Annotated in this window: 57 protein-coding genes (1 of these 57 running past the window's edge); 22 read left to right on the top strand and 35 right to left on the bottom strand. The window is 67.5% G+C overall.

What is annotated here, in order from left to right; all coding sequences use genetic code 11:
- The 3 genes from ccsA to BW991_RS17210 form a co-directional block, all read left to right on the top strand.
- A protein-coding gene (gene ccsA / locus BW991_RS17220) for a cytochrome c biogenesis protein CcsA (protein WP_084205127.1) crosses the window boundary here: on the top strand, positions 1-486 show its 3' portion. 288 nt of this gene lie to the left of the window's left edge; the window shows 486 of its 774 coding nt (coding positions 289-774); the start codon falls outside the window, past its left edge; it ends in the stop codon at positions 484-486.
- Entirely contained in the window at positions 483-689 is a 207-nt protein-coding gene (ccmD, locus tag BW991_RS17215) for a heme exporter protein CcmD (protein WP_076603348.1), read from the top strand. Before ccsA ends, ccmD (BW991_RS17215) begins: the two co-directional genes overlap by 4 nt.
- Positions 690-828: 139 nt before the next feature.
- Positions 829-1,263 carry a TlpA family protein disulfide reductase gene (locus BW991_RS17210; RefSeq protein ID WP_076603347.1) on the top strand — a complete coding sequence of 145 codons (435 nt, stop codon included), beginning with the start codon at positions 829-831 and terminating at the stop codon, positions 1,261-1,263.
- A 29-nt stretch (positions 1,264-1,292) separates the two neighbouring features.
- On the opposite strand, the gene BW991_RS17205 is transcribed toward BW991_RS17210, so the two are convergent.
- The 4 genes from BW991_RS17205 to BW991_RS17190 all read right to left on the bottom strand — a co-directional run bounded on the left by BW991_RS17205 (position 1,293) and on the right by BW991_RS17190 (position 5,041).
- On the bottom strand, positions 1,293-2,714 hold the full coding sequence (locus BW991_RS17205; RefSeq protein ID WP_076603346.1) for a multicopper oxidase family protein: 1,422 nt from the start codon (positions 2,712-2,714) through the stop codon (positions 1,293-1,295).
- 34 nt (positions 2,715-2,748) lie between these two features.
- A complete protein-coding gene (locus BW991_RS17200; protein WP_076603345.1) occupies positions 2,749-3,528 on the bottom strand; it encodes a type IV pili methyl-accepting chemotaxis transducer N-terminal domain-containing protein in 780 nt (259 codons plus the stop codon).
- A gap of 15 nt (positions 3,529-3,543) precedes the next feature.
- Positions 3,544-4,419 (bottom strand): hypothetical protein, encoded by an 876-nt coding sequence (locus BW991_RS17195; protein WP_244551738.1) that lies wholly within the window; start codon positions 4,417-4,419, stop codon positions 3,544-3,546.
- Positions 4,420-4,513: 94 nt separating this feature from the next.
- Complete coding sequence (locus BW991_RS17190; protein ID WP_244551737.1) at positions 4,514-5,041, bottom strand: tetratricopeptide repeat protein; 528 nt, start codon at positions 5,039-5,041, stop codon at positions 4,514-4,516.
- A 260-nt stretch (positions 5,042-5,301) separates the two neighbouring features.
- Here BW991_RS17190 and BW991_RS17185 point away from each other — a divergent pair, with 260 nt between their 5' ends.
- The 6 genes from BW991_RS17185 to BW991_RS17160 all read left to right on the top strand — a co-directional run bounded on the left by BW991_RS17185 (position 5,302) and on the right by BW991_RS17160 (position 11,632).
- On the top strand, positions 5,302-6,852 hold the full coding sequence (locus tag BW991_RS17185) for a sensor histidine kinase (protein WP_076603342.1): 1,551 nt from the start codon (positions 5,302-5,304) through the stop codon (positions 6,850-6,852).
- Positions 6,853-6,891: 39 nt separating this feature from the next.
- Positions 6,892-8,316, top strand: coding sequence for a sigma-54-dependent transcriptional regulator (locus BW991_RS17180; protein ID WP_076603341.1), 1,425 nt, complete (start codon positions 6,892-6,894; stop codon positions 8,314-8,316).
- 1 nt (position 8,317) lies between these two features.
- Entirely contained in the window at positions 8,318-8,971 is a 654-nt protein-coding gene (locus BW991_RS17175) for a tetratricopeptide repeat protein (RefSeq protein ID WP_076603340.1), read from the top strand.
- A complete protein-coding gene (locus BW991_RS17170; RefSeq protein ID WP_244551736.1) occupies positions 8,968-9,279 on the top strand; it encodes a c-type cytochrome in 312 nt (103 codons plus the stop codon). Before BW991_RS17175 ends, BW991_RS17170 begins: the two co-directional genes overlap by 4 nt.
- Positions 9,276-10,355 (top strand): ligand-binding sensor domain-containing protein, encoded by a 1,080-nt coding sequence (locus BW991_RS17165; RefSeq protein ID WP_076603338.1) that lies wholly within the window; start codon positions 9,276-9,278, stop codon positions 10,353-10,355. The genes BW991_RS17170 and BW991_RS17165 overlap by 4 nt, the downstream gene beginning before the upstream one ends.
- An 80-nt stretch (positions 10,356-10,435) precedes the next feature.
- Positions 10,436-11,632, top strand: coding sequence for a ligand-binding sensor domain-containing protein (locus BW991_RS17160; protein ID WP_076603337.1), 1,197 nt, complete (start codon positions 10,436-10,438; stop codon positions 11,630-11,632).
- 387 nt (positions 11,633-12,019) lie between these two features.
- Here BW991_RS17160 and ccmI read toward each other — a convergent pair whose 3' ends face one another.
- The 18 genes from ccmI to BW991_RS17070 all read right to left on the bottom strand — a co-directional run bounded on the left by ccmI (position 12,020) and on the right by BW991_RS17070 (position 28,162).
- Positions 12,020-13,294: a c-type cytochrome biogenesis protein CcmI gene (gene ccmI / locus BW991_RS17155; RefSeq protein ID WP_076603336.1), complete on the bottom strand. Its 1,275-nt coding sequence runs from the start codon at positions 13,292-13,294 to the stop codon at positions 12,020-12,022.
- Positions 13,291-13,767: a cytochrome c-type biogenesis protein gene (locus tag BW991_RS17150; RefSeq protein ID WP_076603335.1), complete on the bottom strand. Its 477-nt coding sequence runs from the start codon at positions 13,765-13,767 to the stop codon at positions 13,291-13,293. The genes ccmI and BW991_RS17150 overlap by 4 nt, the downstream gene beginning before the upstream one ends.
- A gap of 4 nt (positions 13,768-13,771) precedes the next feature.
- Complete coding sequence (locus BW991_RS17145) at positions 13,772-14,368, bottom strand: DsbE family thiol:disulfide interchange protein (RefSeq protein ID WP_076603334.1); 597 nt, start codon at positions 14,366-14,368, stop codon at positions 13,772-13,774.
- A gap of 8 nt (positions 14,369-14,376) precedes the next feature.
- Positions 14,377-16,350, bottom strand: a complete 1,974-nt coding sequence (locus tag BW991_RS17140) for a heme lyase CcmF/NrfE family subunit (protein ID WP_076603333.1) — start codon at positions 16,348-16,350, stop codon at positions 14,377-14,379.
- Entirely contained in the window at positions 16,347-16,793 is a 447-nt protein-coding gene (gene ccmE, locus BW991_RS17135; protein ID WP_050414213.1) for a cytochrome c maturation protein CcmE, read from the bottom strand. The genes BW991_RS17140 and ccmE overlap by 4 nt, the downstream gene beginning before the upstream one ends.
- On the bottom strand, positions 16,790-17,002 hold the full coding sequence (gene ccmD, locus BW991_RS17130; protein WP_076603332.1) for a heme exporter protein CcmD: 213 nt from the start codon (positions 17,000-17,002) through the stop codon (positions 16,790-16,792). The genes ccmE and ccmD (BW991_RS17130) overlap by 4 nt, the downstream gene beginning before the upstream one ends.
- Positions 17,002-17,766 (bottom strand): heme ABC transporter permease CcmC, encoded by a 765-nt coding sequence (gene ccmC, locus BW991_RS17125; RefSeq protein ID WP_076603426.1) that lies wholly within the window; start codon positions 17,764-17,766, stop codon positions 17,002-17,004. The genes ccmD (BW991_RS17130) and ccmC overlap by 1 nt, the downstream gene beginning before the upstream one ends.
- A gap of 8 nt (positions 17,767-17,774) precedes the next feature.
- Positions 17,775-18,452 (bottom strand): heme exporter protein CcmB, encoded by a 678-nt coding sequence (gene ccmB / locus BW991_RS17120; protein ID WP_076603331.1) that lies wholly within the window; start codon positions 18,450-18,452, stop codon positions 17,775-17,777.
- Entirely contained in the window at positions 18,449-19,075 is a 627-nt protein-coding gene (gene ccmA, locus BW991_RS17115; protein ID WP_076603330.1) for a cytochrome c biogenesis heme-transporting ATPase CcmA, read from the bottom strand. The genes ccmB and ccmA overlap by 4 nt, the downstream gene beginning before the upstream one ends.
- Positions 19,076-19,189: 114 nt before the next feature.
- Positions 19,190-19,828, bottom strand: a complete 639-nt coding sequence (locus BW991_RS17110) for a NapC/NirT family cytochrome c (protein WP_076603329.1) — start codon at positions 19,826-19,828, stop codon at positions 19,190-19,192.
- Positions 19,829-19,858: 30 nt separating this feature from the next.
- Positions 19,859-20,311, bottom strand: coding sequence for a nitrate reductase cytochrome c-type subunit (locus tag BW991_RS17105; RefSeq protein WP_076603328.1), 453 nt, complete (start codon positions 20,309-20,311; stop codon positions 19,859-19,861).
- Positions 20,308-21,192, bottom strand: coding sequence for a quinol dehydrogenase ferredoxin subunit NapH (gene napH / locus BW991_RS17100; RefSeq protein WP_076603327.1), 885 nt, complete (start codon positions 21,190-21,192; stop codon positions 20,308-20,310). The genes BW991_RS17105 and napH overlap by 4 nt, the downstream gene beginning before the upstream one ends.
- Positions 21,189-22,040: a ferredoxin-type protein NapG gene (gene napG / locus BW991_RS17095; protein WP_088179631.1), complete on the bottom strand. Its 852-nt coding sequence runs from the start codon at positions 22,038-22,040 to the stop codon at positions 21,189-21,191. The genes napH and napG overlap by 4 nt, the downstream gene beginning before the upstream one ends.
- 28 nt (positions 22,041-22,068) lie before the next feature.
- Positions 22,069-24,621: a nitrate reductase catalytic subunit NapA gene (gene napA / locus BW991_RS17090; protein ID WP_076603326.1), complete on the bottom strand. Its 2,553-nt coding sequence runs from the start codon at positions 24,619-24,621 to the stop codon at positions 22,069-22,071.
- A 1-nt stretch (position 24,622) separates the two neighbouring features.
- Complete coding sequence (locus BW991_RS17085; RefSeq protein WP_076603325.1) at positions 24,623-24,946, bottom strand: chaperone NapD; 324 nt, start codon at positions 24,944-24,946, stop codon at positions 24,623-24,625.
- Complete coding sequence (gene napF / locus BW991_RS17080; protein ID WP_076603324.1) at positions 24,943-25,443, bottom strand: ferredoxin-type protein NapF; 501 nt, start codon at positions 25,441-25,443, stop codon at positions 24,943-24,945. The genes BW991_RS17085 and napF overlap by 4 nt, the downstream gene beginning before the upstream one ends.
- Positions 25,444-25,562: 119 nt before the next feature.
- Complete coding sequence (narL, locus tag BW991_RS17075) at positions 25,563-26,216, bottom strand: two-component system response regulator NarL (RefSeq protein ID WP_076603323.1); 654 nt, start codon at positions 26,214-26,216, stop codon at positions 25,563-25,565.
- The gene (locus BW991_RS17070) at positions 26,213-28,162 is read right to left on the bottom strand and encodes an ATP-binding protein (protein ID WP_076603322.1); all 1,950 of its coding nucleotides are present in this window, start codon (positions 28,160-28,162) and stop codon (positions 26,213-26,215) included. The genes narL and BW991_RS17070 overlap by 4 nt, the downstream gene beginning before the upstream one ends.
- Before the next feature lie 219 nt (positions 28,163-28,381).
- Here BW991_RS17070 and BW991_RS17065 point away from each other — a divergent pair, with 219 nt between their 5' ends.
- Entirely contained in the window at positions 28,382-29,062 is a 681-nt protein-coding gene (locus BW991_RS17065; RefSeq protein ID WP_076603321.1) for a Crp/Fnr family transcriptional regulator, read from the top strand.
- A gap of 16 nt (positions 29,063-29,078) precedes the next feature.
- Here BW991_RS17065 and BW991_RS17060 read toward each other — a convergent pair whose 3' ends face one another.
- The 3 genes from BW991_RS17060 to BW991_RS17050 form a co-directional block, all read right to left on the bottom strand.
- On the bottom strand, positions 29,079-30,482 hold the full coding sequence (locus BW991_RS17060) for an exonuclease domain-containing protein (RefSeq protein ID WP_076603424.1): 1,404 nt from the start codon (positions 30,480-30,482) through the stop codon (positions 29,079-29,081).
- A 75-nt stretch (positions 30,483-30,557) separates the two neighbouring features.
- Positions 30,558-30,746: a DUF3460 family protein gene (locus BW991_RS17055; protein ID WP_076603320.1), complete on the bottom strand. Its 189-nt coding sequence runs from the start codon at positions 30,744-30,746 to the stop codon at positions 30,558-30,560.
- Positions 30,747-30,833: 87 nt separating this feature from the next.
- A complete protein-coding gene (locus BW991_RS17050) occupies positions 30,834-31,433 on the bottom strand; it encodes a LysE family translocator (protein WP_076603319.1) in 600 nt (199 codons plus the stop codon).
- A 163-nt stretch (positions 31,434-31,596) separates the two neighbouring features.
- Here BW991_RS17050 and BW991_RS17045 point away from each other — a divergent pair, with 163 nt between their 5' ends.
- Positions 31,597-33,030 carry an aminotransferase-like domain-containing protein gene (locus tag BW991_RS17045; RefSeq protein ID WP_076603318.1) on the top strand — a complete coding sequence of 478 codons (1,434 nt, stop codon included), beginning with the start codon at positions 31,597-31,599 and terminating at the stop codon, positions 33,028-33,030.
- A 37-nt stretch (positions 33,031-33,067) separates the two neighbouring features.
- Here BW991_RS17045 and BW991_RS17040 read toward each other — a convergent pair whose 3' ends face one another.
- Genes BW991_RS17040 through gmk form a run of 4 tightly spaced genes read right to left on the bottom strand, consistent with a single transcriptional unit; the run spans position 33,068 to position 37,246 of the window.
- Positions 33,068-34,168 (bottom strand): CobW family GTP-binding protein, encoded by a 1,101-nt coding sequence (locus BW991_RS17040; RefSeq protein WP_076603317.1) that lies wholly within the window; start codon positions 34,166-34,168, stop codon positions 33,068-33,070.
- 7 nt (positions 34,169-34,175) lie between these two features.
- Positions 34,176-36,380, bottom strand: a complete 2,205-nt coding sequence (locus BW991_RS17035) for a RelA/SpoT family protein (protein WP_076603316.1) — start codon at positions 36,378-36,380, stop codon at positions 34,176-34,178.
- 32 nt (positions 36,381-36,412) lie between these two features.
- Positions 36,413-36,628 (bottom strand): DNA-directed RNA polymerase subunit omega, encoded by a 216-nt coding sequence (gene rpoZ / locus BW991_RS17030; RefSeq protein ID WP_018989425.1) that lies wholly within the window; start codon positions 36,626-36,628, stop codon positions 36,413-36,415.
- A gap of 3 nt (positions 36,629-36,631) precedes the next feature.
- Complete coding sequence (gmk, locus tag BW991_RS17025) at positions 36,632-37,246, bottom strand: guanylate kinase (protein ID WP_076603315.1); 615 nt, start codon at positions 37,244-37,246, stop codon at positions 36,632-36,634.
- Positions 37,247-37,471: 225 nt separating this feature from the next.
- Here gmk and BW991_RS17020 point away from each other — a divergent pair, with 225 nt between their 5' ends.
- From BW991_RS17020 to BW991_RS16995, 6 genes are all read left to right on the top strand, one after another.
- Positions 37,472-38,449, top strand: a complete 978-nt coding sequence (locus BW991_RS17020) for a DUF2157 domain-containing protein (protein ID WP_076603314.1) — start codon at positions 37,472-37,474, stop codon at positions 38,447-38,449.
- Positions 38,446-39,507: a DUF4401 domain-containing protein gene (locus BW991_RS17015; protein ID WP_076603313.1), complete on the top strand. Its 1,062-nt coding sequence runs from the start codon at positions 38,446-38,448 to the stop codon at positions 39,505-39,507. The genes BW991_RS17020 and BW991_RS17015 overlap by 4 nt, the downstream gene beginning before the upstream one ends.
- The gene (locus BW991_RS17010) at positions 39,504-39,998 is read left to right on the top strand and encodes a GDYXXLXY domain-containing protein (RefSeq protein WP_076603312.1); all 495 of its coding nucleotides are present in this window, start codon (positions 39,504-39,506) and stop codon (positions 39,996-39,998) included. The genes BW991_RS17015 and BW991_RS17010 overlap by 4 nt, the downstream gene beginning before the upstream one ends.
- Before the next feature lie 27 nt (positions 39,999-40,025).
- Complete coding sequence (locus tag BW991_RS17005) at positions 40,026-41,105, top strand: extracellular catalytic domain type 2 short-chain-length polyhydroxyalkanoate depolymerase (RefSeq protein ID WP_076603423.1); 1,080 nt, start codon at positions 40,026-40,028, stop codon at positions 41,103-41,105.
- 5 nt (positions 41,106-41,110) lie between these two features.
- Complete coding sequence (locus tag BW991_RS17000) at positions 41,111-42,124, top strand: DnaJ C-terminal domain-containing protein (RefSeq protein ID WP_076603311.1); 1,014 nt, start codon at positions 41,111-41,113, stop codon at positions 42,122-42,124.
- Between the two features lie 74 nt (positions 42,125-42,198).
- Positions 42,199-42,861: a DsbA family oxidoreductase gene (locus BW991_RS16995; protein WP_076603310.1), complete on the top strand. Its 663-nt coding sequence runs from the start codon at positions 42,199-42,201 to the stop codon at positions 42,859-42,861.
- A 14-nt stretch (positions 42,862-42,875) separates the two neighbouring features.
- Here BW991_RS16995 and BW991_RS16990 read toward each other — a convergent pair whose 3' ends face one another.
- On the bottom strand, positions 42,876-43,532 hold the full coding sequence (locus BW991_RS16990) for a c(7)-type cytochrome triheme domain-containing protein (RefSeq protein ID WP_244551735.1): 657 nt from the start codon (positions 43,530-43,532) through the stop codon (positions 42,876-42,878).
- Between the two features lie 379 nt (positions 43,533-43,911).
- On the opposite strand from BW991_RS16990, the gene BW991_RS16985 reads away from it, so the two are divergent.
- Entirely contained in the window at positions 43,912-44,400 is a 489-nt protein-coding gene (locus tag BW991_RS16985; protein WP_076603422.1) for a CreA family protein, read from the top strand.
- A 72-nt stretch (positions 44,401-44,472) separates the two neighbouring features.
- Here the strand turns inward: BW991_RS16985 and BW991_RS16980 are convergent, their stop codons facing one another.
- Positions 44,473-45,183, bottom strand: a complete 711-nt coding sequence (locus BW991_RS16980; protein ID WP_244551734.1) for a hypothetical protein — start codon at positions 45,181-45,183, stop codon at positions 44,473-44,475.
- Between the two features lie 457 nt (positions 45,184-45,640).
- Here BW991_RS16980 and BW991_RS16975 point away from each other — a divergent pair, with 457 nt between their 5' ends.
- The 3 genes from BW991_RS16975 to BW991_RS16965 are packed head-to-tail and all read left to right on the top strand — an operon-like array spanning position 45,641 to position 48,255.
- Positions 45,641-46,198 (top strand): TlpA family protein disulfide reductase, encoded by a 558-nt coding sequence (locus BW991_RS16975; protein WP_076603308.1) that lies wholly within the window; start codon positions 45,641-45,643, stop codon positions 46,196-46,198.
- 19 nt (positions 46,199-46,217) lie between these two features.
- Positions 46,218-47,327 (top strand): transglutaminase-like domain-containing protein, encoded by a 1,110-nt coding sequence (locus BW991_RS16970; RefSeq protein WP_076603307.1) that lies wholly within the window; start codon positions 46,218-46,220, stop codon positions 47,325-47,327.
- Between the two features lie 58 nt (positions 47,328-47,385).
- Positions 47,386-48,255 (top strand): alpha/beta fold hydrolase, encoded by an 870-nt coding sequence (locus BW991_RS16965; RefSeq protein WP_076603420.1) that lies wholly within the window; start codon positions 47,386-47,388, stop codon positions 48,253-48,255.
- 1 nt (position 48,256) lies between these two features.
- Here BW991_RS16965 and BW991_RS16960 read toward each other — a convergent pair whose 3' ends face one another.
- The 4 genes from BW991_RS16960 to BW991_RS16945 form a co-directional block, all read right to left on the bottom strand.
- Positions 48,257-50,137, bottom strand: coding sequence for an MFS transporter (locus BW991_RS16960; RefSeq protein WP_076603306.1), 1,881 nt, complete (start codon positions 50,135-50,137; stop codon positions 48,257-48,259).
- A complete protein-coding gene (locus BW991_RS16955) occupies positions 50,134-51,399 on the bottom strand; it encodes an amidohydrolase family protein (RefSeq protein ID WP_076603305.1) in 1,266 nt (421 codons plus the stop codon). Before BW991_RS16955 ends, BW991_RS16960 begins: the two co-directional genes overlap by 4 nt.
- A complete protein-coding gene (gene aas / locus BW991_RS16950) occupies positions 51,396-53,549 on the bottom strand; it encodes a bifunctional acyl-ACP--phospholipid O-acyltransferase/long-chain-fatty-acid--ACP ligase (protein ID WP_076603304.1) in 2,154 nt (717 codons plus the stop codon). The genes BW991_RS16955 and aas overlap by 4 nt, the downstream gene beginning before the upstream one ends.
- Positions 53,550-53,614: 65 nt before the next feature.
- Positions 53,615-54,382 carry a helix-turn-helix domain-containing protein gene (locus BW991_RS16945; RefSeq protein WP_076603303.1) on the bottom strand — a complete coding sequence of 256 codons (768 nt, stop codon included), beginning with the start codon at positions 54,380-54,382 and terminating at the stop codon, positions 53,615-53,617.
- 405 nt (positions 54,383-54,787) lie between these two features.
- On the opposite strand from BW991_RS16945, the gene BW991_RS23920 reads away from it, so the two are divergent.
- Positions 54,788-55,298: calcium-binding protein (locus tag BW991_RS23920; protein WP_280174127.1), on the top strand; the 511-nt coding region annotated here is incomplete at its 3' end.

Below are 55,298 nucleotides of genomic sequence, written 5' to 3'. Positions count from 1 at the left end.
AGACGGCAGCGCTTCCTGTCGATGATCGCTTCGGCACTCGCACCGACAGGAGCAATGTTTGCGTTCCTGGCGCTATGGACCGGGTCCCTCTGGGGCAAACCGATCTGGGGTGCGTGGTGGGTATGGGAGGCACGCCTGACCGCGGAGCTGCTGGTGCTCTTCCTCTTTCTCGGCTACGTCGCCCTGCAGGAAGGCATTGATGACACGCGTCGCGCGGACCGCGCCAGCGGCCTCCTGGCCCTGGTCGGAGCGTTCGGATTGCCGCTGCTCTACTTTGCCGTCTTTCGCTGGAGCGGCATGTATGGCGCGCCACCGCAAGGCTTGTCGGCCCCGGAAGATCCGGTCATCGGAGCAGGAATACTGCTGATGAGCCTGGGCCTATTCGCCTACGCCGTTGCGGCAACGCTCGCCCGCCTGCGCAACGTCATACTCAAGCGCGAACGCAACAGCGAGTGGGTTGTTCGGAACTTCGGTGCCCGACCATGAACTGGGGCAGCTGGAGCGAATTCTGGGCGATGGGCGGCGACGGCCTGTACGTCTGGAGCGCCTACCTCGTCGCGCTCGTTGTAGTCTTCACGGAAATTGCAGTCCTTGCATTGACGCGCCGCTCCATCCTTGAGCATCTTGGCCGCTATGCCAAAATTGCAAGAAAGGAAAGGAAGCCGCGAAATGAGGACTCGAGATTCTGATCAAACATCGTCACCCGCCTACACCGCCGCAACCATACGGCGGCGCGCACTCTCCCGCCGCGTCTTCGCTACCCTTGCAGTCATTGCGCTCCTGACTCCGCCCGCGGCGCCGACAAGCGCCGGCGAGACGCCGGCATCGATGCCGGCGCTTGAGCTCACCGGCCTCGAAGGTGGAGCAATTCGCAGCCAGGATTGGCTGAAGGGCCGTCCGGCCGTCGTTAACCTGTGGGCGACGTGGTGCGCGCCCTGCCGCACCGAAATGCCCTCGTTGCAACGGCTCGAAGCCCTCCTCGCGCCCGACGGCATTCGCGTGCTCGCGCTGTCCGTCGATAGCGACCACAATCTCGTACGCGAGTTCGTACTCAAATACGGGATCACCCTGCCGGTGAGCATTGCAAACTCACCGAGCAAGGCCATGGCTGCGCTGGGGGCCGTCGCGCTCCCGCAGACACTTTACGTCGGAGCGGACGGCACCATTCTGGGCAGTCATCTCGGACAACGGGACTGGGCCGATCCGACGACCGTACGCGAAGTACGCAGCCGCTTTCCCGTAAAGACACCAGCCAGACCCTAGGATCCGTTCTCATACGGAACGCGGGCGCGTTACGCCACCCGAATCGTCCCCATCATACCGCCGGCCGCATGATCGAGAATGTGGCAGTGGTACATCCAGTCGCCCGGATTGTCCGCGACGAACGCGACGTCGATCGTCTGGCGCGGCCCCATGATGACCGTATCGCGCCAGACCGGCCGGGCCTCCTTGCGGCCATCGACGCCAACGACGCGGAAGAAGTGGCCATGCAGATGCATGGGGTGAACAAAGTCGGTCTCATTGATCATGCGCAGAACGACGTGTTCGCCCCGCCGAAGATGCAGGAACGGCTCATGCATCAGCGCGTGTTCATGCTCGGCCGTGTAATTCATCGTCCACGCCAGGCCATGCCGCTCCATCAACTCGTGAGAGCGGACCGGCTTGCCGTCTACGATGCCCATCGTCGGCGCGCCCCGCATGCCGCCCTGGAACATGATGTAGTGCTCAGTCGCCTTCGCGAGGTCTGGTTCGGGCAAGCGATTGGGCGCCAGCCGCATCGGAGCACCGAGCGGCTTGCGGCGCAGGGGGCGCGCATCGCCGTAGACGAGCGACGCGATGGGCCCCGCGCTGCGACGGTGGGTGTCGTTCATCAGGAAACGGCTTCCGGGCGCCTGCATGCAATCGACCACCAGATCCGCCCGCATTCCCGGCCCGATAATCAGATGCTCGACCGCATGCGGCTCGACGGCCTGCCCGTCGTAGGCGATCACGTTCATTGCGTGGCCATGCAATTCGAGCTGGAAGACCCTCGCAGCTGCCGCATTGATCAGCCGCAGACGAATGCGTTCACCGCTTCTGACCTCCAGAACATTTCCTGCTCCTGCCGCCCTGCCATTGACCAAAACCTCGTTGCCGATCCGTCCATCGTTTGCAATGTCCAGAATGCGGCCGAAGTCCTCGACCTGCAGCCCGTCCTCCCCGACCCGCACGTCGGACAGCAACCAGACGAGTTCGCGGTCGACCTCGATCGGATGCTCTTCCTCGACGATCAGTGCGCCGTAGAGTCCGCGCGGCACCTGTTCGAAACTCGACTGATGCGGGTGGTACCAGAAGGTGCCTGAGTCCGGGAGCGCAAACTCGTAGACGAAGTCCCCGCCCGGCTTCACCGGGTTTTGCGTGACGTAGGGAACGCCATCCATGGCGTTCGACACGCGGACCCCGTGCCAATGAACTGCGGATTCGGCCTCCAGCGCATTCTGGAAGGTCAGTCGCACCGACTCGCCCTTGCGATACCGCAGCAACGGCCCCGGCACGCTGCCGTTGAAGCCCCAGAAATTCGTGCGCGGAGCCCCCGCGCGAATCGACTGCTCCATCGGCGCGGCACGCAATGTCGCGATCCGCGACGTGGCTGCGACGCCAAGCCGGGGGGACAATGCGACCAGACCGAGCGACGATGCGGCTGACTTGATGAATTGACGGCGCGAAATACCCATCGTCTCCCCCCTCGGGCGAATTGATCCGTTCTGGTCAGCGCGATTCCACGTTCTGGTGCAGGCGAACAAGGCGATCTGTTGCCGCGAGTATGGAGTCCGCAGCTTCGGCAACAACCAGCCGATATGAGCCGGCTCCCTCCACCGACAGGGCGGTGCGCAGCCATTCCCATTGCAACGCGATTTCCGAGAGTTCGGCACGCATGTCCGCGGTGTTGCCCGGCAGTGCGGCGAGAGTGGTCAGGCTGCGCCCGAATTCGTCGGCGGCAGACTCCATCTCGCTGCGGCTGGCCGCCGTATCGGCTCCCCACGAGTACAGCATGTAGGCCTTCACGACCCGCTGCGAGAGCATGCGCAGCCTTCCCGCCTGGATGACCCTGCGCGCACCGCCGCTATCAGCTGCGACTTCCAGGACAATGACGAGCCGCTCCGCACTTTCGAGAACGTCGAGGCTGCGCCGGGACGCGAGCAGCGCGCGCGCCCTGTCGGCAGGTTCGGCGACCGCGGCACGCAGCGCCGCCCAGTCCCCTCGCAAGCGCTCGATCGCCGGCGCCGCAGGCGGAACGGCCGCCGCAAGGGCCTGCATGCGCTCGAGATTGCGTTCGAAGCGCACGATCGAATCCTGCAATTGCTCCAGCGCTGCGGCGGGGACGACGTCGAGACCCAGCTGCACATAGGACTTGGCCAGACGTTGCGACAGCATCCGGAGCTCGCCTGCGGCGTTGACGTCGCCCGGAGACACGACCGGCTGCGCAGCGGCGTGCGCGCCCATGAACGCCGTCAATGCACAGAGGAGAACGAACAGTTTCCGCATCATTCAGCGCTCCTCGCGTCAGAACACCGGCACGCCCATCGACTGCAAGGCTCGAATCAGCTGGGCGGAAGCCTGCTCCATGAGCTTGACCGCTTCCACGTGCCGACCTGCCTTCGCCTGCTCGTCGGCCTGTGCGCCGAGCCGGCGCCCCTCCTCGACAAAACCGTCGACCAGACGCCCCTTGTCGCCGGCGGCCCGCCCCTCCGCAACCATCATGTCGACCATGATCTCGTTGCTCGCGAAGCGTTTCTTTTCGTACGCGTACTCGTCCGCCGGGGTGTCGAACTTCAGCGACAGCAAGACCTCCTGGCCGGCCCGCAGGCGCGACAATTCCTCGACGGCAAGCTTGTAGGCTTCGGCCATCTTCTTCCCGGCCTCGCCGACGCGCCCGGCCTCGGCAAGCTGCCGCGATTCCGCTGTCAGGCCGTCGACGCGTCCGAGCAATGCCTTGGCGGCAGCTCCTTTCTGGCTGTCCTTGGACAGTTCCTCGATCGAGTTCCGGTACATCCCGACCTGATCGCCGAGATCCTGCAGATTCTTGCGCTGCGCGCTCTCGGGCAGCGCACCTTCACCGGGCGACATCCGGCGCGATGCGCTCGACACGGATCGCAAAGCCTCGTCCGCCAGCTTTGCCGCCTCATCGAAACGGGCATCGCCAAGCGCCTTGCGTGCGTCGTCGATTGCGCGCTTGCCCTGCTCGATGAGCGACCGGGAGTCCGCTTCGCGCCCCTCCGCCGCCCCTCTGGCGGCCGGAGAGTTGATCAGCGTCTCGACCAGACGAATCTTCTGCTCGATCAGCCGCCTCTTCTGATCGCTTCCGTCGGCTGGCGCCTGCGCCGCCACCGTGACGGCAAACACTGCGGCAACGACACCCGTCATCCAGCGCAATCTCATCGACCTCTCCGGTTCATGTGCGATGAAATCAATCGGAGCCCCGCTCCGTCAGATACCGAACCACCCGGAATGTGCGCTGCCGGAGGCCCGCAACTCAGTGCCCCGCCCCCTTCGGCCCACCGAGAAAGGACCGCGCACCGGCGTGACCATGGTCTGCTGCCGAGCGGATCCAGCGCATCGCCTCCTCCTGGTCCTGAACGACACCCTTGCCCGCCAGGAACAGCAACCCCAAGCCGTACTCCGCATCGGCATGCCCCTTGCGTGCAGCTTCGAAATACCAGCGCGCCGCCTCCTGGTCGGGATCTTGCACGGACTTGGGGAGCCTGTCACCGAACACGTACATGTTGCCGATGAAGTACATTGCATCGAGATTGCCCTGATCCGCGCTGCGGCGAGCCCACTGCAGCGCCTTGTCCTCGTCCTCCGGAACGCCGCGTCCGTAGAAGTACATGACCGCGAGCCTTTCCTGGGCAACTGCATTCCCGCCCTCGGCAAGCGGCGCGAGCTGTTTGGCGGCAACCTCGTACTGGCCGCCGTCGTATTGGCGAAGCGCATCGTCGATGGGGGCGGCATTCACGGCTCCGGCCAGCAACAACATGCAAAAGGAAAGACGACGCAACATGAAAGAACCCTCTCCCAATCAAGTCAGTTCTGTTTCCGGTCGCAGCGACGGCGCGCTCCCGGCGTATTCGCGAACCCGCACGCAATAACCATACCGTCCGATGTCATTGCGAACGTATCGTCGATTCTGTGTTCTTATTTTTCTCTTCCTCAGCGTGGCACCATCGTGCGGGCAACCGCGCCATCTGAGAAAATGAGCGCGTGCGCGTCTAGTGTAGCCCGACAGTTCCGACGGAAGCGGCACGCACCCTGAGAAATGAGATGAACACGACCTTCAGCACGGCCTTCGGTCTCTACGAGATGCCCGATGACGAAACACGACCGCAGGATCAGCTCGGGCGGCATCCGCGCTCGCTGTCGCTCAGGGCGAAGGGAATCATCGCTTTCATCCTCATGGTCGCGTATTCGCTGCTGATCGGCGTATCCACCGAAACGCAGCGCCAGGGACTCCTGCGCGTGGTCGACGAGCTCGAGATGGCCCATCGCACCGAAGCCCAGCTCCTCGAAATCAACACTTCGATGGCTCGCACGCTGTTCGCCGTGAACATGTCCTTCTCGGACGACGACCTGGCATCGTCGGCAATCCGTTCAATGATCGAGGTCGAAGCCAGCCTGTCCCTGCTCGAAGCGATTCAGGACCGCCACCCGACGGTGCTGATGCTGGCCGGAAAACTGCACGCATTGGTGCGCGATCTGGCGCAGTCGCCGACGCTCAGCACCCTGGGGGTTGCGCGTGCAACCCTGAACGAATTGATCATCGAACTCGACGGCGTGACGAAGAATGCGCACGCTCACCGACTGAAGCTGCTCGACCAGTACCGGGAAAATTACGACCGCATTACACTGAGCAGCCTGGCCATGCTCGTGATCGGACTGATCCTGCTGGGCGCGGTTACCGCCATATTCTTCAGCCGGCTGACATGGGATATCCGCAAGCTCGAGGCACATGCACACGGTATCGTGAACGGGAATCGCGATGCGCCCCTTCCCGTTACGCGCAATGACGAACTGGGAACGCTGATGCATGCGGTCAACCGTCTGCAGCAAGACCTGCGCGAACGCGAACGCCACATCGAACGGGCGCGGCTCGAACAGTTCCATCGCGAGAAGATGGTGGCCGTCGGCTCGCTCGCGGCTCAACTCGCGCACGAGATCAACAATCCCATTGCTGCGATCACGGGGGTCGCAAGTGCGATGAACCAGGTACAACAGTCCCGGCAGTGCCCCAATCACGGCGTGTCATGCCACCCCGGACTGATCCTCGAGCAGGCAAAGCGCATTTCGGCGATCACGCGACAGATTGCCGATTTCACGCGACCGCAGCCCCAACGCCCGGAACTGCTGAACCTGAACGAGCTCGTGAGCAACACCTGCGCCTTTGTCAGCTACGACCGGCGCTTCCGGCGCATCGCCATGACGACCGAACTCGACAGCGAAATGCCGGCCTTACGGGCAATCGGCGATCACCTGACGCAGGTCCTGATGAACCTCCTGTTCAACGCTGCGGACGCCCTCGAGGAAATGCCTGCGGACCATCCCGCACAGATTCTCGTGCGCACACGGGCGCTCGAGCACGAAGCGCTGGTCGAGATCGTGGACAACGGCGCCGGCATCGACGCCGACACGCTGGGAAAAGTCTTCGACGAATACTTCACGACGAAACCGGCCGGCAAGGGAACCGGCCTCGGACTCGCCCTCAGCCGCGAGCTGATCGAAGACGCGGGGGGCACCCTGACGCTTGATTCCGAACCCGGCAAGGGCGCGGCGGCGCGCATACACCTGCCCCTGCGCCCACCCGAACGGGTAGCTTGACAACTGAACTGGGCAGCATCCACACCACAAAGGAATTCGATGCACATACTGGTCATCGACGACGAACGCGCGGTCCGGGAAATTCTCGCGGATGCCTGCCGGCAGGCGGGCTACTCCGTCGACGAGGCGCGCAACTGTACTGAAGCCGCATCGAAACTGGTCCGCGGAGACGTCGACCTCGCGCTTTGCGACATCAAGATGCCGGACGGCAACGGAGTCGATCTCATGCGATCGATCAAGGAGTCCGGTGTCGAAACCAACTTCATCATGGTGACGGCGTTCGCCTCGATGGAATCGGCGGTCGAGGCCCTGCGCCTGGGCGCCTCGGACTATGTCACCAAACCGTTCAACGTCGAGGAAATGCTGCACCGGGTGCAGCAGATCGCCGCCCTGCGCGGGCTGCGCGAGGAGAACCGCGTCCTGCGCAAGTTCGCCAAGGCCGACTCCGACAAGTTCCGCTTCACCTCGCCATCGATGGCTGCGGTGGAGCGCCTCGCGGGCAAGGTAGCGCCCACGGACAGCACCGTGCTGATCACCGGCGAATCCGGAACCGGCAAAGGCGTCCTTGCACGCCTGATCCACGAACAGAGCCGGCGCAGCGAACATCTGTTCCTGCCGGTCAACTGCAGTGCGATTCCCGAAACGCTCATGGAGGCGGAGTTTTTCGGTCACACGAAAGGCGCGTTCACGGGCGCGGACAAGGCCCGCAAAGGCCTGTTCCTGCAGGCGGACCTCGGCACCCTGTTCCTCGACGAAGTCGGCGAACTGCCGATGCTGATGCAGACCAAGCTCCTGCATGCGATCGAGGAAAAGGAAATCCGCGCCGTCGGCAGCGAGCAGTCGCGCCGCGTCGACTGCCGGATCATTGCCGCGACCAACCGTGACCTCAGCCAGATGGTCAAGGAGGGCACTTTCCGCGAGGATCTGTTTTTCCGGCTCAGCATGTTCCACATCCACATACCGCCGCTGCGCGAGCGCAAGGAAGACATCCGCAGTCTCATCCGCTTCATCCTCGATCGCGCGCGCGATCAGCGCGACGCTGCGTCCTGTATGACGGTGTCGGAAGAGGTCGAGCGGCTCCTCGTCAGTTACCCGTGGCCCGGCAACGTGCGCCAGATGGAAAACGTCATCAACCGCGCGTGCATACTCGCCGAAGACAGTTGCATTACCCTGGACGACCTCCCACCCGAGATCGCCCGCACCGGCACCCACATCCAGGCTCATGGCACATCCATTGCTTCCCTGCGGAGCTTGCGCGATCAATTGCGCGAGTTCGAGGCGAGCGTGATCTACCGGATGCTCGATGAGACGGGGGGAGACAGGCGCACGGCGGCCCAGAAGCTGGGTATCGGCTTGTCGAGCCTGTACCGCAAACTCGAGGAATTCGAAGCGTTCGGCATTCACAGGAGCGATTCCGGCAATCCTCCCCCCGCACGCGACTCCAACTTCGAACAAGGAACCTAGAATGAAGCTTCCCGGAACTGAGAAGTTCGTTCCCGCTTTCAGCCACGCCCTTCTCGTATTGGCCCTGCTGTCCACGGCGCCGGTCGCGTTCGCTGATGCGGAAGCGGACTACAAGCGCGGACGCGAGGCATATCGCGTCAACGACGTGGTCGGCGCAATGGAGCCATTGAAGAAGGCAGCGGATGCCGGGCACGCAGGCGCCCAGGCGCTGTACGGATCCATCCTCGACAGCGCGGAACTCGATGACGAAGCCCTTCCATATCTTCAGAAAGCCGCCGCACAAGGCGACATGGACGGCGAGTACGGGCTGGCGAAGATGTACTTTACCGGTGAAGCGAAGGCGCCCAGCGACGCCGAGACCGGAAGGCTGATGCGGGCCGCCGCATCGAAGGGACACCAGCTCGCCATCGTGACGATAGCTCTCGCCTTCGTCCGGGGCGAAAAGCGCCTGAACGCCGACAATCCCGCCGCGCCCGAAGCAAGCGAGTTCCTGCTCAAGGCGGCCGAACTCGGGGAAGTCGATGCGATCAAGGCGGTTGTCGACGGTTACCGGGGCGGCAAGTACGGATTCACGGCTGACGCCGCAAAGGCCGAGCTGTGGGACAGCCGTCTTGCCGCCATTCTCGGCACGTTGAAGAAGGGTGCGAAGAAATGATGACTCTTCGCAAGCAGGCAGCCGCATTCGTCCTGGGCCTGCTCTGCACCCAAGCCGGGCTCGCAGCAAGCGTCGTCGATGGGCAGCGCATCTATAACCAGTATTGCATCGGTTGCCACGGCCCCGGCGGGAACAGCGCGATACCGAACGCTCCGCATTTCTCCCGCGGAGAGCGGCTGATGCAGCCCGACATGATGTTGCTCATGACCATCAAGAGCGGCAAGATGATGATGCCGTCATTCAACGGCATCCTTAGGGATCAAGAAATTCTCGATGTAATCGCTTACTTACGGACACTTCAACGATGACCCTGAACCTGCAGCACGCACGGCACGCCCTCGCGGCGGTCGGACTGGCCCTCACCTGCATGACCGGATCAGCCTTTGCCCAGGCACCGGCGCCCGACTACCGGGTCCGCGAGACCTTCAATGTCGGTGACACCGTATACGTGCGCGCGCTGACCATCGAGAAAGGGACGAACACCATCTGGGTGGGCACTTCGACAGGGGTGCACGAAATCGACCTGTCCACGCGCAAACCGCGCAAGACCTTCACGCGCGCCGACGGACTCGCGAACGAATACGTGTTTGCCGTGGGGATCGATTCGCAGGGTTATAAATGGTTCGGCACCAATGCCGGCGGCGCTTCGCGTTACAAGGACGGCAAATGGAAGACCTACTTCCCGATGCATGGCCTCGCCGACTACTGGATCTACTCCTACGCCAACGACAAGGATGGCAACCTCTGGATCGGCACCTGGGCGGGCGTAAACCACTACAACGTCAAGACCGGCGAATTCAAGAAGTACGTCAAGGAACTGATCAATGAGTGGGTGTACGGCCTCGATGTCGACGCCAAGGGTCGCGCGTGGTTCGCGACCGAAGGTGGCGTGTCGATGTTCGATGGCAAGACGTGGAAGTCCTGGACGCACAAGGACGGTCTGGGCGCCCCGAACGCGGACCAACTCCCCGCATCGAGCAACACGGGCCTTGGCACACGGTCGCGCCACGACCTGACGACGATGGAACACGGTCAGCCGACCTACAATCCGAACTACTCGTTTGCAATGCACATCGACCCGCAGGGCGATGCATGGGTCGGCACGTGGGGCGGCGGGGTCGCACGCTTCGACGGCAAGACGTGGAAGAACTACAACAGCAAGGACGGGCTGGTCGGCAACATCGTTTACTCGATCGCGCAGGACAAGCAAGGCGTGTTCTGGTTCGGCACCGACAAGGGCGTATCGCGCTTCGACGGCAAGAGCTGGCGCTCCTTTACGACCAAGGAAGGCCTGCTCGACTCGCACGTGTACACGATTGCGGCATCCGAGAACGGCGACATCTGGGTCGGCACACGCCGCGGCGTCGCGGTCATCGGCAAGTAAGGCACACTCACGGTCGGACGCGCCGGCGGGCCGTTCCCGCCGGCCGGGCGACAACCGGAACTTAAACTGGAGTCTTTCGCATGAGTTACAAAGTTGCAGCCGTCGCCGCGATCGTCGGCGCCGTCGCGATCGCCGGCGCCTATACGCTCGGCCAGCAGCAAGCCAAGGCCCCCGCCCCCGTCGCGAGCGCACCGGCCGGCGCCCAGTCGGCAGGCGGGTCGCAGGAGATCCGCGAAGGGAAGGTCGGAGTGGATCCGAACGAGAAGTTCACCCATTTCCGCGTCGGCAACAAGAACGTCAAGAAGATCTTTGCCGACAATGGCGTGATCTGGGTCGCGACCTCCGGCGGCGTCATCCGCTACGACACGCGCACCGACGAATACAAGATGCTGGACAACCAGAGCGGCCTGCTGTCGAACGGCATGTTCTATGTCGGCCGGATACAGGGCAAGATCACCGTCGGCACCTACGGCGGCGGCATGTCGATGCTGGACGAAAAGACGGGCGCATGGGACACCTACAACATTCCCGAAGGACTCGGGGATGCCTTCGTCTATGACGTCGTCGAGACCCGCTCGGGTGACATCTGGATCGCAACCTGGTCGGGCGTGAACCGCGTCCGCGGCGGCAAGCTCAAGGATCCCGCGGCGTGGGAGCTCCATACCGTCGAAAGCACCGGCGGCGGCCTGCCCAACGACTGGGTGTACGGCCTCGCCGAGGGCAAGAACGGCGAAATGTGGCTCGCGACGGAGGGCGGAATGGCTCGCTTCGCCGACGGCAAGTGGGAAAACTGGAACCACTCGCGCGGCATCGGTGCGGACTACGACAAGGTCAAGCAGGACATCGCCTACAAGAGCGATCCCGCCAAGGAATCGCTGCATCACGCGCAGCAGAAGCGCGAGATGGGTCTCGAGGGCATCGACCAGGCTTACAACCCGAACTACATCATTGCACTCGTCGTCGACGAGGACGGCACGGTGTGGTCCGGTACCTGGGGTGGCGGCCTGGCGCACTACGACGGTCAGAAATGGACCAACTACACGACCGTTGAAGGTCTGCCCGGCAATCACGTCTTCATGCTGCACCGCGACCTGCAGAATCGCCTGTGGATCGGCACGAACAATGGCTTGGCCGTCAAGGAAGGCAATCAGTTCCGCATCATGAAGTCTGCCGATGGCCTGTTCAACGACACCGTGTTCTCGATGACGACAACGAAGGAAGGCGACCTCTGGATCGGCAGCTACGGCGGAGTCGCACATATCCGCCCGGCCAGCTGAGCGAAACGGCAGGACGTCCGGCCATCACTCGAGCCGCCCCCACGTGGGGCGGCTTTTTTTGCGCCCTGCAATTCGAACCGAAGGCGGCCGGTTCGCGTGATACGGCCTCCGCGGCCTGAATGCTGACAGAGCTCCCTCCCCAGCGTCACCCGGTTGACGAGTCAGTATCGAGATTCGTGGGACCGACGCCGATCGCAGCAGGTTCGTCCGTGGCCATAGCGCCCGCTCGAAGTCATCGGCGACCACGCCCGCGTCGATCGCGCCACGGCGCAGGAACCCTCCGGGCGTGGGCAAACAGACGCCCCTCCCCCACCACGAGCCCGCATCAAAACAAGAAGGGCGTGATGCCGACGGCACCACGCCCTTCCCTTGATGCGGTTGCAGTTCTTACTTGCGCACGCGATCGATCACGATGCTGACGCCCTGGGCGTCGGGCGCGGCGAGCACGGTCTGGCTTTCGAGGTCACCCGCCGCCGCAGTTGCGTTCCCCCCCTTGGACAGACGAGCGCCAACGGCAATCTGTTCGGGCAAGGGACCTTGCGACATGCGCTGTGCATTGCGGAAATCGAACTCGATGGGCAGATCGCCGGCACGCACGCGCAACGCGGCGAGAGGCATCCCGCCCTGCGGCGGACGCGCGAAGACGAACACCGTCGCGTCGCTGTTGGCTTGTTGCGCGAGCTCGGGTGCCAGGGTCAGCCGACCGCGCAGCGTTAGCGGAGCCGACGAGGTTTGAGCGCCTTCTTCCCGCGCCGCAGGTCCTCCCATCCCCGCCACCTGAGCGCCCGCTGGCAGGCTCAGCACGGCCATTCCTCCTTTGGCGCGGGCCTCGTTGATGCTCGCCAGAATCGAGCTGTATGCGCCGTCACCGGGCTGCATGGTGGCGAGAATCTTCTCCCACTGGGCGGACGCGGTTGCGTAGTCGTGGCGGACGAAGGCGGACGTACCGGAAAGCGCCAGTGCCTTGACGTGATTCGGCGCGAGTTCGAGGGCACGGGTGATGAGGCGGTCGGGGTCCCCCTCGAACTTGCGCCCGGCTGCTCCAGCAAGCAGGTCAGCCCAGTCGGCGAGGATGTCGGGATGGTCCGGGATATTCGTGCCGATTCTGTTCCACGTCGCGACGGCGCCCTGGAAATTCTGCATCACGGCATACGACCGCCCCAGCATCATCCAGCCCTGCACGTCACCCGGCTCACGCTCGAGCCGGTCGGCGAGCTGGCCCACCATCGCCTGCATCTGCTCGGGCGTGATCTGGTGACCCGCCTCGGGCGCGGGTTTGGCGCTGGCAGGATCGAGTCCTTCTGGCGTGCCGAGGAGCAGGTACACCGCCACCGCGAGAACCGGCACGGCGAAGACCACGCCGAGCGCCCAACCGCGGGCGGGGGCGGCATCGACGCCGGCCTCGGCCGTGCCGGCCTCCGTCAGCGCGCGCTGCTCGAGCTCCTCGCGGGAACGCTTGTAGTCGGCCTCGGCAAGGCGCCCCGCGGCGTGGTCGGCCTCGAGTTCGGCCAGTTGCTCGCGCAACACGATCAGTACGGTACGCGCCTGTTCCTGACGTGCAGCATGTTCGCGCGCCTTCGCTCCCGTGCCCAGCATGGGCGGGATCACGAGCAGCAGGGCGCCGGCCACCAGCAAGGTGGCCAGAATCAGGAAAACGGTCACGAGCGGGACTCCTGGGAAGGTTTGGCAGTGCCATCAAGCAGGGCGGTGGCGCGGGCATGCTCTTCCGCGCTCAAGGGCGGCGGAACTTCGCGAACACGCCTGCGCAGACGCCAGCCGAGCCATCCGGCTCCGGCGATGAGCAACAGCCCCGGTCCGAGCCAGAGCAGCAGGGTCGTCCCCTTGAACGGCGGCAGATAAAGGACGAAATCGCCGTAGCGGGCAACGAGATAGTCCACGACGGCCGCTTCGTCCTTGCCGGCGAGGAATTGCTCGCGCACCTGGTTGCGCAGATCCACGGCCAGCGGTGCATTGGACTCCGCGATCGACTGATTCTGGCAGACAAGGCAGCGCAGGTCGTGCGACAGGCGCATGACGCGTTCCTCGAGGGCGGGATCGTCCGAGACCGGCGCAGCTTCTCCGGCATGACCCGCCACGGGAAGCAGCAGGGCCGCAACAAGCGCCAGGCGGCGCATCAGATCAACTCGCACGTTGCAACTCCGCGATCTTGGGAAGCAGCACGTCGCGCAGGGATTCCCGGGTAATCGGCCCGATGTGCTTGTAGCGGATCACGCCCTGCTGGTCGATCAGGAAGGTTTCCGGAACGCCGTAAACCCCGTAGTCGATACCGATGCGCCCGTCCAGATCAACGGCCGACACCATATACGGATCGCCACCGTGCTCGACGAGCCACTGGCGCGCCCGCAGGCGAGCGCTGGCGAGCTCGGCTGCGGGATCCAGGCCCTTGACGTCGAGCGCGCCGTCACCGCGCACTTCCTTGTAGTTGAGGCCGACGATGGGCACCGGACTGTTGCGGGCGAACTCCACCAGGACCGGGTGTTCGTAGCGGCACGAAATGCACCACGAAGCCCAGACGTTGAGGAGCCACACGCGCCCCTTCAGGTCCTCGGGCGAGATGGTCTTGTCTTCAGCCTGCAGCTGCGGCACGCGGAAGGTCGGCGCGGCCTTGCCGATCAGCGGCGACGGGACCTCGCGCGGGTTTAGTTTCAGGCCATAACCGAGAAATCCGGCCAGCAGCAGGAAGATGAACAGGGGAACAAGGAACTTCGCTTTCATGAAACCTCTCAGGCAGCCTGGCGCGCCGCCCCCGCAGGGGCTTCGCGCTCGGCAAGACGGCGGTAACGGCGGTCGGAAGCAGCGAAGATGCCGCCCAGCGCCATCAACGAGCAGCCGAACCAGATCCAGCTGATGAACGGACGGTAGAACAGGCCCACGACCCAGGCACCGTCCTCGAGCTGGTCGCCGAGGTTCACGTACACGTCGCGGAGCGGTCCGATGTCGATCGACGCCTCGGTCATCGGCATGCCCTGGGCTTCGTAGAAGCGCTTCTCCGGCGTCAGCGTCGCAAACGTGACGCCCCCGCGACTGACGTCGAGCGTGGCTCGCGCCGCAGCGTAGTTCGGTCCGGGAGCGTCCGCGACGCCACGGAAGGTGAAGGTGTAGCCGGCAAGCTGTGCGGTGTCGCCGGACAGCATCTTTACCTGGATCTGGCTGTTGAGGCTGCCGACCAGCGTGACGCCGATGATGAACACGCCGATCCCCAGGTGCGCGAACCACATACCCCACCACGCGGAGGGAATGCCGCGCAGGCGGGCGCCCGTTCCGGCACCCTGACGGTCGGTGAGGCGCTGCCACAGGATCTGCACGCTGCCGATCAGGACCCACGCCGCAAGCGACAGGCCCAGGGCGGTGCGCCATGTGACGTGACCGATGGCAAAAGCGGCCCCGATGCCGAGGACGACGCTCGCAATCAGGCCCGGTGCGACCTTGCGCAGGACACGGTTGCCGTCGTCACCCTTCCAGCGGACGAAGGGGCCGATCATCATCAGCACGATCACCGGGGTCATCAGCGGCACGAACACGGTTTCGAAGTACGGAGGTCCGACCGAGATCTTGCCGAGGTTCAGCGCATCGATGAACAGGGGGTAGAGCGTACCGAGCAGCACCGAGCCGCTGGCGACGGACAACAGCACATTGTTGCCGAGCAGCGAGGCCTCGCGCGACACGAGGCCGAAGCTGCCGCCCCCGGCCAGGGTGGGCGCGCGCCAGGCGAACAACGTCAGCGAAACGCCGATCACGAGGACCAGCAGCGCCAGCACGAAGAGACCGCGAGCGGGATCGGTGGCGAACGCGTGCACCGAGGTCAGCACGCCCGAGCGGACGAGGAAGGTGCCCATCAGCGACAGCGAGAACGCGCCGATGGCGAGGAGCACGGTCCAGCTGCGGAAGGCGCCACGCTTCTCGGTTACCGCCAGCGAGTGCATCAGTGCGGTGCCCAGCAGCCACGGCATGAAGGAGGCGTTCTCGACCGGGTCCCAGAACCACCATCCGCCCCAGCCCAGTTCGTAGTAGGCCCAGCCCGAGCCGATGGCGATGCCGGCGGTGAGGAAAACCCACGCGACGGTCGTCCACGGCCGCGACCAGCGCGCCCAGGCGGCATCCATGCGGCCGGACAGCAGCGCGGCGATCGCGAAGGCAAAGGCGACCGAGAAGCCGACGTAGCCCATGTAGAGCAGCGGCGGGTGGATGATCATGCCCGGATCCTGCAGCAGCGGATTGAGGTCGCGACCGTCGGGCGCGCCGGGCAGGATGCGGTCGAACGGGTTGGACGTGACCAGCAGGAACAGCAGGAAGCCGGTGCTCACCAGGCCGAGCACGCCAAGCACGCGCGCCATGAAGATTTCGGGCAGGTTGCGGCTGAACACCGTCACGGCGACGGTCCACAGCGCGAGCGACATCGCCCACAGCAGCAGCGAGCCCTCGTGGTTGCCCCACACGCCGGTGATCTTGTAGATCAGCGGCGTCGCCGAGTGCGAGTTGCTGGCGGCAAGCTGCAGGGTGAAATCGCTGTTGATGAAGGACCAGGTGAGACAGCCGAACGAAAACACGATGAACAGGAACTGACCCTGTGCGGCGGCGCGACCGACGGTCATCAGTGCGAGTCGGTTGCGGCTCGCGCCGATGAGCGGCACCACGCCCTGCACGAGAGCGAGGATCAGCGCGAGGATCAGGGAGAAATGACCGAGTTCGGGAATCATTGTTTCACCGTCTTGGCGGTCTTCTGCGCCTGGTCGACCGCGTGCTGCGCTTCGGGCGGCATGTAGTTTTCGTCGTGCTTGGCGAGCACTTCGGAGGCGGTGAACTGGCCGTCCGGACCCATCTTGCCCTGCACGACCGCGCCCTTGCCCTCGCTGAAGAGATCAGGCAGCGAGCCCTTGTAGGTCACGGGAATGACCTTCGCGGTGTCGGTGATCGCGAACTGCACGGTCAGGCCGTCGGCCGCGCGCTTGATCGAGCCGGGCTCGACCAGACCGCCGATGCGGAAGGTGCGACCGCTCGGCGCCTTGCCTTCGGCGACTTCGGTGGGGGTATGGAAGAACACGAGGTTCTCCTGGAAGGCGGTGAGCACGAGGGCCACCGCCCCGATCAGCAGTGCGACGGCGCCGCCGAGCAGCATCAGCCGTTTGCTACGGGGTTTCATTCAACGATCTCCTCAAAAGCACGGCGCCCGCCCGCGCCGGCCGCATTGGCCCGGCGCAGGCGCAACAGGCGCCGTACGGTATCCCTACGACGACGCACGACAAGGATCAGTTCCCCGACCACGAGCAACAGCGTCACGCCGTAACTGCCCCACACGAAGGCGGCGAAGCCACCCATGTCCCAGAAGGCACTCCAGGATTCCCACTGCATCAGATCTTGCCCTCCAGCGCGTTCAGTTCGGCCGCGACCCACTCGGTATGACGCTCGCGTTCGAGGATCAGCGAACGCACGCGCCACAGCGCGACCGCGATGGTGTAGGCCCACGCGGCGAGCGCCATGACCAGCATCCCGGTGAGCATGGTCGTCGCCATCGAGGGCGCCTTGTCGAGACTGACGGAAGCCCCCTGGTGCAGGGTGTTCCACCACTTCACCGAGAAATAGATGATCGGGACGTTGACCGCGCCGACGAGCGCGATGATCGCCCCGGCCTTGTCTGCGCGGCGCGGGTCTTCGATCGCACGGGTGAGCGCCATGAATCCCAGATACAGGAAAAGGAGCAGCAACTGGGAAGTCAGGCGCGCGTCCCATACCCAGTAGGCCCCCCAGGTCGGCTTGCCCCACAGTGCGCCGGTCCACAGCGCGACAAAGCAGAACATGGCGCCGGTGGGCGCGAGCGCCTGCGACATGATGAAGGACAAGCGGGTGTTCATGACCAGGCCGACGAAGGACCAGAAGGCCATGATCATATAGACGAACATCGACATCCAGGCTGCAGCGACGTGGATGTAGATGACGCGATAGACGTCGCCCTGGATGGCGTCGGTCGGCGCGACGAAGAAACCCAGCCATAGGCCGACCGCCGCGAGGATCGCAGCGATGCCGGCGAACCATGGGGCGATCCTGCCGGCCAGCGGGTAGAACATCTGGGGAGCAGCGAAGCGGAAAAGGCTCTTGCTGCGTTCGGGTTTTTGCATGTCTTTCATCACTCAACCGCAATTCGGAGGGCCGCGGCACAGGCCAGCGGCGCCAGCGCCAGGGAACCCAACAGACCGCCACCTAATAGCAAAAGATGTGCCTGGGCGCCGGAGCCGGACAGGTAAGCGTCGACTGCGCCGGCACCGAAGATCAGCACCGGCACGAACAGGGGCAGCACCAGCAGCGCGAGCAACATGCCGCCGCCGCGCAGGCCCAGCGTCAGCGCGGCACCGACCGCGCCCAGCAGCGCGAGGATCGGGGTCCCGAGCGCCAACGATAGGACCAGCACCCCCAGCGCACCTTGCTCCACGTCAAACAGCAGGGCCAGGCCCGGCGCGACGATCACGAGCGGCAGGCCGGTGGCGATCCAGTGAGCGCAGATCTTGGCGACGACCCACAGGACGGTAGGCTCGGGCGTGAGCAGGAGCTGTTCGAGCGTGCCGTCGGCGTGGTCCTGGGCGAACAGGCGATGCAGCGACAGCAGCGTGGACAGCAGCGCGGCCACCCACAGCACGCCCGGCGCGATGGCGCGCAGCTGGTTGGGCTCGGCGCCGACCCCGAAGGGGAACAGGCACACGACGACGACGAAGAACGCCAGCGTGACGAGGACGTCGGCGCGACCGCGCCATGCAAGCAGAAGATCGCGGCCGAGGACCGCGGCGAAGGGACCCAGGGCGCGGCTCAACAGGCTACCTCGGCAAGATCGAGCACCGTCGGGGCCTTGGCGAAGGGTGCATCCTGGTGAGTGGTGAGCACCACCATGCCGCCGGCGGCGCAATGTTCGGAAAGGGTGGCCGTCAGGTCGGCCACGGCAGCGACGTCGAGCGCAGTGAAAGGCTCATCCAGGATCCACAGCTTGCGGTCGGCCTCGAGGAACAGGCGGGCCAGCCCGACGCGCCGGCGCTGGCCCTGCGACAGGACGCGGGCAGGCAGGTCGAGCTGCTGGGCGAGGCCGATGCGCACGAGGGCGTCGATGCACGCATCCTCGTCGACCTTGTCGCCCCCCGAGGAGCAGGCGAAGCGCAGGTTTTCGAGCGGCGAGAGGAGGTCGTTGAGCGCCGGCGCATGTCCGAGGTACAGCAGGGAACGATGGAAGCTTTCGCGGTCACGGTTGATCGGGACGTCGTTCCAGCGGATTTCGCCGCTCTCGGGCATCGCGAGGCCGCACAGGATGCGCAGCAGGCTGGTCTTGCCGTATCCGTTCGGGCCGGCGACGCGCAGCAGGTCCCCCGGAGCGACCCGCAGGGAAAGGCCACGGAACAGCGGGCGGTCACCCTTCACACAGGCGAGATCATTAGCATAAAGCATGGGCGTGGATTTAACCACAGACGCGACCGATGCGGGAGCCCCGGAAAAGGGAAAAACCGCGATTTCACCAGTGGATAGGTGAAATCGCGGCGGGACCGGCGAGGAGCGGGAATTTCAGTCCTGCTTGGGCGGAACCGGCGGGTGGAACACCTCGGGCGCGACGCTTTCGCGCGTGGCGCCGATATCCTGCTCGATCGGCGGCAGGGAGTGCGCGATGCCCTTGTGGCAATCGATGCAGGTCTTGCCCTCGGCGAGCCCGCTCTGGTGCGCCTTGTTGGAGCGTCGGCCCTGCACGGAGTAGTCGAAGTACTCGTAGTTGTGGCAGTTGCGGCACTCCTGCGAGTTGTTCTTCTTCATGCGGCGCCATTCGTTCTGGGCGAGCTGGACGCGCTTGGCGTTGAACTTCTCGGGCGTGTCGATCGAGCCGAGCAGGTGATGGAAGACTTCGTTGGATGCCTGGATTTTGCGGATGATCTTGGGGATCCACTCCTTGGGCACGTGGCAGTCCGGGCAGGTGGCGCGCACGCCGGTGCGGTTCTGGTAGTGGATGGTGTTGCGGTACTCCTTGAAGACGTTTTCCTTCATCTCGTGGCAGCCGATGCAGAAAGCTTCGCGGTTGGTGAGTTCCAGCACCGTGTTGAAGCCGCCCCAGAAGATGATGCCGGCGACGAAGGCAATGCCGACGACGCCAAAGGCGAGGCGACGCAGGCGCTGCCACAGGCTGCCCTTCGCGTTGTTGTTGTCCTGGGTCATGTTGGTTCCCTGTCCATTAGGCGTCGAGGATCAGCGCAGGCCCTCGGCGCGTTTGAAGTTATTGTCGACCAGCGGCTTGGCGTCGGTCTGGGGGATGTGGCACTGCAGGCAGAAGTAGCGGCGCGGGGAGATGTTCGAGAGCTCGCCGCCGTCGCGGTCCTTGAAGTGGGTGAGGCTGACCTTGGTCGCGTTGAACTCCTGGTAGCGGCTCCACGCGTGGCAGTCCATGCACTTGTTGAAGTTCTTCGTGACTTCGTAGCCTTCGACCTTGTGCGGGATCAGAGGCGGCTGCTGCACGTAGTCGCGCGCGATGGCCGGCCCGTCGGGCCGGATGTGCGCCGCCGGCGTGGCCGGCTCGGCCGCATCGACCGGTGCGCCGCGCAGACTCTGCACCTGCTGGGCGAAGGCGGCCTGTCCGCCGAAGGTACCGAAACTCACGGCGGCAACGAGCGCCAGCGTCAGGTTACGGGTCTGTTTTTTCATGACTCGCTCCTATCAAATCGGGTCGTGATTCGAAAAACGTTCCTGCCGCATACATCGACGCAGCGGCCACAGTTGGTGCAGTTGCGGTCGAGGATGACGGGATGGTCCTGGCCGGCCGCCTTGAGGGCGGGACGGATGACCTGGGGTTCGGGACATACGGCAAAGCAGTCCATGCAGTCGTCGCAGGCGCTGCGGTGCGCGGCGCTGACGCGCATGAGCGCGGTGCCGCCGAGCAGGCTGTAGAACGCGCCCATCGGGCAGATGTGGCCGCACCAGCCGCGCGTGGCGATGAGCAGGTCGTAGACGAAGACGCCGCCGACGATGCCCCACGCGAGACCGAAGCCGAAGATGAGGCCGCGGTGCAGCATCGACACCGGATTGACCCATTCCCACGCGAGACTGCCGGTCGCGAAGGCGGCGAGCAGCATGAAGCCGAGCAGCCAGTAGCGCGTGTCGCCCGAGGGGATCTTGCCGCCCTTGAGACCGAGGCGCCGGCGCAGCCATGCGGCGGCGTCGGTGACGAGGTTCATCGGGCACACCCACGAGCAGAACACGCGCCCGCCGACGATGAGGTAGAAGGCGACGACGATGGCGGCGCCGATCAGGGCCTCCTTGTACGGGAGCGTTCCGGCCGCGAGCGACTGGGCGAGCAGGAAGGGATCGGTGAGCGGCAGCATGTCGAGCGTGAGGCTGGACGAGAGGTTGCCCTTGACGATCCACAGCCCGAACCACGGGCCGGCGAGGAACAGCGCGAGGAGGCCGAGCTGCGACAGGCGGCGCAGGACGAGCCACTTGTGCGCACCCAGCCAGCCCTTGCTGGCGATCGCGTCGGCGCCGACGCGCGGGCGCACGGCTTTCGACGTGGCGGCGACGGCGCTCATGGCTTCCACCCCGAGTCGAGGCCGCTGCCCGGCCGGGCCGGCGTGGCGGGCCCGGGCAATACGCGCGTGTCGCCGTAGGACTTGCCTTCGAGGCCGCGCACCGGCAGTTCGATCTGCTCGCCGATCAGCGACTGGCCGGCGGCTTCCTTCTCTTCCCAGCCCTTGCGGTAGTGCTCGGCCTTCGAGCCCTGCGCGAGCTTGACCGGCAACACCTTGATCGCGGCTTCGCCCGGCAGCACGCAGGATTTCTCGCACTTGCCGCAGCCGGTGCAGTAGTCCGAATGCACGGTGGGCAGCAGCATCGCGTGGCGGTCGGAGCGGGGATTGTGCTGACGCTCCAGCGTGATCGCCTTGTCGATGACCGGGCACACGCGATAGCAGACGTCGCAGCGCAGGCCGAGGAAGTTGAGGCAGGTTTCGTGATCGATCAGCACCGCGAGGCCCATGCGGGCCTTGCCGATGTCGGCGAGGCCGCGGTCGAGCGCACCGGTCGGGCACGCCGCGACGCACGGGATGTCCTCGCACATCTCGCACGGAATCTGGCGTGCGTTGAAGTACGGGGTGCCGGTCGCGACGCCGTCACCGAGCTCTGCGAGCTTGAGCGTGTCGTAGGGACAGTCGCGCACGCACAGACCGCAGCGCACGCAGGCGGCGAGGAAATCGCTTTCCGCGAGCGCGCCGGGCGGGCGCAGTGCCGTCGCGGGCAGAGCGCTGGCCTGCTTCGCGTACAGGCCGACGCCGAGCGACAGCAGGCAGGCGCCGCCCGCGACCCCCGCCGCTTCCCGGAGGAAGCGGCGGCGGGGCGAGGGGCCTCCCTGGCCGACCGGCTTGTCCTGCATGTCACCCATGATCGCGACTCCGGGCCCTGGTCCGCGCTCAGACCTTGAGCACCTTGACGGCGCACTTCTTGAAGTCCGTTTCCTTCGAGATCGGGCAGGTGGCGTCGAGCGTGAGCTTGTTCACCAGGCGCCCTTCGTCGAAGAACGGGATGAAGATGAGGCCGACGGGCGGCTTGTTGCGGCCGCGGGTTTCCAGGCGTGCAGTGATCTCGCCGCGACGCGAAACGACTTTGACCATCATGCCGCGCTGCAGGCCGCGCTTGGTGGCATCGTCCGGGTGCATGAAGATCTGCGCCTCGGGTACCGAGCGGTGCAGCTCGGGGACGCGGCGCGTCATCGTGCCGGTGTGCCAGTGCTCGAGCACGCGGCCCGTGCACAGCCACATGTCGTAATCCTTGTCCGGCATCTCCGGCGGATCCTGGTAGGGCAGTGCGAAGATCACCGCCTTGCCGTCCTTGTGGCCGTAGAACTTCACGCCCTCGCCGGTCTTGACGTAGGGGTCGTAGCCTTCGCGGAAGCGCCACAGGGTTTCCTTGCCTTCGACGACCGGCCAGCGCAGGCCACGCGCCTTGTGGTACATCGCGAAGTCGGCGAGGTCGTGGCCGTGGCCGCGGCCGAACTGGGCGTATTCCTCGAACAGGCCCTTTTGCAGGTAGAAGCCGAGTTCCTTGGACTCGTCGTTCATGTAGCCGGGGATCGCGTGCGCGTTCGTCTTCTCGACGTCGGCGAGCGGGAACTTGTTGACCGTGCCGTTCTTGTACAGGATGTCGAACAGGGTCTTGCCCTTGTACTCGGGTTTCTTGGCGATGAGCTCGGCGGGCCACACGTCCTCGACCTTGAAGCGCTTCGAGAATTCGAGCAGCTGCCACAGGTCGGACTTGGCCTGCCCCGGCGCCGCCACCTGCTGGCGCCAGAACTGGGTGCGGCGTTCGGCGTTGCCGAAAGCGCCTTCCTTCTCCGCCCACATCGCCGCGGGCAGGATCAGGTCGGCCGACAGCGCGGACACGGTCGGATAGCAGTCCGACACGACGATGAAGGCCTCGGGGTTGCGCCAGCCGGGGTAGATCTCGCCGTTGATGTTCGGGCCGGCCTGCATGTTGTTGGTGGTGCTGGTCCAGTAGCACTTGAGCTTGCCGTCCTTGAGCGCGCGGCTCTGGGCGACGGCGTGGTAGCCGATCTTCTCGGGAATGGTGCCCTCGGGCAGCTGCCAGATCTTCTCGGTGATCGCACGGTGCATCGGGTTGGTGACGACCATGTCGGCCGGCAGGCGATGCGAGAAGGTGCCGACCTCGCGCGCGGTGCCGCAGGCGGAGGGCTGGCCGGTGAGCGAGAACGGGCTGTTGCCGGGCTCGGAGATCTTGCCCGTCAGCAGGTGCACGTTGTAGATCATGTTGTTCACCCACGTGCCGCGGGTGTGCTGGTTGAAGCCCATGGTCCAGAACGACACGACCTTCTTGTTCGGGTCCGCGTAGAGCTTGGCCATGCGCTCGAGGCGATCGACAGGGACGCCGGAGAGCTTCGACACTTTCTCCGCCGTGTATTCGGACACGAACTTGGCGAATTCCTCGAAAGTGATGTCGGCCGCCGCGCCGGTGTTGCCCTTGGGCTTGCCGTCGGCGCCGGGGTAGCCGTTGTTGGTGGCGTTGGCTTCGAGGGCGTGGTTGGGGCGCAGGCCGAAGCCGATGTCGGTTTCGCCCTTCTTGAAGTTGACCCGCGTCTTGACGAACTCGGTGTTAACTTTCTTGTTCTGGATGATGTAGTTGCAGATGTAGTTCAGGATCGCCAGATCGGTGTTCGGCACGAAGATCATGCCGTTGTCGGCGAGCTCGAAGGAACGGTGCTCGAAGGTCGACAGCACGTGCACCTCGCTGCCTTCCTTGGACAGGCGGCGGTCGGTGATGCGCGACCACAGGATGGGGTGCATTTCGGCCATGTTCGAGCCCCACAGCACGAAGCCGTCGGCGTTCTCGATGTCGTCGTAGCAGCCCATCGGCTCGTCGATGCCGAAGGTGCGCATGAAGCCCGCGACCGCGGAGGCCATGCAGTGGCGGGCGTTGGGATCGAGGTTGTTGCTGCGGAAGCCGGCCTTGTGCAGCTTGGACGCGGCGTAACCTTCCCAGATGGTCCATTGGCCGGAGCCGAACATGCCGACGGAGTCGGCGCCGTGCTGCTTGATCGCGGCCTTCCATTTCTCGGCCATGATGTCGAAGGCCTGGTCCCAGCTGACCGGGGCGAACTCGCCGTTCTTGTCGTACTTGCCGTTCTTCATGCGCAGCAGGGGCTTCGTGAGCCGGTCGTTGCCGTACATGATCTTCGACAGGAAGTAGCCCTTGATGCAGTTGAGGCCGCGGTTCACGGGCGAGTCGGGGTCGCCCTGGGTGGCGACGACGCGACCGTTCTGCACGCCGACCAGCACCGAGCAGCCGGTGCCGCAGAAGCGGCAGGCGGCCTTGTCCCAGCGCACCTTCGTGGAGGCGGTGCCGGCGGGCTGGGCCTGCGCCTCGGCCACCACCGGGATGCCGATGCCGGCGGTCGCCGCGGCGGCCGCGATGGCATTGGTCTTGATGAATTCGCGTCTATCCATGGTCATTTCAAGCCTCCTTGTCCTGAGCGCTGCCGATTCGGTCCGCCGCGAGCGGCAGGCCCGGGATCGGTTCCGGGTGTTCCAATTCGTGTTCCAAACCTTCATCCGTGTATTCGTAGGCCAGCGTCACGCCGAGTACGTGCGGGGCGAGGTTCACGGCCAGCAGGGAGTCGGTCATTGCGTAGCCCTCGCCGTCCTCGACGGTGACGATCACGCGCCCGAGTTCGGCACTGGCGCCGTGCAGCTCGACGCCCGGAATCTTCAGCAGCACGTCCTTCAGGGCGTCGATGTGCTCCGGGCTGACCCGCACGACGAGACTTGCGATCTTCATACAGACATCTCCACTTCATTCTTCATTGCGATGGCGCCGGTCGGACAGGGTGCCTGGCAGCCGCCGCAGCCGGTGCAGCGTGCAGCATCGAACAGGGGCTGCGCGACACCGCCGCGGCTGGGACGGAAGCGGATCGCCGCTTCGCCGCACACTTCGCCGCACACGCGGCATTCGACGCCGCGGTGCGCGAGGCAGGTGTCGCCGATCGCCGCCTTGAGCTGCCACGGCGCTGCCGCGTCATCGGCCCGCCGCAGGGCTTGCGCCTTGCAGGCCGCGACGCAGTCACCGCAGAAGCTGCATTCGCCGCGGCTGAAATCGACAACCGGATAGCCGCCGGGGGCAGCGACCAGAATCGCGGGCGGACATGCCTTCAGGCAGTCGCCGCAGCGCGTGCACTGATCCTCGAACGCGCCTTCGGGAATCGCCCAGGGCGGGCGCTGCACGTCGGGATCGAACCGGAAGCGACCTCTGAGAAAACCGCGGCGTGAAGTCGACATGACGTGAGCGCAATACCCTGAAACATCCATGGTTTTCATTGGACACGCGGCCGCGTGGCCGAACCTTGACTGCAGTCAAGATGAGAATGGCTCCTATCGGAGCCTTCCAGGCGACCGGATCAGCGTTCGCTGCGCATGTGTTCGACGGCCCACACGGCCGCCTCGACGCGCGAACGGAAATTGAGCTTGCGCAGCAAGTGCTTGACGTGCACCTTCACGGTGCCCTCGGCGATGTCGAGTTCGCGGGCGATCTGCTTGTTCGACAGACCGCCCGCGATGCACTCGAGGATGCCCTGCTCGCGCTCGGTGAGTCCGGCCGCCGACGCGCTCTCGGGGCGCTTGTCGTTGCGCAGGGCGGCGGCCAGCAGGTGCGTGAGTGCCTCGGAGACGACGATGCGCCCGGCGGCGGCCGCGCGCAGGGCCTCCACCATCTCCTCGGGCTCCATGTCCTTCAGGAGGTAACCGTCCGCTCCGGCACGCAGTGCCGCGACGAGGTCGTCGGCGGCGTCCGAGACGGTGACCATCACGACGCGGGTATCGAGATCGGCCTGCTTCACGAAGCGCAGCACTTCGATTCCCGACATTTCCTTCATGTTGAGGTCGAGCAGCAGCAGGTCGGGGCGCAGGTGCAGGATCTGGCGGATGCCCTCCTTGCCGTCCGCGGCTTCGGCCACGAGCTCGAAACCGGGGACAGTGCGCAGCAGCTGGATCAGTCCCTTGCGAAACAGCGGGTGGTCGTCGACGATGATGATGCGTTGCGGGGTGTCGCTCATTGGCCTTCCTGGGCGATGGGTATCGGGGCGCCGATCTGTGGCGGTTCGGGCTTGAAGTGCACGACGATGCGCGTGCCGCCGCCCGGACGGTCCTGCACCTCGAACGAGCCGCCAAGACCGCGCGCCCGCTCGGCCATGATCGTAAGGCCGAAATGCTGTGCCGCGACCTGCGTGTCGGCCTCCACGCCGCAACCGTCGTCCTCGATGACGACGGCGATCTCGCCGTCCGGCGCGGACGTGAGCGCGACGCGGATGGTGGTCGCCTGCGCATGGCGCACCGCATTGGACAGCGCCTCGCGGACGATGTGCAGGACGTGGATTTCCTGGTTCGGGTTGAGGTGTCGCCCTGCCAGCTCGAGATCGAGTCCGATCGGCAACCCGCTGCGCAAGGCGAACTCGGTCACGGTATTGCCGAGCAGGCGCGCGAAGTCGCCCTCGATGCGCAGGCGGAAGGTGGCCAGCAGTTCGCGCAACTGGCGGTAGGCCACGTTGATGCCTTCGCGCAGATCGGCGAGCATGGTGCGGGCATCGTCGCGTGCCTGCGGCCCCGCCAGCGCCGAGGACAGCAGGCTCACCTGGATCTTCATGAAGGAGAGCGACTGCGCGAGCGAATCGTGCAGCTCGCGGGCGATGATGGAGCGCTCTTCCTGCAGCGCGAGGAGGCGGTCGCGTTCGCTCTGGCGCGAGATGCCGAGCGCGATGCCCATGTGACGCGACACCGCCTCGAGCAGGTCGCGCTCCCACTCCTCCAGGCGCTGGCCCGGCGGCAGCGCGAGGCGCAGCATCCCGTAATGGCGCTCGGCATCGCGCAGCGGCACCGTCAGCACGTCGACGTCGCCCTCGCGGTGATAGCTCCACGGCGCGGCGCGACCGGAACAGCGGGCGCAATCCCCTCCGCCCGTGGGGCGTTCCGCGCACTCGCCCATGGTCGACGCGATCGCCGCGGCCGGCCCGCCGTGTTTGGGCTCGATGCAGATGAAACTCCCCGTGAGGCCGAGAGTCTCCTCGAGGTCCTGCAAGGTTTCGGAATAGGACTCGCTGCTGGCGGGCGCGTGATAGAGGCGCGCGATGACGTAGTACAGGAGTTCGAGCGCGCGGTTGCTGCGCGTGAGGGCCGCCGTCTTCCTCTCGACGCGCGCCTCGAGGTCGCGGTAGGCCACCGACAGCTCGTCGGCCATCGCATTGAAGGCGTCGCCGACCCGCCCCAGTTCGTCGCGCCCGGTGTGGCGGCTGCGCGCGGCGAAGTCGCCGTGGGCGATGCGTGCCGCACAGCTGCGCAGGTCCGTCAGCGGCGCGAGCACGCGCCGGCGCAGCACGAACAGCGCCGCTGCGATGACGGACACGAGCAGCGCCAGCGCTGCGCCCAGCATCGTGCGGAGTTGCCCGATGCGCGACTCGGCCTCGTGCTCCAGCACCGCGACCAGGGTGTTGATCTCCTCGGCGAACGCATCGACATCCGCCAGCAACGCGCGGTAGTGCGCCGTCGCGCGCGGATCCTCCGCCGATGCGGCGGGAAGCTGCAACACGAGGGGCCGGATGCGCGTCGTCCAGCCGGCCTCGACGCCACGAAAGATCGATGCGAAGACACTGCTCGGCTGGCGCTCCAGCACGCTGGCGATGACAGGACTGTCCAGTGCCGCCTCGAACTGGGCGACCGCGTTGCGGACCGCGTCCTCATCCGCCGCCCCGGTGCCACGCGCGACCGCGAGGCCGCCGGCCCGATGGGCGAGCCGGCGCAGGCTTCCCGCGACGTTGACCGCGCTGGCGCTGCCCTGCACCGATTCGACGATGACCACCGACACACCGATGCCGGCGACCCCGATCAATGCGACCGCGAAGAACGCCAGCAGCAGCAACAGCAGCACGGCGCGACCGACGATCATGCGCCAGATGCGCAGCGCCAGTCCGCGCAATCCGCGCTCCTGCGGAGCGGCCGCTGGATTCATGGGAGATACCTCCATATACCCCGATCCGTAACCGGATATTACCCGGTCGAAAAAACTCCATGAAAATCCGACACTTTCCTCTTACCACCAATACCTCTGAAGTGGTAGTCGACGGCAGAGTGAGGCATATGCCACTAGGATCATCAGGTTTTCTGCATCTACACTTGCGGAAGAATGTCGGCCCGACCCCGCATCATGACGCCCAGGGAGCTTCCTGCCATGAACACGATCCAGGTCCAGACCGTTCAGATCCTCGCCCGCATCGAGCCCTTCGATCGACTCGATACGGCCGCGCTGGGGCGACTCGCCCACGGCGTGCGCTCGCAGCGCGTATCACGCGGCGAGATGCTCATGCATCGCGGAGCGGAGCCCGGCGGCATGTACCTCGTGCTCGAAGGCGAAATCAAATTATTCCTGATCTCCAGCGCGGGCGCGGAAAAGGTCGTGCGGCTCGCCGGTCCGGTCGACACCTTCTGCGAAGAGAACATCTTCAGCGACAGCTGTCAGAGCCTCGCGGCACAGGCCACGCGCAACAGTATCGTGCTGCACGTCCAGCGCAGCGCGCTGCAGGCGGCAATGGCGGCGCAGCCGGCCTTCGCGATGGCTTTGATGGCGCGGCTTTCCGAGCGCATGCGCGAACTGGTCGACGGGATGGAGCAATGCACGCAGCGCAGCAGCACGCAGCGCGTCGCGCACTACCTCGTGCAGCATGCCGGCAGCGAGGACGGCGAGGTGCATCTTCCATGCGACAAACAGACGATCGCGTCGCAACTCAACCTGACGCCCGAAACCTTCTCGCGGGTGCTGAACCGGCTGCGGCGCGACGGCTTCATCGTACCGCGCGGACGCCGCGCGATCACCCTCACGAACCGCCTGCAGCTCGAGCGCATCGCCGCCTGACCGCGGGTGGGCCGCTTCAGGCGGCGAGCGGCGTCACGCGGTCGCGGTTGCCGTCCGCGGCAAGCCAGCGCACCAGAATGCGGTAGATGTCCATGTCGAAGCGGCGCGGCGGCTGTTCCGCGCGCAAGGCTTCGAGCGCCTGCGCGCTGTCGGCGGAGCCCAGCAGGCACCAGCGGTCGAACACGTGCCAGGCCTCGCTGCCGCTGTGCGGGCAGCGCTCCGCGATGATCACCGCGCCCGCCCACGGCCATGGGCGCAGCTTCACCGCCCCGAGCGCGCCGAGCAGGCGCTCGTCGTGCGCCGCGATGCTCTCCTTGCCGGCGCACACCCCCGCGCAGCGTTTCGCAGCATGGGCCGAACAGGGTCCGTCCTTGCCCGCTTCCAGCCCCAGACGCCTGAGACACAGCTGGTAGGCCTGCGCGAGTTCGCGCAGCAGGTTGTCGGCTTCCTTCTTCGTGCGGAAGGTACCATGCACGTCGCCCCATGCCGCCGGGTCGCTCCCGGCAAGCGGCACGCGTTCGAGGATGGGGGGACGCTTGCGGCCCGGCACATACTGCAGGCCGAAGACGTCCGGGCCGCCCGCGGCGCGGTTGTACTGCGGGCAGCGGCGGCGCAGGAACTCCGTCTCGCGCAGCGTCGCGGTCAGCTCGCCGGCGCACTCCTCCCAGTCGACGCGGCGCACGCGCTGCGCGAGCTCCGCGTCCTTGCCCTTCACGCCGGGCGCGAAGTGTTCCATGACGCGCGCGCGCAGGCAGGCGCTGCGGCCGAGGTAGAGCAACTGGTCGTTGTCGCCGTAGAGGTAATACAGGCCCGGCGACTCGGGCAGCCCCTCGAGCACGCCCTCGGGCAGCTCGGCCGCGCGCGCGGGGCGCTTCATCGCGCGCTCGACGGCGCGCGCGAGCACGTCGGGCGCGAAGGAATCGGTGACGAGGCGGGCGAACTGCCACAGCACCTCGGTGTCGCCCATCGCGCGGTGGCGCGCGCCGCAGGTGAAGCCGTGGCGCTCGATCAGCGCGTCGAGGCCGTGGCGGTGATGCTCGGGGTACAGCGCGCGCGACAGCTTCACGGTGCATAGCACCGGCGCATCGAAGGTCTGCTCGATGCGCGCGAATTCGCTGCGGATGAAGCCGTAGTCGAAGCGCGCGTTGTGCGCGACGAACACGGCGCCGCCGAGACGGGCGCGCACCTCGTCGGCGACCGCCGCGAAGGTCGGCGCATCGGCCACCATCGCGTCGGTGATGCCGACCAGCCGCTGGATCAGCGGCGGAATCGGGCATTCGGGATTGACCAGGGTCTCCCAGCGCTCGACCAGCTCGCCGCGCTCGATGCGCAGCACGGCGATCTCCGTGACGCGGTCGCGCAACGGATTCGCGCCGGTGGTTTCGACGTCGATCAGGACCAGTGAGTCAGGCAGCGACACGCAGGCGAGGGACAGGGCGGATTCCCGCAGGACGGGACGCACGCGGCGCGGACGGACGCGTGCGCGGCGGACGAATCAGTGGTTAGTGTCGTAGTAGTAGCCCTTCACCGGCACGCTCGACTCGTCGTAGCGCGCCTGGGTCGCCACATCCTGCGGCTTGTCCCACCACAGGGCACGGCCCTTCTTCTGCTCGTCGAGTTCCTTCGGGTGCTTTTCCAGCCACTCGCGCATGAACTTGGTGTGCTCCGATTCGTACATCGCCATCTATTCTCTCCCGGTACAAGGCGACGCATTGTAGACGCCCCGGACGGCGACCGCCAATGCGCGCGCGCAAAACGGGATTCCTTCGCTTTACTTCGACACCAGTTCGTCGATCAGGATCCACGCCGCGGTCGCCCCGAGCAAGGCGGCCATCGTCCAGTTGAAGGCGCGCAGCGCGACGGCGCTCTTCAGGAACACGCCCATGCGGTCGCCCGCGAGCGCCCACAGCGCGATGCACGGCAGGTTGACGACGGCGCACCACCACGCGAGTTCCGCCGCCGCCTGCCAGCCGCTGCCACGTGGCAGGAACAGGATCGCCACGTTGAGCACCATCATCCACGCCTTGGGATTGACCCACTGGAACAGCGCGGCGCCGAAGAAACCCAGCGGACGCGCCTGGCCGCGCGATGCCGGCTCGCCGGCGCGCGCCTGGCGCCACGCGAGCCACAGCAGGTAGGCACAGCCGGCGATCACGAGCGGCACCCGCAGCGCCTCGAGCCACACCATGATCCACGCCAGCAGGCTCGCGACGAGCACCACCTGCACGCCGTGGCCGATGCTCACGCCCAGCATGTGCGGCAGGGTCCGGCGGAAGCCGAAATTGACGCCGCTCGCGGCGAGCATGAGGTTGTTCGGTCCGGGCGTGACGGACATCGTGACCACGTAGGTCATCAGGGGCAGATCGAACATGGCGCCTCCTCCGGGCTGAGTTTCACGCCATCAAGGATAGGGATTCACGCTCGACGGTTACAGCTCCAGAGAACGTCGCATATACTGGATACAGTTGCCCGCAAGCACGACTGTACCCGTCATTCACGGCACAGACTGCACCCATCGCCCCCGGAGGCCCGACATGCTCGACGACAGCCAGCCGCTCTATCAGTCCCTCGCACTGGAGCTGCGTCACGCGATGACGGACGGGCGCCTCGCCAGCGGCGAACGCCTGCCCTCGGTGCGCGAGGCGGCGAAGAGCCGCGGACTGAGCATCAACACCGTGCTCGCGGCCTACCGCCAGCTCGAGGCGCACGGCCTGATCGAGGCGCGGCCGCAGTCGGGCTATTTCGTGCGCTCGCGCCTGCCGACGCCCGCGGCCCCGCGCTTCGCGCCCGCCAGCACGCAGGCGAAATCCGCGCAGGCCGAAGTCCTCGACCAGATCAGCCGCGTCGTCGCCGCGCAGGCGAATCCCGACACCATCGACCTCTCGCTCGCCTGCCCCAAGGGCAGCACCTTCTATCCCGGCGAGCGCCTCGGGCGGCTCGTCTCGGATCTCGCACGGCGGCGGCCGGAGCTGCTGTCCGACTACAGCCTGCCGCCCGGATCGCTGCTGCTGCGGCGCGAGATCTGCCGCCATGCGCAGGACCTGGCGATGACGCTGGCACCCGAGGACATCATCCTCACCAACGGCTGCATGGAGGCGCTGCAGTTCGCCTTGCGCACGGTGACGCGCCCCGGCGACACGATCGCGCTGGAGTCGCCGACCTACTTCAACCTGATCCCGCTCGCCGAGCGCCTGGGGCTGAAGACCATCGAGGTGCCGACGCACCCCGAGACCGGCATGTCGCTCGATGCGCTGGAGCTGCTGCTGTCGGAGAAGCGCGTGCAGGCGGTCGTGGCCATGCCCAACGTGCACAATCCGCTCGGCACCAGCATGCCGGTCGAAGGCAAGCGGCGGCTGGCCGAACTCGCGAACGAGTACCGCGTGCCGGTGATCGAGGACGCGCTGTACGCCGAGCTGCAGTACGCGACGCCGCTGCAGCCGGCCGCGAAGGCCTTCGACCGCGACGGCTGGGTGATCGTGTGCGCGTCCTACACGAAAACGCTGGCGCCGGGCTTCCGCGTCGGCTGGATGGAAGGCGGACGCTTCCGGCGCGAACTCAACGACCTCAAGTTCTGTTCGTCGGTGTCGCAGCCCGCGCTGCTGTGCGAGGCGCTCGGCGTATTCCTCGAAAACGGCGGCTACGCGCAGCACCTGCGCCGCCTGCGGCGCACCTACGCCGGGCAGGTCGAACGCCTGCGCGGACTGATCGACAGCGCCTTCCCCGCCGGCACGCAGGCCACGCGGCCGACCGGCGGCTTCCTGCTGTGGGTGCAGTTGCCCGCGGGCTGCGACTCGAACCGCCTGTTCGACACCGCGCTCGCGCGCGGCATCAGCATCACGCCTGGGCAGCTGTTCTCGCCCGGCGGGCGCTACACGCGGCACCTGCGGCTGTCGGGCTGCTATCCGTTCTCGGACCGCCACGTGCACGCGCTGATGACGCTCGGGGAGCTTGCGACGCAGCAGCGGTGAGCGCCCTCCGAGCGCAGGTGGCGCTTGCGGGAGCGCACTACGCCGGCATCTGGCCGCAGAAACTCGACAGGATGTTCACGACCTCGTCGCGCGGCAGGTCGCGCACGATGAACACGAGGCGGCTCCGGCGGTCGTCGTAGGGCGGGCCTTCGGGCCACGCGGGCAGGCTGCTGGTCGGATAGGCGACGTGCTGCACGCACTGCACGACGCGCGGCAGCGGATCGCCGGCGACGTTGAGCAGGCCCTTGATGCGCAGGATGCGCGCGCCATACACCTGCAGGATCAGGCCGAGGCCATCGGAGAAGCCCAGCCAGTCGAGCGGCTCGTCGAAGCGCAGCACGTAGCTCGTGACATGGTCGTCATGACGCGCCTCGTGACCCGGCACGGCGGCGGACTTCGCCCCCGGCCTGCGCCATGCCGGCGCCGCGGCCGCCTGCGCGCGCACGCGCTCGTCGCCGAGCCAGCGCGCGACGTCGGGGATCTTGCCCGCCGGGTCGTACAGGCCGCAGCCCGACACCGCCGACACCGGCACCTCGCCGCGGAACACCTCGATCTGCTGCGCGCCCGGGTTCAGCGTCGCGAGCCGCGCCGCGAGCGCCGCGCGCTGGTCCGCGCTGGCGAGGTCGCATTTGGTCAGCAGCAGGCGGTCGGCCATCGCCGCCTGGCGCACGGCCTCGCGGTGATGGTCGAGCTGACCCTGCCCGTGCGTCGCGTCCACCGCGGTGATCACGCCGTCGCAGCGGTAGCGCTCGGCGATGAAGGGCTCCTGCATCAGGGTGTAGATGACCGGCGCCGGGTCGGCCAGTCCGGTCGTCTCGACCAGCACGCGCTCGAGGCCGGGAATCTCGCGCCGCAGCGCGCGCATGAAGAGGTTCTTCAGCGCCTTCACGAGGTCGCCCTGCACGCTGCAGCACACGCAGCCGGAGTCGAGCACGACGAGCGTCTCGTCGACCTTGTCGACGAGGTGGTGATCGACCGCGACCTCGCCGAACTCGTTGATCAGCACCGCGGCGCGCGCCATCGCGGGCTCGCGCAGCAGATGGTTGAGCAGCGTCGTCTTGCCGGCGCCGAGAAAGCCGGTCAGCAGCGTGACGGGGATGCGGCGGTCGCCGCCGGCGCCGGAGTGCGGCTCGGACATACCGGTCTCAGACGCGCACGTCGCTCTTCATGCGCGCGATGCGCACGACTTCCGGCACGCGCCGCACGCCGCGCATCACGTGCGCGAGATGCATGCGGTCGCGCACCTGCACGGTCAGGTTCATCGCCGTGTACAGGCCGCCCTGCTCGTTGTCCATCGACACGTTCTGGATGTTGCAATCGGCGTCGGCGATCGCGCTGGCGACGCGCGCGAGCACCCCGCGCACGTTCTTGGTCAGGACGCGGATGGTGACGTCGAACAGGCGGTCCTCGCCGGCCTCCCATTCGACATCCACCCAGCGTCCGCGGTCGCCGCGCACCTTCGAGACGACCTGACAGTCGTGCAGGTGCACTTCCAGCCCTTGGCCCTTGCGGATCACGCCGATGATCGGGTCGCCCGGGATCGGCTGGCAGCAGCGCGCGAGCTGCACCGCGATGCCCTCGCTGCCGCGGATCAGGATCGCGCCGGCGGGCTTGGGCTTGATGACGTCCGGACGGCCGGATTCGAGGTCCTGCGCCTGCGCGAGGCGGCGCGCGACGATGACCGGCAGGCGCCGGCCCAGCCCGATGTCGGCGAAGACTTCCTTCTTCGAGCGCATGCTGCGGTCGCGCAGGAAGCGCTCCCACGCGAAGGTGCTGATCTGGCCCAGCGTGAGGCCGTGGGGACGCAGGGCCTGGTTGAGCAGGCGCTCGCCCAGCGTCACGGATTCCTCCTGCTGCGCGCCCTTGAGGAAATGCCGGATCTGCGCGCGCGCCTTGCCGGTGCGCACGTACGCGAGCCACGCCGGGTTGGGGTTGGCGTGCGCGGCGGTGATGATCTCGATCTGGTCGCCGTTCCTGAGCTCGGTGCGCAGCGGCATCAGGTCGCCGTTGATGCGGCAGGCGACGCAGCGGTTGCCGATGTCGGTATGCACGGCGTACGCGAAGTCGACCGGCGTGGAGCCCTTGAGCAGCGACAGGATGCGGCCCTTGGGCGTGAACACGTACACCTCGCCCGGGAACAGGTCGATCTTCACATGCTCGAGGAATTCGGTCGCCTCGCCCGAGGTCGATTGCAGCTCCAGCAGCGACTGCAGCCACGAGTGGGTCTTCTGCTGCAGCTCGGTGAGCGTCTTCTCGTCTTCCTTGTACAACCAGTGCGAGGCGACGCCGCTCTCGGCGATGTGGTGCATCTCGGCGGTGCGGATCTGCACCTCGACCGGCGTGCCGAAGGGGCCGATCAGCGTCGTGTGCAGCGACTGGTAGCCGTTCGCCTTGGGAATCGCGATGTAGTCCTTGAACTTACCCGGCACCGGCTTGAACATCGAATGCAGCGCGCCGATCGCGAGGTAGCAGCTCGGCACGTCGCGCACGATGACGCGGAAGCCGTAGATATCCAGCACCTGCGAGAAGGACAGGTGCTTCTCGGCCATCTTGCGATAGATCGAGAAGAGATGCTTCTCGCGACCGCGCACCTCGGCGGCGATGTTCCACTGCGGCAGGCGTTCCTCGATCGACTGCAGCACCTTGCCGACGACCTCGCGCCGGTTGCCGCGCGCCGCCTTGATCGCGCGCGACAGCACGCGGTAGCGCATCGGGAACTTGTGTTCGAACGACAGTTCCTGCAGTTCGCGATAGAGGTTGTTGAGACCCAGGCGATTGGCGATCGGCGCGTAGATCTCCAGCGTCTCGCTGGCGATGCGCCGCCGCTTGGCGGGACGCACGCAATGCAGCGTGCGCATGTTGTGCATGCGGTCGGCGAGCTTGATCAGGATCACGCGCAGGTCGCTCGCCATCGCCAGCAGCATCTTGCGGAAGTTCTCGGCCTGCGCCTCTTCCTGCGAGCGGAATTCGATCTTGTCGAGCTTGGAGAGGCCATCGACCAGCTCGGCGGTGGTCTTGCCGAAACGCTCGGCGATCTCCTGCTTGGAGATGTGGGTGTCCTCCATGACGTCATGGAGGAGCGCGGCCATCAGCGCCTGCGGGTCGAGGTGCCAGTCGGCGACGATGTCGGCGACCGCGACCGGATGCGAGATGTAGGGGTCGCCGCTGATGCGGAACTGCCCCTCGTGGGCACTCGCGGCAAAATGGTAGGCCGCCTCGACGCGGCCGACGTCCTCCGCCTTCAGGTAGGTCGCGAGCTTCGCCTTGAGCTCGGCGAAGTCGAGCGACAGCACGCTCGACGCGGGAGGACGGAAAGGTTCGGGGGCGGGAATCGCAGCGGCGGCTTCCATGACGGAACGACTCCCGGCTCCCCGCGCGGGGATCAGGCCTGCCCGCGATTGAGGACTTCCAGGCCGACCTTGCCGGCGGCGATCTCGCGCAGGGCGATCACGGTCGGCTTGTCCTTGTCGCTCTTGTCGATCTCGACCTGCGGGGTCGAACCGATGGTGATCTGGCGCGCGCGATAGGTCGCGGCCAGGGTCAGCTGGAAGCGGTTGGGGATTCGTTTGAGGCAATCCTCGATGGTGACACGAGCCATTTTTCAGTCCTGTTCAAGAAAATCGAAATACTGCTGGTGCCGCAGGCGCTGCCGGCCGTAGCGCAGCCGCGACGCACGCACCACCGCCACGAGATCATCGATGGCGTTTTGCAGGTCGTCATTCAGTATAACGTAGTCGAATTCCGCCACATGCCGCATCTCGCCGCGCGCGCCCAGCAGCCGGCGTGCGATCACGTCCTCGCTGTCGGTGCCGCGCCCGCGCAGGCGCGACTCCAGCGCATCCACCGAGGGCGGCAGCACGAACACCCCGACGGCGTCGGAAAAGCTGCGGCGCACCTGCTGCGCGCCCTGCCAGTCGATCTCGAGCAGGATGTCGCGGCCGGTGGCGATCTGCTCCTTCAACCAGACCCTGGAAGTCGCATAGTAGTTTCCGTGCACCTCGGCCCATTCGAGAAACTCGCCGCGGTCGCGCAGGGTGCGGAAGGTCTCGACGTCCACGAAATGGTATTCGCGCCCATCCTGCTCGCCGGGGCGCGGCGCGCGCGTGGTGTAGGACACCGACAGGTGCATCTGCGGGTCGCGTTCGAGCAGCCCCCGCACGAGAGTCGTCTTGCCGGCGCCGGAGGGCGCAGTGATGATGATCAGGGTACCGGGCATATGTGCGCGCCGCATTCCGTTGCGTGCGGCGCCTCCGTGGTTCGCAGGTTGATCCGTCGCCGGCATCGGCCGGCCCCGCACTCGGGCGGAACCCCGATTGTGCCAGCCGGCACGCGGCGACGCCAAACCCGCGCAGCGCCGCGGGTACGGCCAGGTGTTGCGCAATGCACGCGCGCAATCGCCGCGCCTGGTTAAAATGCATATCCCGCCACTCCGGATAAGCCAATGTCCTGGACACTCCCCGATCGCGGCATGCTGCTCGCACTCGCCGAAGACGGCGCCCTGACGCCGCGGCAGCTCGAACAGGCCGCGGCCGTCGCGCCCCTCGCACCCGCGCGCGACGAATGGCTGGCCGGAGCCGACCGCGTGCTCGCGGTTGCCGGCGCCATCCTCCTCGCGACCGGCCTGATCTTCTTCTTTGCCTGGAACTGGGACGCGCTGCACCGCTTCGCGAAGCTGGGCATCGCCATCGCCGCGCTCGCCGCATGCACCGGCACCGCCCTCGCGGCACCGCCCTTCGGCACCGTCTGGCGCGCCGCGCTGCTCGCGGCCAGCCTTGCCACCGGCGCCCTGCTCGCGCTGATCGGGCAGACCTACCAGAGCGGCGCGGACATCTGGGAACTCTTCGTCGCGTGGGCCGCGCTGATGACGCCCTTCGTGCTGCTCGCGCGCTCGTCGGCGAGCTGGCTGCTGTGGCTGGTGGTCGCCAACGCGGGGCTGCTGCGCTACCTGTCGGAATCCTGGTGGGCGCGCTTCATCGGCGCACTCGGCGACGCGGAATCGCTGCTGGCGATCGCCGCGTTCAACGCCGCCGTGCTGCTCGCCTTCGAACTCGGTGGCCGTGCGCTGCTCGCGACGCCGCGCCGCCACCTCAACCGCATCGCCGGCCTCGGCGTGCTCGCGCCGCTTGCGCTCGGTGCCTGCCTGAGCTGGTGGGACACCGATTTTCGCGCCGTGGGGCTCGCCTTCGCCGTGGTCGCGGTCGCCTTCGCGTATGCCTATCTCGCGCACCGGCGCGACGTGCCGATGCTCGCACAGACCGCGTTCGCGACGATCGCCGTCGCCACGTCCGCGCTGATCCGCGTGCTGCCGCATAGCGCCGACTTCTTCACGATCAACCTCGTTGCGGTGTTCGTGATCGCCAGCACCGGCGTCGCCGGCATGTGGCTGACCCGCCTCTACCGCGAGGGACGCAACGCATGAGCGCCACACCTTTCTCCCCGCTCCTCGAACGCCTCGGCGCTGCCGGCATCGCCGACGAAGCGCAGCTCGCCGCACTACGGGGGGCGACGCGGACGCCGTGGTGGCTCGCGCTGCTGCTCGGCTTCGCGGCGTGGATCGCGGCATTGATGATCATGTCGTCCTTCTTCGTCCCCCTCCTCGCCTTCGGCAACGACGCCGTGGCGCGCGCCTTCGGCGGCATCCTGCTTGCCGCAGCGAGCGTCTTCCTGCTCCGCCGACGCAAGCCCTTCACCGACCAGATGGGACTCGCGTTCTCGCTCGCCGGCCAGGCGCTGTTCGTCTCCGCCTTCGCCGACCGCTTCTTCGACCTGGTCGACGGCACCGACGTGCTCGCGCTCGCGGCGCTGGCCGCCGGCCTCGCGATGGCCGCCGTGCCCTCGTCCGGCGTGCACCGCAGCGCCTGCGTGCTGATCGCGCTGTCCAGCCTCGCGTGGCTGATCGGCCCCGGCACCGGGCTCGCGCTCTTCGGCATCGCGCTCGCCGGCGGTGCCGTGGCGCTGTGGCTCGCCCGTCCGGCGTGGTCCGCCCATCCGCGGGCACCGCTGATCAAGGCGGCCGCCCATGCGCTGACCCTCGCCGCGTTGACCCTCGCCCCCTACGGCCATGCGCATTCGGCGCTGACGGTGCTCGAAGAGGCACTCACCGGCTACCAGGCCGGCTTCGTCCTGCCGGTGTATCGCATCGGCGCCGCGCTGGTGCTCCTCGCCACCACCGCGTGGCTGTGCCGCGACGCCGCCGCGTTGCGCCTGCCGGCACTCACCGGCGCGCTGCTGTTCGCCCTCGCCGCCCACTCCGCACCGGGTCTGCTGGTGGCGATCGCGGTGCTGCTCGCGGCCTTCCACGCCAGCCATCGGCCCTGGATCGCGATGACGCTGGTGTTCGCGACGCTCTACCTCGGCGAGCTCTACTACAGCCTGCAGGACACGCTGCTGATGAAATCCCTCGCACTGATCGCCAGCGGCGCGGTGCTGCTCGCATTGCGCACGCTGCTGCGCGCCCGCACGCGGAGGACCGCATGAACCCGAAAACCCTGCGCGCCGCACTGGCCGCGGCCTTCGTGCTGGTGACGGCGGCGGCGCTGTACGCTGTGCGCGACAACGAGCGCATCCTCGCCGAAGGGCGCGTCGTGCTGGTACACCTCGCGCCGGTCGATCCGCGCTCGCTGATGCAGGGCGACTACATGGCGCTGCGCTATGCGATCGACAACGAGATCCTGCGCAGCGACGGCGAAGGCCGTTATGCCCACCTCGCCGTCGACGCGGAAGGGCGCGCGAGCCTGGTCGGCCTCGGCGACCGCCTGCCGGACGATCTGGCGCTGGTCGCGATGAAACTGCGTTCGCGCGACGGCCGCGAAACGGTCGGGCCGAACGCCTTCTTCTTCCAGGAAGGCCGTGCCGACGACTTCAGCGGCGCGCAGTGGGGCGAGTTCCGCGTCGATGCGAGCGGCAAGGCGCTGCTCACGCACCTGCGCGGCGAAGACCTCGTGCGGCTCGGAGAGAACCGCCGCTGAGCGGCCGCTTCCGCTATCGTGCACGGCATGACACGGCCCATCCGCTCCATCGCGCGCCTGCTCGCCGGCCTCGCCTTCGCCACGCTCGCGGGCGCAACGCCGGCTGCCGACACGCCGGCGCTGCCTGCGCTCGGGGCCAGCCTCGCACAGCTGACGGTCTCGGGCGTCTCCTCCGGCGGCTACATGGCGGTGCAGTTCCAGGTCGCTCACTCCGCGCTGGTGACGGGTGCCGGCGTCCTCGCCGCCGGTCCCTACGAATGCGCGACCGGCAGCATGTGGCGCGCGCTCAATAACTGCATGAATCCCGGCGCCGGCGCACGGACCCCGGGCGCCGAACAGACGCTCGCCCGTGTGCGCGAGGAAGCCGACGCCGGCAGCATCGATCCGCCCGCAGGCCTGCGCGACGACCGGGTGTGGGTGTTCAGCGGCGGCGCAGACCGCACCGTCGAGCGCCCGGTGGTGGACGCGCTGCTCGATTTCTACCGGCGCGTGCTGCCCGGCGACGCGATCCGCTTCGTCGAGGTCGGCGAGGCCGGTCACGCGATGATGTCGGTCGCGGATCCGCAGCCGAACGCCTGTGAAACCTCGGAACCGCCCTTCATCAACCGCTGCGGCGACCTCGATGCCGCGGGCGAGCTGCTCGCGCATCTGATCGGGCCGCTCGCGCCGCGCAGCACGCCTCCTGCCGGCGCGCTGCTGGCCTTCGACCAGCGCCCGTTCACGGGCGCCGCGCCGGTCGAGCTGAGTCTCGCCGACCGCGGCTATGTGTACGTTCCAACCGCCTGCCACGAGGGCGGCTGCCGCGTGCATGTGGTCTTCCACGGCTGCCGCCAGAGCGAGACGCAGATCGGCCGCCGCTTCGTCGACGGCGCCGGCTACAATGAATGGGCCGACAGCAACCGGCTGATCGTGCTGTATCCGCAGGTCCGGCCGCGCAGCGGCTTCGCCTGGGGATCGCTGCGCTGGGTGTACAACCCGAAGGGCTGCTGGGACTGGTGGGGTTACGCGGACCCGGATTACGCGACTCGTAACGGCGGACAGATCAGGACGGTGCGCGCGATGCTCGAACGCCTCGCCGCACCGCTGCCGCCCCGGCCGGAGCGCTGAACGACATGGATGCCCACGAGCTGCTCGGCCTCGCGCCGGGCGCCAGCGCGCATGACATCAAGCGGTCCTTCCGCCGCCTGGCGATGCTGTGGCATCCCGACCGCAACCCCGACCCGCACGCGCAGGAGCATTTCAAGGCCCTGCGTGCCGCCTATGAAAGCCTGCTCGCCGGGCTGACGTCGACGCCTCCGGACGACGACGCGCCGGACGAGGAGGACGGTGACGACGAGGCGGGCGCCGCGCCACGCGGCGCGGACCGCCGTCAGGACCTCACGCTGACGGTCGAAGCGGCGTTCTTCGGCGGCGAACGCACGGTCGAGCTCGAAGGCGACGGCGAATGCGGCGCCTGCGCCGGCAGCGGCGAGGAAATCCTGCGCCACACGCGGCTGTGTGCGAGCTGCCACGGCACCGGCCGCACGCACGGCCGCCACGGGCTGGCCCCATGCAGGCACTGCGCCGGGCGCGGCTATCTGACCAAGCAGGCCTGCCCGAGCTGCCACGGCAGCGGCCGGCAGCGCACGCTGCGGCCGGTGATCGTGCACCTGCCCGCGGGCATGCTCGACGGCGAGGAGGTGCGCGTCGACGGCGCCGGCGACCCCTCGCCCGGGCTGCCCCCCGGCGACCTCATCCTGCGTATCCGGCTCCTGCCCCACGACCTGTACCGCCTCGAGGGCCGCAATCTGGTGCTGGAGCGCCCGGTCAGCGCGCTGCGCCTGCTCATCGGCGGCGAACTGGCGATTCCGTTGCCCGGCGGCACGCGCACCCTCAAGCTGGAGCCGGGCGCGGCGACGATGCGGACGCTGCGCGTCGTCGGTGCGGGCTTCCCGGGGCGCAAGGGAAAGGCCGCGGGGGACCTGATCGTGCATCTGCAGCCGAAGCTCCCCGAGGCCCCGGACGACGCGATGCGCAGCCTGCTCGAACGGCTCGACGCCCTCGCCGCGGCGAATCATTCCCGCCACCTGCCGGATGTGGCAATCTGGGAAGCACGCTGGCTCGGCGACCAGGCGGAAGAGTCCTGAAGCTCCCGCGCCCGCAGCGCCTGCACCACCTCCGGCCGGATGACACCCCCGGCCCCTCACCTGACCCCTGATCCATGATTCTCGATATCGATTTCGTTTCCGACTTCGTCTGCCCCTGGTGCTTCCTCGGCAAGACGCGTCTCGCCCGCGCGCTCGAACAGGTCCGCGACAACCATCCCGACCTCGAAGTGCGCGTGAACTGGCTGCCGTTCTTCCTCAATCCGGACACCCCCGCCGCGGGCGAGCCCTACCGCCCCTTCCTCGAGGCGAAATTCGGCGGACGCCGCGGCGCCGACGAGGTGCTCGCACGCGTCGTCGAGGCAGCCGCCCCGGACGGCCTGCAGTTTGCCTTCGACCGCATTGCGACGCGCCCCCACACGCTGCTCGCCCACCGCCTGACCTACCGCGCGCAGTCGCAGGGCCACACGACAGCACAGATCAATGCCCTCGGCGAGGCCCTGTTCGCCGCGCACTTCCAGCAGGGGCGCGACATCGGCGACATCGCGACGCTGATCGACATCGCCGTGGAGACGGCGGGCGACCGACGCGAGGACGTCGAGGCCTATCTGGAGAGCGACGAGGATGCCGCCACGGTCAAACGCATGGCGGCGCAGTTGCAGAAGCAGGGGGTGAGCGGTGTACCCTTCTTCATCTTCAACCGCCGTCTCGCGGTCTCGGGCGCGCAGACGTCCGCGGCGCTGGGCGCGGCAGTGCTGCAGTCGCTGCAGAACGCCTGAGCGCCGCGTCCCGCTCAGTGCGCGGGCGTGGGCGGCGCCGCGGGATGCACCGGCAGCACCGCCGGCGGCAATGCGGGCGTGCCGTCCGGATTCACGCTGTGGCAGCGATAGCAGTTGCGGTGCGTGATGAAGGCGACGCGGTCGTGGCACTTGCCGCAGAACTGACCGCGGAAGATGTCCTCCATGCGGATCTGCGCGCTGCCGGCCTTTTCCGCGAACGGGTCGGGGTGACAGTTCTTGCAGTCCAGCCACTCGGTGTGCGCGCGGTGCGGAAAGCGCACGTTGGGCATCTGCTTGGTGTTGCGCAGGATCACGTCCAGATCGAGCGGCGGCTCGCGGTCCTTGCCGTCGATGCGCTGGCGCGGCTTGATCAGCCCCTGGCGCAGCGCGGTCATCCAGTCGACCTTGCCGTCGCGGTCGCGCGGCAGGTCGCCCAGCGCCTCGTCGGCGCGCTGCAGGCGCTCGTAGGCCGGGCTCGTGGGATCGTAGAACTCGTCGGTCGCGCGCTGCTGGCCGGCTGCGCGCGGAGCCGCTGCAGGCGCGGCCGGTTTCTCTTCCTCCGCAGGCGGCACTTCGACCGCTTTCAGGACCGCGCCGGCCTGCGGGGCCGCCACGTACAGGGCCGCAGCAACCAACAGGCCACCCAGTCCGCGCAAGAATCGTTTTCCCATCAGCTCAACTTCCCCACGCAACTTCGCCCCACCCGACGATGGGCGCTGCATGCAAGTTCGGCACCCGCCCGGCTCCCGGACGTCCGCTCCGGATACCCGCCGAGGGCCCGGCCGCGCGCCGTCCCGCCGCGCGGAGCGCATTCTGCCTCGTCCGCAGCCCCGCCGCCACCACGGCGACACGCTGCGCCCGAGCGTGCGCCACGACACGACGCGATGCCGGGTGTTCCCATAGTCGGCGACACGCGGCAGCAGATTCCCGGATCCGGGAATAGGCGTCATACGCAGGCCGCCAGCTCTATACTCGATGCATTTCCGGGATGCCGCGACGGCGCACCCGGATGCCGACCCGATCGATGAACCGCATGGAACGACGCCACGCATGAGAACCGCCATCTACCGCCTGTTCACGACCACCCTCGCCGCCGCCGCCCTCGCCGCGGGCAACGGCGCGTACGCCGAACCGCTGGCCGAGGTGTCGACCGTCTGGAAGCTGATCGGCCCGAACCACAAGATCGTCGTCGAAGCCTACGACGATCCGCTCGTCGAAGGCATCACCTGCTACGTGTCGCGCGCGAAGACCGGCGGCTTGTCGGGCGCATTCGGACTCGCCGAGGATGTCGCCGAGGCGTCGATCGCCTGCCGCCAGGTGGGCCCGGTGCGCATCACGAAACCGCTTCCGGCCAAGGAGGAGGTGTTCTCCGAGCGCCAGTCCATCCTGTTCAAGCGCCTGCAGGTCGTGCGCATGGTCGACGCGAAGCGCAACGTGCTGGTATATCTGACCTATTCCGACAAGATCATCGAGGGCAGCCCGCAGAACAGCGTCACGGCAGTCGCGGTCGATCGCGGCACGCCGATCCCGATGCGCTGAAACGACAAGGGCCGCGCTTGCGCGCGGCCCTTGTGCCATGCCGCCGCCTGCGTGGGCAGGCCGCGGGCGGGCTTACTTGTTCACGCGCACCGCGCTCGCGAACACGATCTGGTCGAACTTGCGGTTCAGCGAGGTGCTGGTGAAGTTCGTCATCACCATGCCGTCGCCCCAGCTCACCTTGTCGCCCGGCTGCACCTGCGTGACCGGCGCGGCAACCCACACGGTAGCGCCGTTCTGCAGCACTTCCAGGTAAGTGTAGCCGCCGCCATTCACGACGCTCTTGACCTCGCCGCTGCTGCCGGCGGGAGCCGCGGCCTGGGCCGCAGGCTGGGCAGCGCCCATCGGCGGATGCGCCCCACCCGCCTGGCCGGCCATCGGCTGGCTGCCGTGCGGCGCGACGCCGGTCGGCGCGGCGCCGGCGGGACCCCAGGCGTTCACGAACAGGATGCGATCGAAGGTGCGGCCCAGCGACTTCGAGGCGAAGTTGGTCATCACGGCCGAATCGCCCCACTGCACGGTGTCACCGACCTGCACCGGGATCTGGCCGCCGGCGATCCACACCTTCTCGCCGTTACCCTGCTCGACTTCGGCATAGGAGTAGCCGCCGCCCTGCAGAAGCTGCAGGATCTTGCCGGAATTCGGGGTCGCGGCGGACACGGCCACGGGAGCAGCGGGCGCTGCAGCCTGAGGCGCCGGACTGGCGGGAGCGGCAGCCTCTTCTTTCTTCGAACACGCGGCAAGGCCGACCGAGGCGGCCACAGCGACCAACAACCAGGGCTTCACAGGAATTTCTCCGTAAATGTCACGACCGACTGGCCGTGAAACCGTGAATTTTAGCACGCAAAAAACAGTCCACCCGAGGACTCCTGAGGCCGTGCAGGGTAATCGCACGAACTCCCGCCCTCGTCACGCGCGGAGGCGTTTTCCCAGTGGGAGCGGCTTCAGCCACAAATGGGCCGCGATGCCCGCGATACCGCCGATTCGCGGCTGAAGCCGCTCCCACACGAAGCCGGGCCAGATCAGTCACTGCTGCAGCTACGCCGTGCGATAATTCACATTCGGGCAACACGGACCGATCAGTGTATCGGTCGCCCGCAGGCAGTTGCGGTCTGGGTACCGCATCGTTCGTTCGACGGAGCGCCACGGCGTTCGCGTCTATCAAATCCCGGCGGCTTCCGCACCGGGATGGATGTGGCTTCGCGTGCAGGCACGCGGTCACGAGTGAAACGGGAGAGGATTCATGTTCGATCCGCATTGCGCCGGACGCCGGCGCGTGCTTGCCTCCATCGGGGGGCTGGTCGCGGCCGCCTTCGCGCCGCCGGCCCTGTCGCTGCCGGGCAATTCGCGCACGCCGCTGCCGGGCGAGCGGCTGGAAACGGTGGCACGGCTTCCGCCTGCGCCGCCGGCCCTGCGCCGGGCGCTGGAACCTCTGCGCGGCAAGGCCGTGCTGGTCAATTTCTGGGCGACCTGGTGCGAACCGTGCCGCACCGAGATGCCGGCGCTCGTCAGCCTCGCCGAATCGGAACCCGGCCTTGCGCTGGTGACGATCGCGGTCGCCGACCGCGCGGACGAAGTGCGCCGCTTCTTCGACGACCACCTCGTCGATCCCCCGCTCGTGAACGATCCGGAACAGGTCATCTCGCGCGCCTGGGACGTCCGCTATCTGCCCACGACCGTGCTGCTCGACGCCGCCCACCAGCCCCTGCTGCACGTGCGCGGCGAACTCGACTGGCATCACGACAGCGTGCGCGCACGCATCCGCAGCGCGGCAGCCTCCACCCGCCCGACCAGAACCTGAATCGAAGAGACGATCGACCATGAACCGCAGAAACTTCCTCAAGACCTCGGCGATTGCCGCCGGCCTCGCCCTGCCCGCCTGGAGCCGCGCGGCTACGCCGGCCGCACCCGCCTTCACGCCCCGTCCGGAAAACGGCTGGCGCGTGTTCGAACTCGTGACGCGCGTCGAACCCGCCGCAACGGACGGCCCGACCCAGGTGTGGATCCCGCTGCCCGCCGTGGCGCAGACGGACTGGAGCCGTCCGATGGGCAACCTGTGGAGCGGCAACGCGACCGGCATGTACATCGCGACCGACCCGGTGTACGGCGCGGCGATGCTGCACGCGACCTGGCCCGAGGCAACCGCGGCGCCGGCGATCGAGATCGTCAGCCGCTGCGCGACGCGCGACCGCGCCGTCGACCTCGCGCACGGCGGCCGCATGCCCAGGCTGGCCGCTGCCGAACGTGCGCTGTACACCCGTGCGACCGCGATGCTGCCGACCGATGGCATCGTGCTCGACACCGCGCGCGAGATCACGCGCGGCGCGAAGAGCGACGAGTACAAGGCGCGCGCGATCTACGACTGGATCGTCACGAACACCTTCCGCAATCCCAAGACGCGCGGCTGCGGGCTGGGCGACATCCGCGCGATGCTGGAGACGGGCGACCTCTCCGGCAAGTGCGCCGACCTCAACGCGCTGTACGTCGGCCTCGCGCGCTCGGTGGGCGTGCCGGCGCGCGACGTGTACGGCGTCCGCGTCGCCGACTCGCGCTACGGCTACAAGAGCCTGGGCAAGAGCGGCGACGTGTCGAAGGCGCAGCACTGCCGCGCCGAGGTGTGGCTGGAGCACGCCGGCTGGGTGCCGGTCGACCCCGCCGACGTGCGCAAGGTCGCCCTCGAAGAGCCGCCCGGCGGCCTGCCGCTGACCGACGCGAAGGTCGTCGCCGCGCGCAACACGCTGTTCGGCGCGTGGGAGATGAACTGGCTGGCCTACAACTTCGGCCACGACATCCGCCTGCCCGGCAGCGACGGCCCCGAGGCCCCCTTCCTGATGTATCCGCAGGGCGAGAACCGCGACGGCCGCTTCGACAGCCTGGACCCGGCGAACTTCCGCTACACGCTGACGTCGCGCGAGATCACCGGCGCCTGAGCCCGCTGCGATGACGCAGGCCCGGCGCGTGGCCGCCGGGCTTGCTATCATCGGCCGGATGAAAGCTTCCCACTGCGAGCAGCTCGACATCCGCGGGCTGCGCTACAACGTCCGCCACTGGGGCGCCGCGGACGCCCCGGCCGTGTTTTTTCTGCACGGCTGGATGGATAGCTCCGCGACCTTCCAGTTCCTCGTCGATGCGCTCGCGCACGACTGGCATGTGATCGCGCCCGACTGGCGCGGCTACGGCGCGAGCGAGTGGCTCGGCCGCCCGTACTGGTTCCCCGACTACTACGGCGACCTCGACGCGCTGCTCGCGCACTACTCCCCCGACCGCCCGGCGCGCATCGTCGGGCACAGCATGGGCGCGGCGATCTCGTCCACGTACGCGGGCGTGCGCCCCGAACGCGTCGCGCAGCTCGTGATGATGGACTTCCTCGGCCTCAGCACGACGAACGACACGGACGCGCCCGGGCAGCTCGCCGGCTGGCTCGACAACCTGCGCAAGGAGCAGCCGGTGCGCTGCTATCCCGATCACGACACCTTTGCACGCCGGCTGCAGCTCGCCAATCCGCGGCTGAGCGACGCGCGCGCGGCCTTCCTCGCACGCAACGTGTCGCGCACGCTGGCCGACGGCCGGGTGACCATGGCCGGCGATCCGTGGCACAAGGTGGCGTCGCCGGTGCGCTACCAGGCCGGCGACGTGATGGCGTCCTGGCGCGGCATCCGGGCGCCGGTGCTGATGCTGCTGGCCGACAAGGGCTACGTGGCCGAGCGTTTCGCCGACGCCCCCGCGGAGATCGAGCGCCGCCTCGCGTGTTTCGCGGACATGCGGCGCGTGACGATCACGGAATCCGGCCACAACCTGCAGCACGACCAGCCGGAGCAGGTCGCGGCGGCGATCGAGGGATTTCTCGCCCGCGACTGACTTAGCGCATCTCGCCGCGCAGTCCGGCAATGGCCGCCTGCAGGCTTTCGGGCGTCGCCGCGTCCGGTGCGAAGGGCGTGCCGCCGACCAGCTCGATGCGGCTGAAGAGTCCGCGGCGCAACGGCCGGCTCATCGCGGGGCCGTCCTTGCGGCTGAAGCTGCTGCCCCACAGGCCGCGCAGCGCAAGCGGCACGACCGGCACCGGGGTGCGCTCGACGATGCGGCGGATGCCGGGGCGGAACGGCTTCAGCTCGCCGTCGTCGGTGATGCGCCCTTCCGGGAAGATGCCGACCAGTTCGCCGGCTGCGAGCGCCCGCGCGACTTCGTCGAACGCACGCTCCATCATCGCCGCATCCTCCTTCGCCGATGCGATCGGGATCGCGCGGCTGGAGCGGAACACGAAGGACAGGATCGGCCAGCGGAAGATGTGGTGATCCATGACGAAGCGGATCGGGCGGCGCGACGCGGCCGTGATCACCAGCGCATCGACGAAGCTGACGTGGTTCGCGACCAGCAGCGCCGGCCCCTCTTCCGGGATGTGCTCGACGCCTTTCACGCGCAGACGATAGACCGTGTGCACCAGCAGCCACACGATGAAGCGCACGAGGAATTCCGGCACCAGCGTGTAGATGTACACCGCCACCGCGGCGTTGAGCACCGCGGTGATCAGGATCAGCTGCGGGATCGTGAAGCCGGCGGCGAGCAGGCCCGCACCGAGCCCCGCGGCGACGACCATGAAGGCGGCGTTGAGGATGTTGTTGCCGGCGATGATGCGCGAGCGGTGCGCCGGTTCCGAGCGCGACTGCACCAGCGCGTACAGCGGCACGATGAAGAAGCCGCCGAACACGCCGATCATCACGAGGTCGAAGAGCGCGCGCCAGGTCACCGCATCGGCCAGCACGGCCGCAAGCGGCAGGGCTTCGCCGGCGTGCGAGGCGGCGGGGCTCACCCACCACAGGTCGAAGGCGAACACCGACAGGCCGATCGAGCCGAAGGGCACGAGGCCGATCTCGACGTGCTTGCCGGAGAGCTTCTCGCACAGCAGGGAGCCGACGCCGATGCCGACCGAGAACAGCGCCAGCAGCAGCGTCACCGCATGCTCGTCGCCGCCCAGCACGTCCTTCGCGTAGCCGGGGAACTGCGACAGGAACAGCGCGCCGTAGAACCAGAACCACGAGATGCCGAGGATGGACAGGAACACGGTGCGGTTGCCGCGCGTGAAGCCGATGTTGCGCCACGTTTCGGTGAGCGGGTTCCAGTTGATCCGCAGCGTCGGATCGGCCGCCGGCGCGGCGGGAATCGCGCGGCTCGTCAGGTAGCCCGCCACCGCGACCGCCAGCACCGCCGCCGACAGCCACGCCGCGCCGCCCGGCAGCGCGATCGTCACGCCGCCGGCGATGGTGCCGAGCAGGATCGCGATGAAGGTGCCGGCTTCGACCAGCGCGTTGCCACCGACGAGTTCCTCCTCGCGCAGATACACCGGCAGCACCGCGTACTTCACCGGCCCGAAGATCGTCGAATGCAGGCCCATCAGGAACAGCGCGGAGAACAGCAGCGCCAGCGAGTCGAGCGCGAAGGCGACCGTCGCAAGCGCCATCACGCCGATCTCGAACAGCTTCACGAAGCGGATCAGGCGCGTCTTCTCGAACTTGTCCGCGAGCTGGCCGGAGGTCGCCGAGAACAGGAAGAAAGGCAGGATGAACAGCCCCGCGGCGAGGTTCACCAGCACGCCCGGCGCGAGCGTCGTGTAGCGCGCCGCCTGGAAGGTGATCAGCACCACGAGCGCGTTCTTGTACAGGTTGTCGTTGAAGGCGCCGAGGAACTGCGTGAGGAAGAAGGGCAGGAAGCGCCGCTCGCCCATCAGCTTGAATTGGGAACTCATGTCGGGGTCCGGGTGAAGAAGCGTCGGGTTTCGAAGACGTTTGGGGCGAAGCGCGTGCCGCGGCTGTGCAGGTGGCGCTTGAGCACGAGATCGAACAGGATCGGATTGTGCTCGCGGATCGCCTCCAGCACGGGCACTGCAGAAGCGTCGAGCATGCCTTCGGCGGCAAACTGCGCCGGCGAGATCAGCGGCAGGATGCCCGGCAGCGGGTAGTCGGTGCCGAAGAGCAGGCGCGGGTGCCAGTGCTCGCGCTCGATGATCGCACGCACCACCGCCAGATCGCGATTGCGCTGCGTGATCGCGGAGATGTCGGCGAACAGCAGCCGGGCGTGGCGCGGCTCGTCCATCATGCGCGCGAAGAGCTCGAAGCTCGGCACGCGCGGACCCTCGGCGCCGCGGTCGAGGTCGATGTCCTCGCCGATGCTCGCGCAATGCGCCATCACCACGCGCACGCCGCGGTCCAGCGCGCGGCGCAGGCGCAGCGGATTGCCCCAGTCGGCATGGCCGGCGCCGGACACCGCCTGCTCTTCGCCGGCATGCGTGATGAGCGGCAGGCCGAGGCGCGCGAGCGCGTCGTAGAAGCGGTCGCAGGCGGGCGCGGCGGGGTCTATGCCCATCGCCGGCGGCAGCCATTTCACCGCGCGCGCCCCGTCGGCGGCGGCCGCCTCCAGCGCCGCCACGGCGTCCGGACGGTGGGGGTGCACCGAGCACACCCACTCGAAGCGCTGCGGCGCGGCACGCGCGACGTCTCGGGCGTAGGCGTCGGGGACGTGGAAGGCGGACTGCTCGGGCAGCGCGCGGCCGGCGGCGTCGTGCGCGCGGTCGAACGCGAACAGCATCAGCTTGAAACCCGGCGCCATGCCGTCCATGAGGTTGTGCAGGCGCTCGACGTAGCTCTGGTCGACACGGCCCGGCGCCTCGTGCGCACAGCCGGCGTTGAGGTAGAACAGGCGCTGCAGGTATTGCAGCGGGTGCAGCGGACTCAGCATCGCGGGCGCGATCGTGATGCCGCTGCCGCCGTCGCCGACGCCCGCGAGGTGCGCGTGGCAGTCCCACACCTGCGCGGGGTCGAGTCCCGTCCACGCGCCGCGCACGAGCTCGTGGCGCGCCAGTTCGTCGGGCAGCGTGGCGTGGCAGGGGTTGAGCAGCCACGGCCGTGCGCGCAGCGCGGCGGCGCTGGCGCCGGCCGCGATCGCCGCGCCGGCGAACAGCCCGGCCGCCAGCCAGCGGCGGCGGGCGGGCGAGAACGGACGCGCCCTCACGCGGCCTCCGCCCAGCGGCGCAGCGTCACGTAGTCGATCTTGCCGGTGCCCAGCAGCGGCAGCGCCTCGACCGGCACGATCTTGCGCGGCACCGCGAGCTCGGGCACGCCGAAGTCGCGCGCCGCCGCGAGCAGGCGGTCGCGGGTGAGGCCGCGGTCGCTGGTGAACAGCACCAGCGCCTCGCCCTTTGCGGCGTCGGCCTGGGCGGAGGCCGCGTGCTGGGCGGTCGGCACGGTCGCCGCGGCGAGCTTCTCGACCGCCTCGAGGCTCACCATCTCGCCGGCGATCTTCGCGAAGCGCTTGACCCGGCCGACGATGCGCACGAAGCCGTCGTCGTCGATGTCGACGACGTCGCCGGTCTCGTACCAGCCGTCGCCCGCGGTCGACGCCGGCGGCTGCAGCACGCCGGGCGCCTCGACCCGCAGGTAGCCGCTCATCAGGTTGGGACCGGACACGTGCAGCATGCCGCCCTGCTCGATCCCCGGCACGGGCACGAGGTGCGCCTGCAGGCCGGGCAGGAACTGGCCGACGGTCCCCGTGCGATAGGCCATCGGCGTGTTCACCGCCATCACCGGCGCCGTCTCGGTCGCGCCGTAGCCTTCGAAGATGCGGATGCCGAAGCGCTCGAACCACAGCTGGCGCACCGGTTCGGCGAGCTTCTCGGCACCGGCGATGACGTAGCGCAGGCGGTAGAAGTCGTAGGGGTGGGCAAAGCGCGCGTAGTTCGCGAGGAAGGTGCTGGTGCCCAGCAGCACGCTGCAGCCGCGGTCGTAGGCGAGCTCGGGGATCACGCGATAGTGCAGCGGGCTGGGGTAGAGGAACACGTTCGCGCCGGAGAGCACCGGCAGCAGCCCGCCCGCGGTGAGGCCGAAGGAGTGGAACAGCGGCAGCGCGTTGAGGATCTTGTCGTCGGCCGAGAAATCGACCACCGCGCGGATCTGCGCGATGTTCGCGAGCAGCGCGCGGTGCGACAGCACGACGCCCTTGGGCTTGCCTTCGGAGCCGGACGTGAACAGGACCACCGCCGCATCCTCGGGCGAGCCGATGTGCGTCGCCGCGCGCGGGAAACGGATCGCCCACAGCACGAGCCACAGCTTGTCGGCGAGGCTCATGCCGGTACGCAGGTCTTCGAGATACACGACGCGCACGTCGGAGCCCCAATCGGCGAGCGCCGCGAGCTTGTCGCCGAGCTTCGCCTGCTCGACGAAGGCGCGCGAGGTGAGGATGGTGCGGATCTGCGCCGCCGTGCACGCGGCCTGCATGCCGTCGGCACCGGCGGTGTAGTTCAGCATCGCGGGGGTGCGGCGGAACGCGGTCAGGCCGAAGACGAGCGCCAGCGTCGGCGCGAGATTGGGCAGCAGGATCCCGACGTGTTCATCGGGCGCGGATGCCTTCGCGACGAGGCGGCCCAGCGCGAGCGCCATCTTGAGGAGGTCGCCGTAGGAATACTCCTCCTGCTTGAGGTCCTCGACCAGGCGGCGCGAACGGCCGTGGATGGACGCGGCGTCGAGCAGCGCCTCGAACAGCGTCTGCTGCGGGCGGCTGGCGAAGATCATCTCCTGCATGATGCGGCGCATCGCCTCGCCGGCCTTGCGGCGGCGCTCGCGCGCGGTCGGCGCGACCGGCACGTCGATGCGCGTGACCGGGTGGATCGTCAGCGTGAGCTGCGGCAGGAGGCGGCGCGGGAAGCGCCCGCCCATGCGGGAAAAATAGGTGCGCGCGGCGCCGTCGATCTTCACCGGCAGGATCGTCGCGCCGCTGCGCGCGGCGACGAAGGCGGGGCCGTCGTAGGTCTTCATCAGGCTGCCGGTGGTGGTGATGCGCCCTTCGGGGAAGATCACCACCGGGCGGCCGGATTCGAGCAGGCGCACGACCTTCTTCATCGCCATCGGGCTGGTCGGATCGACCGCGAGGTAATCCACCAGCGACAGCATCAGGCGGAACCAGCGGTTCCTGGCGACGCCGGTATGCACCACGAACACCGGGTCGAGCGGCAGGAAGAGGCCCAGCAGCAGGCCGTCGAGGAAGGATTCGTGGTTCGCGATCACGAGCAGGCGGGCCGCGTCGGACGGCGCGGCGCCGCTCACGCGCACACGGAACAGCAGGCGGGCGAGAGCGCGCAGCAGGGGTTTCAGAAGCGATCGGAGCATGGTCGGATATCGTCGTTCGGGGTTCGGGAATGCGGATCGGCGCGAGCGGGGACGGGATGAAGACGTCAGCGCGCGGCCGCGTCGGGCCACGGCACGTCGGGGCGCTTCATGTCGCGGAAGGCCGCCATCAGCCACGAGCGCATGCCGATGACGATGGTGTAGGGGCGGCGGTCGGCGGGCGCGAGCTTCTGGTCGGCGATGTGCTGCTGCGCGAAGTCCTGCCCGACGCGCGCGAGGCGCTCGCGGAAGGAGTGCGCCAGCCCGCGCCCGATCTGGCCGTGCACGACCATCAGCATCTCGGACTCGCCGTCGAAGCCGCCGGCGAAGTAGTCGTCGATCACCTCGCCGCGGAAGTACTGCATCACCGGTCCGTGGGGGCGCCAGCGGAACCCCTTCGCGACCTTGAGGTGGTAGCGGTTGCCCGGACGCAGGTCGATGATGCCCAGGCGGTCGAGCTGGGCGAGGTGCTTGACGACCTCGGCCTCGCCGAGCTGGTAGGTCGCGACGATCTGCTCGGCGCTCCAGTGGCTGAGGCAGCAGATCGCGACCAGCAGCAGCTTGCGGTCGCCCACTACGGCCTTCTCCTGCGCCAGCGACAGCTCGTCGAGCAGCGGCTCATTCTCGGCAACGCGGCGCGCGAGGTCGGCGAAGTCCAGGTGCAGCGCACGGCAGATCGCGTCGATGCGCGACAGCGGCATGTCGCCGCTGGCGGAGAACATGCGCTTGACGCTGGATTCGGCCATGCCGAGGTGTTCGGCCAGCGCGGCATAGGTCAGGCCGGCGGCCTTCAGTTCGGTCTTCAGCGTGGCGATGAGGTCGGCAGTGGTGCTCATGGTCGCTTCCAGTGGGGAGAGTCTGGCGCCAAGTTTATTTAGATGACACAGCAGGCGCGAGACAATCTCATAAAGTATCATTTCTCGATACTTTTAGCGGAACCACTGTGTACTTGACGAGCAAAGTAGCACCGTCTTCCGAACGCGGGTTTTGTCGCCACCACGTTCAATGCTCTTCAGCGCTGCCTGGATCGCAGCCGTGGCGTGTTAACCATGACAGGAGATCTTGGAATACAAGATTTTACCTTCCGCAAATTTCCGGACTTTGCAACTTCGACGCTCTCTGTCGAAATTCAACTTAGATGCCCTTACCAGTTCAACTGCCTATTATTATGCTGTAAAGATCGTACAACCCTCCTGTCATGTAGAATGCCCGCGATTCGTAACTGACAAAGTGGATAATTCATGGCAACACTGACGGGAACCAGCGGCAATGACACTCTGATCGGTAGCGCGGGGGCTGACACGCTCGACGGCGGGGCTGGCAACGACACGCTGAACGGCGGCTTTGGCGGCGATGTTTACCTGTTCGGATATGGCTCCGGGCAGGACGTGATCACCGACGACGACTACGCAACGGCGGGCGCGCTCGACACGATCCGGCTGGGCGCCGGCATTCGTCCCGATCAAGTGACGCTGGTACGCGAAGGCGACAACCTGATCCTGAAGCTCAACGACAGCACCGATCAGCTGACGATCAACTACTGGTTTGTCGATGCCGGCCCGAACAGCTATGCCAACCCGCTGCGCTACCGCGTCGAGCAGGTGCAATTCGAAGACGGCACGCTGTGGGATGCGGCCAAGCTGGCCGACACGGCGTCGCTGCCGATCGCCACCGAAGCACGGGACACGCTGTACGGCAACAGCGCAGCCGACACCTATCTCGGGCTGGGCGGCAACGATTTGTTGGTCGGCT

The organism is Aromatoleum tolulyticum (assembly GCF_900156155.1).
In the GTDB taxonomy this organism is placed as follows: Bacteria; Pseudomonadota; Gammaproteobacteria; order Burkholderiales; family Rhodocyclaceae; genus Aromatoleum; species Aromatoleum tolulyticum.
Note: the sequence above shows the minus strand (reverse complement) of the source record. Positions and strands in the feature narration are given on the sequence as shown.

What these genes read in the sequence shown, in the direction of transcription:
- BW991_RS17105 (WP_076603328.1), bottom strand. Translation starts at nt 20,311, where the DNA reads ATGAAAAAACAGACCCGTAACCTGACGCTGGCGCTCGTTGCCGCCGTG.
- narL (WP_076603323.1), bottom strand. Translation starts at nt 26,216, where the DNA reads ATGAGCGACACCCCGCAACGCATCATCATCGTCGACGACCACCCGCTG.
- ccmE (WP_050414213.1), bottom strand. Translation starts at nt 16,793, where the DNA reads ATGAAACCCCGTAGCAAACGGCTGATGCTGCTCGGCGGCGCCGTCGCA.
- BW991_RS17195 (WP_244551738.1), bottom strand. Translation starts at nt 4,419, where the DNA reads ATGAGATTGCGCTGGATGACGGGTGTCGTTGCCGCAGTGTTTGCCGTC.
- BW991_RS17110 (WP_076603329.1), bottom strand. Translation starts at nt 19,828, where the DNA reads ATGACCCAGGACAACAACAACGCGAAGGGCAGCCTGTGGCAGCGCCTG.
- BW991_RS17035 (WP_076603316.1), bottom strand. Translation starts at nt 36,380, where the DNA reads ATGGAAGCCGCCGCTGCGATTCCCGCCCCCGAACCTTTCCGTCCTCCC.
- napG (WP_088179631.1), bottom strand. Translation starts at nt 22,040, where the DNA reads ATGGGTGACATGCAGGACAAGCCGGTCGGCCAGGGAGGCCCCTCGCCC.
- ccmD (WP_076603348.1), top strand. Translation starts at nt 483, where the DNA reads ATGAACTGGGGCAGCTGGAGCGAATTCTGGGCGATGGGCGGCGACGGC.
- BW991_RS17200 (WP_076603345.1), bottom strand. Translation starts at nt 3,528, where the DNA reads ATGATGCGGAAACTGTTCGTTCTCCTCTGTGCATTGACGGCGTTCATG.
- BW991_RS17175 (WP_076603340.1), top strand. Translation starts at nt 8,318, where the DNA reads ATGAAGCTTCCCGGAACTGAGAAGTTCGTTCCCGCTTTCAGCCACGCC.
- BW991_RS17150 (WP_076603335.1), bottom strand. Translation starts at nt 13,767, where the DNA reads ATGCGCCGCCTGGCGCTTGTTGCGGCCCTGCTGCTTCCCGTGGCGGGT.
- BW991_RS17010 (WP_076603312.1), top strand. Translation starts at nt 39,504, where the DNA reads ATGAACCCGAAAACCCTGCGCGCCGCACTGGCCGCGGCCTTCGTGCTG.
- BW991_RS17015 (WP_076603313.1), top strand. Translation starts at nt 38,446, where the DNA reads ATGAGCGCCACACCTTTCTCCCCGCTCCTCGAACGCCTCGGCGCTGCC.
- napH (WP_076603327.1), bottom strand. Translation starts at nt 21,192, where the DNA reads ATGAGCGCCGTCGCCGCCACGTCGAAAGCCGTGCGCCCGCGCGTCGGC.
- BW991_RS17190 (WP_244551737.1), bottom strand. Translation starts at nt 5,041, where the DNA reads ATGTTGCGTCGTCTTTCCTTTTGCATGTTGTTGCTGGCCGGAGCCGTG.
- BW991_RS17170 (WP_244551736.1), top strand. Translation starts at nt 8,968, where the DNA reads ATGATGACTCTTCGCAAGCAGGCAGCCGCATTCGTCCTGGGCCTGCTC.
- BW991_RS17145 (WP_076603334.1), bottom strand. Translation starts at nt 14,368, where the DNA reads ATGAAAGCGAAGTTCCTTGTTCCCCTGTTCATCTTCCTGCTGCTGGCC.
- napF (WP_076603324.1), bottom strand. Translation starts at nt 25,443, where the DNA reads ATGTCGACTTCACGCCGCGGTTTTCTCAGAGGTCGCTTCCGGTTCGAT.
- napA (WP_076603326.1), bottom strand. Translation starts at nt 24,621, where the DNA reads ATGACCATGGATAGACGCGAATTCATCAAGACCAATGCCATCGCGGCC.
- BW991_RS17210 (WP_076603347.1), top strand. Translation starts at nt 829, where the DNA reads ATGCCGGCGCTTGAGCTCACCGGCCTCGAAGGTGGAGCAATTCGCAGC.
- BW991_RS17055 (WP_076603320.1), bottom strand. Translation starts at nt 30,746, where the DNA reads ATGGCGATGTACGAATCGGAGCACACCAAGTTCATGCGCGAGTGGCTG.
- gmk (WP_076603315.1), bottom strand. Translation starts at nt 37,246, where the DNA reads ATGCCCGGTACCCTGATCATCATCACTGCGCCCTCCGGCGCCGGCAAG.
- BW991_RS17040 (WP_076603317.1), bottom strand. Translation starts at nt 34,168, where the DNA reads ATGTCCGAGCCGCACTCCGGCGCCGGCGGCGACCGCCGCATCCCCGTC.
- BW991_RS16960 (WP_076603306.1), bottom strand. Translation starts at nt 50,137, where the DNA reads ATGAGTTCCCAATTCAAGCTGATGGGCGAGCGGCGCTTCCTGCCCTTC.
- BW991_RS17050 (WP_076603319.1), bottom strand. Translation starts at nt 31,433, where the DNA reads ATGTTCGATCTGCCCCTGATGACCTACGTGGTCACGATGTCCGTCACG.
- BW991_RS17180 (WP_076603341.1), top strand. Translation starts at nt 6,892, where the DNA reads ATGCACATACTGGTCATCGACGACGAACGCGCGGTCCGGGAAATTCTC.
- BW991_RS17140 (WP_076603333.1), bottom strand. Translation starts at nt 16,350, where the DNA reads ATGATTCCCGAACTCGGTCATTTCTCCCTGATCCTCGCGCTGATCCTC.
- BW991_RS16990 (WP_244551735.1), bottom strand. Translation starts at nt 43,532, where the DNA reads ATGGGAAAACGATTCTTGCGCGGACTGGGTGGCCTGTTGGTTGCTGCG.
- BW991_RS17205 (WP_076603346.1), bottom strand. Translation starts at nt 2,714, where the DNA reads ATGGGTATTTCGCGCCGTCAATTCATCAAGTCAGCCGCATCGTCGCTC.
- BW991_RS17185 (WP_076603342.1), top strand. Translation starts at nt 5,302, where the DNA reads ATGAACACGACCTTCAGCACGGCCTTCGGTCTCTACGAGATGCCCGAT.
- BW991_RS16970 (WP_076603307.1), top strand. Translation starts at nt 46,218, where the DNA reads ATGAACCGCAGAAACTTCCTCAAGACCTCGGCGATTGCCGCCGGCCTC.
- BW991_RS16965 (WP_076603420.1), top strand. Translation starts at nt 47,386, where the DNA reads ATGAAAGCTTCCCACTGCGAGCAGCTCGACATCCGCGGGCTGCGCTAC.
- BW991_RS17070 (WP_076603322.1), bottom strand. Translation starts at nt 28,162, where the DNA reads ATGAATCCAGCGGCCGCTCCGCAGGAGCGCGGATTGCGCGGACTGGCG.
- BW991_RS16945 (WP_076603303.1), bottom strand. Translation starts at nt 54,382, where the DNA reads ATGAGCACCACTGCCGACCTCATCGCCACGCTGAAGACCGAACTGAAG.
- BW991_RS17045 (WP_076603318.1), top strand. Translation starts at nt 31,597, where the DNA reads ATGCTCGACGACAGCCAGCCGCTCTATCAGTCCCTCGCACTGGAGCTG.
- BW991_RS17000 (WP_076603311.1), top strand. Translation starts at nt 41,111, where the DNA reads ATGGATGCCCACGAGCTGCTCGGCCTCGCGCCGGGCGCCAGCGCGCAT.
- ccmD (WP_076603332.1), bottom strand. Translation starts at nt 17,002, where the DNA reads ATGCAGTGGGAATCCTGGAGTGCCTTCTGGGACATGGGTGGCTTCGCC.
- aas (WP_076603304.1), bottom strand. Translation starts at nt 53,549, where the DNA reads ATGCTCCGATCGCTTCTGAAACCCCTGCTGCGCGCTCTCGCCCGCCTG.
- BW991_RS17165 (WP_076603338.1), top strand. Translation starts at nt 9,276, where the DNA reads ATGACCCTGAACCTGCAGCACGCACGGCACGCCCTCGCGGCGGTCGGA.
- BW991_RS16995 (WP_076603310.1), top strand. Translation starts at nt 42,199, where the DNA reads ATGATTCTCGATATCGATTTCGTTTCCGACTTCGTCTGCCCCTGGTGC.
- rpoZ (WP_018989425.1), bottom strand. Translation starts at nt 36,628, where the DNA reads ATGGCTCGTGTCACCATCGAGGATTGCCTCAAACGAATCCCCAACCGC.
- ccmA (WP_076603330.1), bottom strand. Translation starts at nt 19,075, where the DNA reads ATGCTTTATGCTAATGATCTCGCCTGTGTGAAGGGTGACCGCCCGCTG.
- BW991_RS16975 (WP_076603308.1), top strand. Translation starts at nt 45,641, where the DNA reads ATGTTCGATCCGCATTGCGCCGGACGCCGGCGCGTGCTTGCCTCCATC.
- BW991_RS17065 (WP_076603321.1), top strand. Translation starts at nt 28,382, where the DNA reads ATGAACACGATCCAGGTCCAGACCGTTCAGATCCTCGCCCGCATCGAG.
- BW991_RS17085 (WP_076603325.1), bottom strand. Translation starts at nt 24,946, where the DNA reads ATGAAGATCGCAAGTCTCGTCGTGCGGGTCAGCCCGGAGCACATCGAC.
- BW991_RS17005 (WP_076603423.1), top strand. Translation starts at nt 40,026, where the DNA reads ATGACACGGCCCATCCGCTCCATCGCGCGCCTGCTCGCCGGCCTCGCC.
- ccmC (WP_076603426.1), bottom strand. Translation starts at nt 17,766, where the DNA reads ATGCAAAAACCCGAACGCAGCAAGAGCCTTTTCCGCTTCGCTGCTCCC.
- BW991_RS16985 (WP_076603422.1), top strand. Translation starts at nt 43,912, where the DNA reads ATGAGAACCGCCATCTACCGCCTGTTCACGACCACCCTCGCCGCCGCC.
- BW991_RS17020 (WP_076603314.1), top strand. Translation starts at nt 37,472, where the DNA reads ATGTCCTGGACACTCCCCGATCGCGGCATGCTGCTCGCACTCGCCGAA.
- BW991_RS17160 (WP_076603337.1), top strand. Translation starts at nt 10,436, where the DNA reads ATGAGTTACAAAGTTGCAGCCGTCGCCGCGATCGTCGGCGCCGTCGCG.